Annotated in this window: 45 protein-coding genes, 1 tRNA gene and 1 pseudogene (1 of these 47 only partly in view); 11 read left to right on the top strand and 36 right to left on the bottom strand. The window is 43.9% G+C overall.

From position 1 onward, the window contains the following. The 5 genes from BHV83_RS01505 to BHV83_RS01485 all read left to right on the top strand — a co-directional run. Positions 1 to 183 carry the 3' portion of a fimbrial protein gene (locus BHV83_RS01505; RefSeq protein ID WP_286755624.1) on the top strand. Its footprint begins 1,221 nt before the window's first position, so 183 of the gene's 1,404 nt are visible here — the last part of the coding sequence; the start codon falls outside the window, past its left edge; its stop codon occupies positions 181 to 183. Positions 184 to 208: 25 nt separating this feature from the next. Continuing rightward, positions 209 to 6,334 carry a T9SS type A sorting domain-containing protein gene (locus BHV83_RS01500; RefSeq protein WP_286755623.1) on the top strand — a complete coding sequence of 2,042 codons (6,126 nt, stop codon included), beginning with the start codon at positions 209 to 211 and terminating at the stop codon, positions 6,332 to 6,334. Positions 6,335 to 6,691: 357 nt separating this feature from the next. Continuing rightward, a complete protein-coding gene (locus BHV83_RS01495) occupies positions 6,692 to 7,597 on the top strand; it encodes an electron transfer flavoprotein subunit beta/FixA family protein (protein ID WP_121962388.1) in 906 nt (301 codons plus the stop codon). Between the two features lie 4 nt (positions 7,598 to 7,601). Continuing rightward, a complete protein-coding gene (locus tag BHV83_RS01490; RefSeq protein WP_008771673.1) occupies positions 7,602 to 8,621 on the top strand; it encodes an electron transfer flavoprotein subunit alpha/FixB family protein in 1,020 nt (339 codons plus the stop codon). 2 nt (positions 8,622 to 8,623) lie between these two features. Beyond that, positions 8,624 to 10,333, top strand: coding sequence for an acyl-CoA dehydrogenase family protein (locus tag BHV83_RS01485; protein ID WP_286755620.1), 1,710 nt, complete (start codon positions 8,624 to 8,626; stop codon positions 10,331 to 10,333). A gap of 136 nt (positions 10,334 to 10,469) precedes the next feature. On the opposite strand, the gene BHV83_RS01480 is transcribed toward BHV83_RS01485, so the two are convergent. The 3 genes from BHV83_RS01480 to BHV83_RS01470 are packed head-to-tail and all read right to left on the bottom strand — an operon-like array spanning position 10,470 to position 13,155. Next, positions 10,470 to 11,777: an MATE family efflux transporter gene (locus BHV83_RS01480; protein WP_286755618.1), complete on the bottom strand. Its 1,308-nt coding sequence runs from the start codon at positions 11,775 to 11,777 to the stop codon at positions 10,470 to 10,472. Positions 11,778 to 11,791: 14 nt separating this feature from the next. After that, positions 11,792 to 12,634: a sensor histidine kinase gene (locus BHV83_RS01475; RefSeq protein WP_121962384.1), complete on the bottom strand. Its 843-nt coding sequence runs from the start codon at positions 12,632 to 12,634 to the stop codon at positions 11,792 to 11,794. Then, a complete protein-coding gene (locus tag BHV83_RS01470; RefSeq protein ID WP_057327320.1) occupies positions 12,631 to 13,155 on the bottom strand; it encodes a response regulator in 525 nt (174 codons plus the stop codon). Before BHV83_RS01470 ends, BHV83_RS01475 begins: the two co-directional genes overlap by 4 nt. Before the next feature lie 176 nt (positions 13,156 to 13,331). Here BHV83_RS01470 and BHV83_RS01465 point away from each other — a divergent pair, with 176 nt between their 5' ends. Next, complete coding sequence (locus tag BHV83_RS01465; protein ID WP_286755613.1) at positions 13,332 to 15,674, top strand: ABC transporter permease; 2,343 nt, start codon at positions 13,332 to 13,334, stop codon at positions 15,672 to 15,674. 49 nt (positions 15,675 to 15,723) lie between these two features. Beyond that, complete coding sequence (locus BHV83_RS01460) at positions 15,724 to 16,404, top strand: ABC transporter ATP-binding protein (RefSeq protein WP_005865277.1); 681 nt, start codon at positions 15,724 to 15,726, stop codon at positions 16,402 to 16,404. A gap of 97 nt (positions 16,405 to 16,501) precedes the next feature. Here the strand turns inward: BHV83_RS01460 and tpx are convergent, their stop codons facing one another. Next, positions 16,502 to 17,002: a thiol peroxidase gene (tpx, locus tag BHV83_RS01455; RefSeq protein WP_005865275.1), complete on the bottom strand. Its 501-nt coding sequence runs from the start codon at positions 17,000 to 17,002 to the stop codon at positions 16,502 to 16,504. Between the two features lie 164 nt (positions 17,003 to 17,166). On the opposite strand from tpx, the gene BHV83_RS01450 reads away from it, so the two are divergent. Next, positions 17,167 to 18,438 carry a DNA recombination protein RmuC gene (locus BHV83_RS01450; protein ID WP_057319752.1) on the top strand — a complete coding sequence of 424 codons (1,272 nt, stop codon included), beginning with the start codon at positions 17,167 to 17,169 and terminating at the stop codon, positions 18,436 to 18,438. Beyond that, positions 18,435 to 20,018, top strand: a complete 1,584-nt coding sequence (locus tag BHV83_RS01445; RefSeq protein ID WP_122144509.1) for a YfcC family protein — start codon at positions 18,435 to 18,437, stop codon at positions 20,016 to 20,018. Before BHV83_RS01450 ends, BHV83_RS01445 begins: the two co-directional genes overlap by 4 nt. Here BHV83_RS01445 and trxA read toward each other — a convergent pair. The 3 genes from trxA to tamL form a co-directional block, all read right to left on the bottom strand. Further along, positions 20,015 to 20,314 carry a thioredoxin gene (gene trxA, locus BHV83_RS01440; RefSeq protein WP_005855547.1) on the bottom strand — a complete coding sequence of 100 codons (300 nt, stop codon included), beginning with the start codon at positions 20,312 to 20,314 and terminating at the stop codon, positions 20,015 to 20,017. The genes BHV83_RS01445 and trxA overlap by 4 nt on opposite strands. A gap of 244 nt (positions 20,315 to 20,558) precedes the next feature. Further along, positions 20,559 to 20,632 (bottom strand) — tRNA-Arg (locus BHV83_RS01435). Between the two features lie 78 nt (positions 20,633 to 20,710). Then, positions 20,711 to 23,071 carry a translocation and assembly module lipoprotein TamL gene (gene tamL, locus BHV83_RS01430; protein WP_005865267.1) on the bottom strand — a complete coding sequence of 787 codons (2,361 nt, stop codon included), beginning with the start codon at positions 23,069 to 23,071 and terminating at the stop codon, positions 20,711 to 20,713. A gap of 76 nt (positions 23,072 to 23,147) precedes the next feature. Between tamL and BHV83_RS01425 the strand changes: the two genes are divergently transcribed. After that, positions 23,148 to 23,915 (top strand): TrmH family RNA methyltransferase, encoded by a 768-nt coding sequence (locus BHV83_RS01425; RefSeq protein WP_005855539.1) that lies wholly within the window; start codon positions 23,148 to 23,150, stop codon positions 23,913 to 23,915. A gap of 276 nt (positions 23,916 to 24,191) precedes the next feature. On the opposite strand, the gene BHV83_RS01420 is transcribed toward BHV83_RS01425, so the two are convergent. The 4 genes from BHV83_RS01420 to ileS form a co-directional block, all read right to left on the bottom strand. Then, positions 24,192 to 24,977, bottom strand: a complete 786-nt coding sequence (locus tag BHV83_RS01420) for a DUF4296 domain-containing protein (RefSeq protein WP_008771662.1) — start codon at positions 24,975 to 24,977, stop codon at positions 24,192 to 24,194. After that, positions 24,978 to 25,595, bottom strand: coding sequence for a lipoprotein signal peptidase (locus BHV83_RS01415; RefSeq protein WP_005865261.1), 618 nt, complete (start codon positions 25,593 to 25,595; stop codon positions 24,978 to 24,980). It abuts the gene before it with no gap. Next, the gene (locus tag BHV83_RS01410; RefSeq protein WP_005855535.1) at positions 25,596 to 25,976 is read right to left on the bottom strand and encodes a TraR/DksA family transcriptional regulator; all 381 of its coding nucleotides are present in this window, start codon (positions 25,974 to 25,976) and stop codon (positions 25,596 to 25,598) included. A gap of 167 nt (positions 25,977 to 26,143) precedes the next feature. Beyond that, complete coding sequence (gene ileS / locus BHV83_RS01405; protein WP_005865260.1) at positions 26,144 to 29,566, bottom strand: isoleucine--tRNA ligase; 3,423 nt, start codon at positions 29,564 to 29,566, stop codon at positions 26,144 to 26,146. Positions 29,567 to 29,791: 225 nt separating this feature from the next. Here ileS and BHV83_RS01400 point away from each other — a divergent pair, with 225 nt between their 5' ends. Next, positions 29,792 to 31,999, top strand: a complete 2,208-nt coding sequence (locus BHV83_RS01400; protein ID WP_048927734.1) for an alpha-galactosidase — start codon at positions 29,792 to 29,794, stop codon at positions 31,997 to 31,999. A gap of 8 nt (positions 32,000 to 32,007) precedes the next feature. On the opposite strand, the gene BHV83_RS01395 is transcribed toward BHV83_RS01400, so the two are convergent. From BHV83_RS01395 to BHV83_RS01275, 25 genes and pseudogenes are all read right to left on the bottom strand, one after another. Further along, positions 32,008 to 33,057, bottom strand: coding sequence for a DUF3810 domain-containing protein (locus BHV83_RS01395; protein WP_008778516.1), 1,050 nt, complete (start codon positions 33,055 to 33,057; stop codon positions 32,008 to 32,010). Between the two features lie 46 nt (positions 33,058 to 33,103). Beyond that, positions 33,104 to 33,574 (bottom strand): D-Ala-D-Ala carboxypeptidase family metallohydrolase, encoded by a 471-nt coding sequence (locus BHV83_RS01390; protein ID WP_005865254.1) that lies wholly within the window; start codon positions 33,572 to 33,574, stop codon positions 33,104 to 33,106. A gap of 12 nt (positions 33,575 to 33,586) precedes the next feature. Then, positions 33,587 to 33,784 carry a hypothetical protein gene (locus BHV83_RS01385; RefSeq protein ID WP_005865252.1) on the bottom strand — a complete coding sequence of 66 codons (198 nt, stop codon included), beginning with the start codon at positions 33,782 to 33,784 and terminating at the stop codon, positions 33,587 to 33,589. A 5-nt stretch (positions 33,785 to 33,789) separates the two neighbouring features. After that, positions 33,790 to 34,239 carry an HU family DNA-binding protein gene (locus BHV83_RS01380; RefSeq protein ID WP_005865250.1) on the bottom strand — a complete coding sequence of 150 codons (450 nt, stop codon included), beginning with the start codon at positions 34,237 to 34,239 and terminating at the stop codon, positions 33,790 to 33,792. 200 nt (positions 34,240 to 34,439) lie between these two features. Beyond that, the gene (locus BHV83_RS01375) at positions 34,440 to 34,943 is read right to left on the bottom strand and encodes a hypothetical protein (protein ID WP_008778517.1); all 504 of its coding nucleotides are present in this window, start codon (positions 34,941 to 34,943) and stop codon (positions 34,440 to 34,442) included. Positions 34,944 to 36,100: 1,157 nt separating this feature from the next. Beyond that, positions 36,101 to 37,363, bottom strand: a complete 1,263-nt coding sequence (locus BHV83_RS01370) for a nucleotide sugar dehydrogenase (protein WP_005865246.1) — start codon at positions 37,361 to 37,363, stop codon at positions 36,101 to 36,103. A gap of 14 nt (positions 37,364 to 37,377) precedes the next feature. After that, positions 37,378 to 38,517: pseudogene (locus BHV83_RS01365) on the bottom strand (dTDP-glucose 4,6-dehydratase). 5 nt (positions 38,518 to 38,522) lie between these two features. Further along, entirely contained in the window at positions 38,523 to 39,434 is a 912-nt protein-coding gene (rfbD, locus tag BHV83_RS01360) for a dTDP-4-dehydrorhamnose reductase (RefSeq protein ID WP_005865242.1), read from the bottom strand. 1 nt (position 39,435) lies between these two features. Then, on the bottom strand, positions 39,436 to 40,017 hold the full coding sequence (gene rfbC, locus BHV83_RS01355; RefSeq protein ID WP_005865240.1) for a dTDP-4-dehydrorhamnose 3,5-epimerase: 582 nt from the start codon (positions 40,015 to 40,017) through the stop codon (positions 39,436 to 39,438). Between the two features lies 1 nt (position 40,018). Further along, the gene (gene rfbA, locus BHV83_RS01350) at positions 40,019 to 40,924 is read right to left on the bottom strand and encodes a glucose-1-phosphate thymidylyltransferase RfbA (RefSeq protein ID WP_005865238.1); all 906 of its coding nucleotides are present in this window, start codon (positions 40,922 to 40,924) and stop codon (positions 40,019 to 40,021) included. Positions 40,925 to 41,032: 108 nt separating this feature from the next. Then, positions 41,033 to 41,986 carry an ATP-grasp fold amidoligase family protein gene (locus BHV83_RS01345; protein ID WP_008778518.1) on the bottom strand — a complete coding sequence of 318 codons (954 nt, stop codon included), beginning with the start codon at positions 41,984 to 41,986 and terminating at the stop codon, positions 41,033 to 41,035. Positions 41,987 to 42,004: 18 nt separating this feature from the next. Then, positions 42,005 to 43,495, bottom strand: coding sequence for a flippase (locus tag BHV83_RS01340; protein ID WP_227793695.1), 1,491 nt, complete (start codon positions 43,493 to 43,495; stop codon positions 42,005 to 42,007). Beyond that, positions 43,470 to 44,747 carry an O-antigen polymerase gene (locus BHV83_RS01335; RefSeq protein ID WP_286755579.1) on the bottom strand — a complete coding sequence of 426 codons (1,278 nt, stop codon included), beginning with the start codon at positions 44,745 to 44,747 and terminating at the stop codon, positions 43,470 to 43,472. Before BHV83_RS01335 ends, BHV83_RS01340 begins: the two co-directional genes overlap by 26 nt. A 14-nt stretch (positions 44,748 to 44,761) precedes the next feature. Continuing rightward, entirely contained in the window at positions 44,762 to 45,733 is a 972-nt protein-coding gene (locus BHV83_RS01330; RefSeq protein ID WP_005865230.1) for a WaaS/CpsH family glycosyltransferase, read from the bottom strand. Positions 45,734 to 45,742: 9 nt separating this feature from the next. After that, positions 45,743 to 46,639 carry a glycosyltransferase family 2 protein gene (locus BHV83_RS01325; protein ID WP_005865228.1) on the bottom strand — a complete coding sequence of 299 codons (897 nt, stop codon included), beginning with the start codon at positions 46,637 to 46,639 and terminating at the stop codon, positions 45,743 to 45,745. Between the two features lie 20 nt (positions 46,640 to 46,659). Then, positions 46,660 to 47,247 (bottom strand): sugar transferase, encoded by a 588-nt coding sequence (locus tag BHV83_RS01320; protein ID WP_005865226.1) that lies wholly within the window; start codon positions 47,245 to 47,247, stop codon positions 46,660 to 46,662. Beyond that, positions 47,248 to 48,129 carry an NAD-dependent epimerase/dehydratase family protein gene (locus BHV83_RS01315; RefSeq protein WP_005865224.1) on the bottom strand — a complete coding sequence of 294 codons (882 nt, stop codon included), beginning with the start codon at positions 48,127 to 48,129 and terminating at the stop codon, positions 47,248 to 47,250. Between the two features lie 14 nt (positions 48,130 to 48,143). Beyond that, entirely contained in the window at positions 48,144 to 49,250 is a 1,107-nt protein-coding gene (locus tag BHV83_RS01310) for an ATP-grasp domain-containing protein (protein WP_005865222.1), read from the bottom strand. An 18-nt stretch (positions 49,251 to 49,268) separates the two neighbouring features. Then, entirely contained in the window at positions 49,269 to 50,468 is a 1,200-nt protein-coding gene (locus BHV83_RS01305; RefSeq protein WP_005865220.1) for a DegT/DnrJ/EryC1/StrS family aminotransferase, read from the bottom strand. Between the two features lie 21 nt (positions 50,469 to 50,489). After that, positions 50,490 to 52,937: a GumC family protein gene (locus tag BHV83_RS01300; protein WP_122297437.1), complete on the bottom strand. Its 2,448-nt coding sequence runs from the start codon at positions 52,935 to 52,937 to the stop codon at positions 50,490 to 50,492. A 37-nt stretch (positions 52,938 to 52,974) separates the two neighbouring features. After that, positions 52,975 to 53,772: a polysaccharide biosynthesis/export family protein gene (locus tag BHV83_RS01295; protein WP_005855491.1), complete on the bottom strand. Its 798-nt coding sequence runs from the start codon at positions 53,770 to 53,772 to the stop codon at positions 52,975 to 52,977. A gap of 50 nt (positions 53,773 to 53,822) precedes the next feature. Continuing rightward, positions 53,823 to 54,251 (bottom strand): BT0820 family HAD-type phosphatase, encoded by a 429-nt coding sequence (locus tag BHV83_RS01290; RefSeq protein WP_048927731.1) that lies wholly within the window; start codon positions 54,249 to 54,251, stop codon positions 53,823 to 53,825. A 34-nt stretch (positions 54,252 to 54,285) separates the two neighbouring features. Next, a complete protein-coding gene (locus BHV83_RS01285; RefSeq protein WP_036613982.1) occupies positions 54,286 to 56,235 on the bottom strand; it encodes a polysaccharide biosynthesis protein in 1,950 nt (649 codons plus the stop codon). Between the two features lie 238 nt (positions 56,236 to 56,473). After that, positions 56,474 to 56,911 (bottom strand): hypothetical protein, encoded by a 438-nt coding sequence (locus BHV83_RS01280; RefSeq protein WP_048927730.1) that lies wholly within the window; start codon positions 56,909 to 56,911, stop codon positions 56,474 to 56,476. A 9-nt stretch (positions 56,912 to 56,920) separates the two neighbouring features. Further along, positions 56,921 to 57,583 (bottom strand): transcription termination/antitermination NusG family protein, encoded by a 663-nt coding sequence (locus BHV83_RS01275; protein ID WP_005865210.1) that lies wholly within the window; start codon positions 57,581 to 57,583, stop codon positions 56,921 to 56,923. Positions 57,584 to 57,671 lie beyond the last annotated feature (88 nt).

The following is a 57,671-nucleotide window of genomic DNA, read 5'->3' as shown; positions in this document are numbered from 1 at the left end:
GAGAACGAGACCTCTACCTATACCCTAAAGGCAAACCTCGGAGGAAACGAATATACGCAAGACCTCATTTTTAAGGTCGTTGGACTGGATGCCGTGGCCATCACCAAGTCCGTGCCTCGCTCCGCCGGAGCCAGCTTGGTATTGAAAGAGTTTTATCAATTATCTTGTCAAACCGACGAGTAATCAACCTAAATAACGAATCAAAGCGATGAAACATACAAGTCTATTTATTATACAAACCGTGAGGAGCCTCTCCTTGCTTTTTGCCCTCTTCCTTCTCTCCAGTGGAGAGGAACTTTGGGCTCAAAACGCTGTGTACGGTGATCAGATGAGGGTTGTCGATGGGTATCGGTGGTGGTTCCCGGAAGGAACAACGATTGAAGCCAATCCATCCCCAACATTTGGTAATCTTAATGATATCATTAAACAATCCACCTTTTGCTATTTTAACGGATCCCAAGAGGTAACGATAACCATCCACCGTACAGCGTCCGACAAAAAACCGTTGTCTATACTTGTAGTACAATTTACAGATAACAGCTACCGTAGCGATATTACTGTTAAATCGGAAGCTGGAGAGCAAAGATTCTCGTTACCGTTTAATAGTAGTGATTTTGTTTACTTGCCACTAAACAAGCCGATCACATCCAATACTATAGAACTGACATTTCATACTACAGAGCTTTCTCTTCTTAGCATTTTCTCTTTACCAAGCATCCAGCACAAAGCTGCCAAATGGCACGGTATGCGAGAGAACTTGACCAAAGAGCAAAAAGAACCGGATACTTTTCAGGATGGAGAAGAAATGTTTGACCTTATAGGGAACGGCCTTGAAAGCCGTCAAGTACAAGCAACCCATACGATGGTAGATACAATCTATATGAAGCCCGGAAGCAAAGTCACATTAACATTACCCAACAAATATGGTACTGGAGATGCGTCTCAAAACTCCATGAATAGCTATGTCCGTTGGTACAGTTATCGTACGGGGAAAACCTATATGACGGAACAGTTGACAGCGAATCCCGTGTATGATTTGTTAACTCCGAATGTACAAAACTCCAATATTCCTCCTGTGCGTTTCGATAACGGGTATGTTATCAATCCTTTGACCGGAACCAGCTTGTTTGAAGGTATGGATTTTTACTTCCCGACAGATGACGAATTTAAAGAATGGTTCCCTTCCTTTGCCAATGCGGGAGAAGATTCGAAAATCGATAATAAATGGTATGCCGTAGCTTGCGATGTATCTCAATACACAGATTATGGAACCGATCCGGATGTAAGCAACAAAGATAAGGATGGTAATAAGCTCAATGCGAATAAATTTAAAAATAGTGGTTATGGCGAACCTACGTTGACACACCGTATCATTTATTATATCAAGTCGGTGGAAGAAGAAAAGCCTCCCTACGAGGAATATACGATCAATATGCCGGCCACACGGGTACGAAGCTACACGAACGAGCTTGTCACACTCTCTAAAGCCGCACGAAGTTATCTGGCACAAAGCGGCGGAAGCGGCCAATTGACCGCGACTATAGAGGACGGGAAAACGGCTGAGATCTATTTGACTAATGAGCGCCGTTTCAGCGATGCGAATACCGCTAGTCCTGAGGTATCAGCCGTCACTCTTTCCGGTGACGAGCGAATCATCTCGTTCTGTTATAGAAATCAAAACACTGACAGTAAAACCCGAACCGTCATCCCGTCAGGACATAATGGAACGGATCCTCTTCGAGCGACAATCGTTGTAAAGAATGGCGAGACGCCTGTCGCCAGATTCCATCTCAATTTCGTCATAGGGGGGCGTCTGCTTACACAGAGCATGGTAAACTTATTGGATGGAGAAAACATAGAGGGGAACAGACTGGAAGACTATACGGGTGAATGGACAAAACTCAGCTACCGTACCCCAAAAAATATCCATGAGAACCCGGACAATGAGGTACTTACGGAGTTGACAATGGATTACGATGAGTCTGTGGAAAACTCGGCTGGTACAAATCATATAACCGGTTATTATCCATATCCGATGAGATGGAATTCTATCAGCTATGGTTTTTATGATGGGACGAAAAAGCAAGACGTAAATGACGGTGAAATCGTTAATGATTATGGTTTTGCTGGAAACAAAAGCTGTGCGGAATGGGGTAATTACGCGATTACCAAAAACTACGTGGAATGTAGTGGTGGTGGATGGGATGTTGATAGGCCTCTTCCCCCGACAGAGGGTGATGACTATGCTCCCCAATCGTACCATCTTTTTGTCGATGCGTCCGACCGTCCGGGAACTATCTTGCGTGCCCCTTTCCCTCAAAAGTTGTGCTCGAGTGCCCAGCTGACTGTTTCCGCATGGGTAAAGGCCGCTCGTCCGGGTACCAACACGGACAATGCCGGCATGTTGTTTACCATCATGGGAGAAACGGCGGATGGGAAATATGAACCGATCTATCGTTACTTGACGGGACAGATACCGGTCACCTATTATGCCTCCGCTAATTTGCCGGGATTTAAGGCAGACGCTTCCAATGAGTGGTTCCACGTTTATTTCTCATTCTCCAACCAAAATACGGATTATGAGAACTATTTCCTTCAAATCGATAACTACTCGGCTTCCACGGAAGGTGCCGATATGTACCTTGATGACGTACGGGTCTATATGGCGAAACCGAAAGCCCATGTCAAGCAAAAGAAAATCTCTTGTGGTGCATCCACCCTGATGACCTTGTCGCTGGACTGGACGACATTGCTCGAACGTATTGGTAAAACTGAATTAACAGGAGATGCCTCGGAAACATCCTCTATCGACTTCTGTTTCGTGGATAGCATTGATTATGTCAATGCCTATAATAAAAAGGAAAATGTCCAAGAGGCTATTGAAGCCTCTTGGATGCCCATCAAAAAGGATAACTCGCTACAAGTAGGAACGTTGAGTTTCGATTTGAACTTCGAGAAGAATAAGGCGTATGATGAAGGTAAGGATAAGGAAAATTTAGTCTTACAAGACAATAATAACCAATTCTACCAGACAGGCGAGGGTGACGCACGTAGCCTGATCGGAGACCTCTACTCTTCCTTGAAACAGAACCGCCGGTATATGATCTTGATTCGTGAAAAATCTACAGGACGAGCGGATGCCAGTGGTTTTGAGGACCCTCGAGAGGTATGTTCCATCTCAACCTCGTTCTCCGTGGAAAGCCAAAACCAAGTGCTTATCAATGGAGAAGTGCTGGACCCGCTGAAAACGCAAGAGTACTGTACCGGGCAAGCCATCGAGCTATCGATGCGGTTGAGGATTGAGGATCCTGAAAATCCGGGCACTTATATACCGTATGATGGAATTCCTGTTTACTACGATTGGTATTTCAATTCGAGTAAGGATTTCGAACTACCTCAAACGAGCGATGAAGGCAATACATTATTTCATGATGTCACTCTGAAAGAGGCATTGAGTGGGCTGAGGGCAAACTATCCTGAGGCTTCTGTGATCGAAGATCCGAACGCGGTAGAGGGTGAACGGTTTAAATTAGATCCAAAAGCGGTCGCCACAACCGATAGATCTTTCACGCAGGACCATATTGACTTGATCAATTACAAGCTGAATCAAAAAGGACGTGACGATGCCGTCAATAGGAAATTGATTTTGCGCCGAAAGACTTTGGATGTCCGCCTTTTGGATGATGAAGGACGTACATTGAAAATATGCCCTATCCAACAAGAAACCCAAGAAGGGCTGTTTTGTGCGGAACCTGTCGATTTGCACATGACCCCGGGAGGAAAAGCCCCCAGCGTACAGCCGGGCTTCGAGTATATGAAGTATCTGGAGGATACGCATAACCCGGCCATGCGTATCGGGTTGAAGCATATAATAAGTTCAACAGAAAATAATCCGATCACTGTCAATCTCCGTAATATCAGGTTTGCGCTTAAAGAGGGAGATGAGGGGTATGATGAGAATTATCAGCCGGACCATGTTGGTTTGATGAGGAGTCAAGAAGGTACAAACTATAACGACATTTACTTGATTGGCTCAACCGACCCGGCCTATAAGGAATTGTTTGATGACCCGAATTTCGATAAATACACCTATATAATCGGAAAGGTAATAAGTTTCTTTGCCCAACCGCGTTATGAAGGAAATAAGATCACAGGAACAAATATTATGAAAATCTTCTTCTCGGAGGGTAATCCTATGACCGAAGGTGACGCAGACCTCAAATTCAACCCCAAGGAGGGATACGAGTATACATTTATGGTTCGATATGAAGAGTATTACACCCCCACCACGAGGGCTGCGGATGACGAAGGTGGTAATGAAACAGATACTTTTACACCTTGCTACGGCAATTTTATCATGACCATGAAAGTCGTCCCGGAATACTTGGTTTGGCAAGGCACGAAAATAGGCATCAACTGGAACGACGACTCGCAATGGAAACGGGCGACATACTCGGATATAAAGGCCGAGGAGAATACCACTATTCCTGTTTATAAAGGAGATGAATATGCGGCCAACCCCGGCTATGTCCCGATGCGTTTCTCAAAGATCATCATTCCGAGAAACGGCAAGGTGGAATTATATGAAGCTGGATTTGAAGGAGATAAAGGACAATATCGTGATGTCTTATGGAAGACTGAAATCAATAATCTCCCACACATGGATCCACCGGCAACCGATGAATACCGTCTTCACCCGATCCAATACGATATGATGGTATATGGAAAAAAAGAAGCTAATGGAACGTACACCGAAATGAAAACCGATCCCTATACCGTGAACCGTTGCGAGGAGGTACATTTCGAACCGAACGCAGAGATGATGCACGCCGAACTACTTCATCCGGAATATAACAAGGCATGGGTGGATTACGAGTTGGCACCGAACCGTTGGTACACGCTGGCCTCTCCGTTGCAAGGCATCGTGGCGGGAGATTGGTATGTTCCCTCTGCCAACTATCGACAAGAGACGGAATATTATCAGCCGATCACATTCGAAACAAATCGGCACAACCGCTTCAACCCCGCCGTCTTCCAAAGAGGCTGGGATGAAGGGAACGCCGCTATCCATTACGATAATGCTTCCGGGACAACGCAAAACACGATTACCGCGAACTGGAGTATCGTCTACAATGATGTAACCGTCCCGTATACTCCCGGCCAAGGCTTCTCGCTGAAGGTGGTACCTAAAAACACTATGACAGTCAACACGTTGTTCCGCCTGCCGAAAGCGGATACGGAATATAGCTATTATAATACGGATGGTACAACCGGTCATACGGTAACTATAGCGGAAGACAGTAGGAGAAACGCCGGACGGCTTATAGACAAGCAGGAATCTTTCTCTGTATCCATAACCAACCAAGCAGCAAATAATCCTTACTTCTTGGTAGGAAACCCATTCATCGCTCATTTGGATATGAATAAGTTCTTCAAAGAGAACGAAAGCAAAGTAGAGAAGAAATATTGGATCGTGAAAGAGGACAACCAGCAGGTAGCCATAGCAAATAGCGATGGCCAATGGATCAGCACGGAAGAAGAAGGGACAACCGCGCGTTTGATCGCTCCCCTGCAATCCTTCTTTGTCAAGAGAGCGGAAGAACAAGCGGCTTCTACGCTGGAACTTTCCTTCACGAACGAGATGCAAGCCTTGGACGATGCCAATTCTTCCCTCCTCCGTTCCTCCGGTAAGCCGACCTTATCGCTGACCGCACGCCGGGGCGATACGTATAGCCGTGCCATCGTGGCGGCACGTGTGGCGGCTACCCCCGGATTCAAGGAGGACGAGGATGCCGAGTTGCTGCTTGATAACAGCTTGCGGGGTGTCCCGGTGATCTATACCGTAGCCGGCAGCCAGACCGCGACGATCAATGCCAGCAACAGCCTCGCCAATATCCCGTTCGGTGTCTACAGCCCGGACGATGGCGACGTGACGGTGACGATCCGCGGGCAGGAGGCCTTCGGCACGCTGGTAGAGGTGTACGACGCGGTTACCCGGACAAGCCGGTCGCTGAACGGCAACGAGACGGAGATCACCGTGAAGGGAAACACGCACGGGCGCTACTTCCTCCGCTCCGATTTCATCCCGACCGGAACGGAGAAGATCAAGATAGAAGAGGCTGGTATCTCCATTTATTCGGCGATACAGGGACAGGTCATCGTATCTGCCCTCCGGCCGGTGAAGGAAATCAAGGTGTTCGGCCTGAATGGATCACTCGTGCGCCGGTTCTCCGTGAACACGACACAATACAGCTTCAACCTCCCCACCGGCATCTACATCATCCACGCCTCCGACGGTGAGCGAGAGCATACGGAGAAGGTCATCGTGCGATAGGCCTCTCTTCTGGCTTCAAACAACGAGAAAACCCCGATGCCGACCGATCCGGCACCGGGGTTTTCTCGCTCCAAATCGTCATCGGCAAACGCCAGTATAGGCATCGCCCCGAAGCAGTAGTGGCGTAAGCTCACGCCGATAGTGCTTACGCCTCACGCCGATATCGGCATCTCCCGATGCCAATACCGATATTTTTGTCCTCGGCCTCACCGCGGCAGAGATCGCAACCCTAAATTAAGAATGGTCTTATGCTCAAAAGGGCGGAAAGTGTGCATTTCTCGCCCGAAATGCTTTGAGATAAAGAATGTTTGATTACTTTTGCACGCAAGATTAATCTAATATTCCTATATATATAATATGAGTTTAAGAATTATTGTTTTAGCGAAACAGGTCCCGGATACACGAAACGTGGGAAAGGACGCCATGAAAGCGGACGGAACGATCAATCGTGCCGCCTTGCCAGCGATCTTTAACCCGGAAGACCTGAACGCGTTGGAACAAGCGTTACGCTTGAAAGACGCTTACCCCGGAACGACAGTTACGCTGCTGACGATGGGCCCGGGACGTGCCGCCGAAATCATCCGCGAAGGTTTGTATCGTGGTGCTGACGGCGGTTTTTTGTTGACCGACCGTGCGTTTGCCGGAGCCGACACTTTAGCCACATCCTATGCGCTTGCCACGGCTATCAAGAAAATCAACGATTATGATATTATCATCGGTGGTCGCCAAGCGATCGACGGCGACACGGCACAGGTAGGTCCGCAAGTCGCCGAGAAACTGGGACTGACCCAGATCACGTATGCCGAGGAAATCCTGAACGTAGATAAAGAGGCCGGACGTATCACCGTAAAACGTCATATCGACGGGGGTGTCGAGACCGTGGAAGGTCCGCTTCCGATCGTAATCACCGTGAATGGTTCCGCCGCTCCCTGCCGTCCTCGTAACGCGAAGCTGGTACAGAAGTACAAATACGCCATGGGTAAACAGGAACGGAACGCACAACCCGCCTGTCACCAAGATGGAGAACCGACCGTTCGCTACCCGGAATTGTACAAGAGCCGCCCGTATCTGGATATTCAGGAATGGAGCGTGGCCGACGTGAATGGAGACTTGGTTCAATGCGGCCTTAGCGGTTCGCCGACAAAGGTAAAAGCGATCCAGAACATCGTCTTCCAAGCCAAAGAAAGCAAGACGATCTCCGGTTCCGACCAAGAAGTAGAGGATTTGATTGTCGAACTGTTAGCTAACCACACCATCGGATAAGATTATGAACAACGTATTTGTATATTGTGAGACAGAAGGCACGAGCGTTGCCGATGTAAGTCTTGAGCTTCTGACCAAAGGTCGTAAGCTGGCTAATCAATTAGGCTGCCAACTGGAAGCGATTGTTGCCGGCTCCGGCCTTGAGGGTGTAGAGAAACAAGTATTGCCTTTTGGCGTCGACAAGGTTCATGTGTTCGACGCTCCGGGTTTATTCCCTTATACATCACTTCCTCATTCTTCCATCTTGATTAATTTGTTCAAGGAGGAGAAACCGCAGATCTGCTTAATGGGCGCTACGGTGATCGGTCGCGACTTGGGTCCTCGTGTATCCTCGGCCTTGACAAGCGGCTTGACGGCCGATTGTACCTCTTTGGAGATCGGCTCGCACGAGGATAAAAAAGCGGGTATTACCTATGAGAACTTATTATATCAGATCCGTCCGGCGTTCGGTGGTAACATCGTAGCCACGATCATCAACCCGGAACACCGCCCGCAAATGGCGACCGTTCGTGAGGGCGTGATGAAAAAGGAAGTCCTTGACGAGAACTATAAAGGTGAAGTGATCCGCCACGACGTAGCGAAGTATGTCCCCGAGACAGACTATGTGGTGAAGGTGATCGACCGTCATGTAGAGAAAGCGAAGCACAACCTGAAAGGCGCTCCGATCGTAGTGGCCGGAGGTTATGGCGTAGGCTCCAAGGAGAACTTTAATTTATTGTTCGATTTGGCGAAAGAGCTTCACGCCGAGGTAGGCGCCAGCCGTGCGGCTGTCGATGCCGGTTTCTGCGACCACGACCGTCAGATCGGTCAGACCGGTGTCACGGTGCGTCCGAAATTGTATATCGCTTGCGGTATCTCCGGACAGATCCAGCATATCGCCGGCATGCAAGACGCCGGTATCATCATTTCGATCAATAATGATGAGAACGCCCCGATCAATACGATCGCCGATTACGTAATCAATGGTACGGTAGAAGAGGTGATTCCTAAGATGATTAAGTATTACAAAAAGAACAGTAAGTAAAGATGGCTAATTATTATACAGACATACCGGAACTCAAGTATCACTTGAACAATCCGATGATGGAACGTATTTGCGAGCTGAAGGAACGCGAGTACAGAGACAAGGAAGAGTTCGACTACGCGCCGCAAGATTATGCCGACGCGATAGACTCGTACGATAAGGTGCTGGAGATTACCGGAGAGATCACCGGAGAGATCATCGCCCCTAACGCGGAAGGCGTAGATGCCGAAGGTCCTCACTGCGCGAATGGCCGTGTGGAATATGCTTCCGGCACGAAGCAGAACCTCGACGCGATGGTAAAAGCCGGTTTGAACGGTATGACGATGCCTCGCCGTTTCGGTGGCTTGAACTTCCCGATCACGCCGTACACCATGTGCGCGGAGATCGTAGCGGCGGCTGACGCCGGCTTCGGTAATATCTGGTCATTACAGGATTGTATCGAAACCTTATATGAGTTCGGCAACGAGGATCAGCACAGCCGTTTCATCCCACGTATCTGCGCGGGAGAAACCATGTCTATGGACCTGACCGAGCCGGACGCTGGCTCCGACCTGCAATCCGTGATGCTAAAGGCTACCTTCGACGAGAAAGAGAATTGCTGGCGGTTGAACGGCGTAAAACGATTCATCACGAATGGCGACGCAGATCTTCACCTCGTATTGGCCCGCTCCGAGGAAGGTACCAAGGATGGACGTGGTTTGTCCATGTTTATCTACGACAAACAGGAAGGGGGCGTAAACGTACGCCGTATCGAGAATAAATTGGGAATCCACGGCTCTCCTACTTGCGAATTAATTTACAAGAACGCGAAAGCAGAGCTTTGTGGCGATCGCAAACTGGGCTTGATCAAATACGTGATGGCCTTGATGAACGGCGCACGCCTAGGTATCGCCGCACAATCGGTAGGCCTCAGCCAAGCCGCTTACAACGAAGGATTGGCCTACGCCAAAGACCGCAAGCAGTTCGGTAAGGCAATCATCGACTTCCCCGCTGTTTACGACATGCTCGCCATCATGAAAGCGAAGCTGGATGCCGGACGTGCGTTGTTATACCAAACCGCTCGTTACGTTGATATTTACAAGGCACTGGACGACATCGCCCGTGAGCGTAAACTGACTCCGGAAGAACGTAAGGAACAGAAGCAATACGCCAAATTGGCGGATTCTTTCACCCCGTTGGCAAAAGGTATGAATTCCGAATACGCCAACCAGAATGCCTATGATTGCATCCAAATACACGGAGGATCCGGTTTTATGATGGAGTATGCTTGCCAACGTATCTACCGCGATGCCCGTATCACCTCCATCTATGAAGGCACGACGCAATTGCAGACCGTAGCGGCCATACGTTACGTGACAAACGGGTCTTACCTAGCTACCATCCGTGAATTCGAGGCGATCCCTTGCTCTGCCGAGATGGAACCGCTGAAGGCTCGTTTAGTAGAGATGGCTAATAAGTTCGAGGCTAGCATGGCGAAAGTAAAAGAGTCTCAAGATCAGGAATTACTCGATTTCGTGGCTCGCCGCTTGATGGAGATGGCCGCTGATATCATCATGGCTCATCTATTGATCCAAGATGCGACGAAAGCGCCGGAGCTGTTCGCTAAGTCCGCGGTTGTTTACACCAATTACGTAGAGGCTGAGATAGAGAAACATCAGGGTTATATCGGACGATTCAACCCAGAAGAATTGATCTCATACAGACAACGATAAACAACTATCATTCCACATAACAAAGAAGGCGAGACTTGATTATCAACCAGATAGAAGTCTCGCTTTCTTTGTTTATTACAATGGGCATTATAAGCTCCTTATACTGGGCATTATAAGCCGCTTACGATGGGCATTGTCAGTTGCTTATAATGGGCATTGTAATTTTCCTATATCGCCAAAGTATCCATTGCATACCACCTCGCAAGGAGAGATATCCAAGGAAAGCCATCCATAACGCATGATTTCCCATCGATCGATAAAACAGGTAATAAATAATAAAGAAAGTAGCCGAGGCCACAAGCATCGAGCAAAGCATCTGGCGTGTAGCCGTGGCCCCGATAAAGATACCGTCCCAAAGGAAAGCGGAGAATCCACATAAAGGGATCGCCAATACCCAATAGAAATAATCCCCGGAAGCCTTAATGACCGAGGTATCGTTCGTCAACAGCCCCAGAAAATCCCTCCCCAAAAACGCATAAAGAATCGTGAATGATAAAGAGAGGCCGATTCCCCATAGAAACAATAAACGAATGCATCTACGTAACCCCACATCGTTTTTAGCCCCAATAAACCGGCCGGCTAATGCCTCTCCCGCATAAGCGAAACCATCCATTATATAAGAGAACAAGGTAAACAACTGCATCAACAAGGTATTTACGGCTAATATCACATCCCCTTGTCTCGCACCTGTAGAGGTAAAGAAAGTGGTAACAGCGACCAAGCACAAGGTCCGGAAAAATATATCACTATTGACAGAGAAGAAACGACGCATCGCCTCCCCATCCCAAAGACCGTCCCAATCGATATACGCTTTCAGACGCCCATAATATTTCAACCAAAGAGCAAACGCCATGAAGAGGCCCGCATATTGGGCGATCAGTGTTCCCAACGCTACGCCTTCCACCTTCATACCCAGCACAAACACGAAACATAGGCTGGCCGCAATATTCACGATATTCTGCGTGATAGCGATAAACATCGGGAAACGAGAATTCTGCATACCGATGAACCAACCGGCAAAGCCATATAAACCCAATACGGCCGGCGCTCCCCAAATACAGATATTAAAATAAAGAGAGGCCCATCGCTTCACCTCCTCCGTCGCGTCGATCAAAACGAACGCACCCCTCAAGATCGGGGATTGAAGGATCCAAAGCCCGAGGGAGATCAAAAGCCCTACCCCGACAGCCCGCAGCAAGGTCCGGACTACCTCCGTCAAGTCCCGTTTCCCATAGGCTTGGGCGGTCATCCCACTTGTCCCCATCCGGAGAAAGCCGAATATCCAATAGATCATGTTAAACAGCATCCCGCCCACGGCGATCGCCCCAATGTACGATGCCGATCCCAGATGCCCTACGATCGCCACATCCACCAGGCCCAACAAAGGTACGGTTATATTGGAGACGATAGAAGGTATGGCCAGCTGAAGTATTTTCCGATTCATATCCTATCCTAAATTTATCCTACGCAAGAAATTATAAACGTCACTTGATAACCCGGCACAGAGCGCTGCGCCAAACAAAGATCCCCGCCTTGCCGCACCATCATCTGCCGGGAAAGCGACAAGCCGATACCGGAACCCGTCCTTTTAGTCGTGAAGAAAGGAATAAAAATCTCCCGTTCGATAGCCACCGGAATAGGCGCACCATTGTTGCTGACCCACAACCCCTTCTTCCAACGCACATCCACCATCGTAGCCCCTGCCTCGCAAGCATTCCGGATCAGATTAATCAGCACTTGCCGCAACATATTCTGATCCGTACACATCGTAGCAGACAAAGGAATGGAAAGATGCCACTCTAAATCGGGATAAAGAGCCCGGATCCCTTCCATAAAATCATTCAAATAGACCTCTCCGATAACAGGTTCTTGCAGTTCCGCCAGTTTCCGGTAGCTGTCCACGAACAGGGCAAGTCCCCGGCTGGTATCGTGAATGGCACGGATCCCCTCCTCGTAAACCGTCCCAGCAATCGCGGGATGCTCCAGATAGGCCTGGCTGATACTGGCGATAGGCGTAGTGGCATTCATGATCTCATGCGTAAGCACACGGGTCAGCCGTTGCCACGATTCCACCTCATTGCGGGCAAGCAACCGCCCGATGTCCCTACCCGTCTCGTTAAGGGCCTCTTGCAACGCCCGCTCCCCGAAGAACAGGCCTTTCACAGGAAGACGAAACGTAAATTCTTGGTTACGAATCGCCTCACGCATCAGATGCGCCCGGTCTCTCAACAATACCTGATGGTGGTAGAACCATCCGATAAAGAGAACGACAACGACTCCCAAAGTGCCTATCAACATCATCGCTTTTTTATTTTAGCATACAACGTCTGCCGGGTAATTCCCAACAATTCGGCGGCCCGGCTGATATTGCCGTGGCAACGCTCCACCACCTTGCTCACATGCTCCGCCTCGACCTGTTCCAATGGAACCACTTTACGCCCGGCATCAATCGCATCTTTTAAGACACGGATCAGCTCTTGATTATCCCACGGCTTGGCAACAAAGTCTGCCGCCCCCATCTTCAAACCACGCACCGCCAACTTGATATCAGCGTATGCCGTCACCAGTACCACCGGGATAGCCGGATGCTTCTTGTGGATCGCCCGAAGCCAAAGCAAGCCGTCTTGTCCGGAGTTTCCCCCTTGCGTGAAGTTCATGTCGAGCAAAATCCCGTCCACCACCTCTTGTGCCAATACCGTAAGAAGCGTGTCGGGAGAAGCGAGTGTCAATACCCTGTCAAACTCACCGGCCAAGCAGATCTTGACCGCCGTAAGAATCGCCGGATTGTCATCTACCACCACTATTGTCCCGTAATTTGCCATATCCGATTCGTTTGTTTTTCCTTTATCTCTTTTATCGGGGATAAAGGTACGGAAAAAGGCTGTATGAATATCATACAAGCGGGTGTATGATTTTCATACAAACTACCGCAACCGGGCATCCAAGCCCTTGCCAGATGCCAACCGCTCTATACCTTTGTATCAAAAACAAGCAAAATATGAAATCGTACTTTACCTTTCTCGGCCGCAACAAACTCTACACAGCCATCCAGTTCTTCGGATTAGCTATCGCACTGGGAGTTGTCATCCTTCTGACCTCGTATGCCGACACCGAATTTAATATCGGTAACAATCAATCATACTCTCACCAATTGTATGCCGTCGGCTATGGAGATGGGATCGGTATGACAACCGGGACTGCCCCGGAATTGTTCCCTTCCATTCCGGAAATAAAAGAGTGGACACGCCTGATCCATATTGAAGCGGCCGACTTCATGATAGACAACCAATATTATCAAGTAAACGGCATCGCGGCAGATCCTAATTTTTTCCAGATGCTCAACTATACGCTCATTGGATGCGACCGCAACAAAGCACTGATCGGGACAGACGAGGTCATCCTCTCCGAGCCATTCGCCCACAAAGTATTCGGGAATGAAAATCCGATCGGCCGTACCGTGATGTACTTGAACCAGACACCGCTACGGGTCATTGGGGTTCTCCCGGCTTTCAGCTCGACAGAGCTGTTGAAACCGATAGACATCTTGATTCCTTTCAAACTGGCAGAAAAGGATTATGCATGGATGGACAGTTATGGTTCAACGCAAATACTCATTACGTTGGAAGAAGGGGTAACTCCCGATGTTGTTACCCGTAAACTACTCGATAAGTATAAAGGCTATTGGGAATACTGGAAAGAAGACAACAGCACGAACAGGCTTTTTTGGGGTTCTTCGGTGACACGCATGGACGAGATTTATTTCTCTCCCCTGAACCAATACGGCCCTTTCCGTAAAGGGACACGGAAACAGGTACAAATCTTGTTCTCGTTAGCATTCGTGTTGCTCCTCTCGGCTATCTTCAATTACATCAACCTAACTGTATCGCAAACCAGCAAACGAGCCCATGAAATGGCGACCCGCCGGTTGATGGGTGACTCGGCAGGGCAAATCGTATTACGCTACCTCGCAGAGTCCGCTATCTTCACAACCGGTTGTTTCATCGGCGGTTGCTTAGTTGTCGTCATCACAAAGCCCTATTTCGAGTACTTGCTCTCCTCCCGGATCGCTTTGGTCTCTTCACCGGCGATGGTAGCCTATTCGCTGTTGCTATGGGTAGGAATCGCCGGCATATCGGGATTGTTACCAGCCATCATCACCTACAAATACAGTCCGATAGATATCGTAAAAGGAAATTTCCGCATGCACAACAAGCAACTGTTCAGCCGCTTGTTCATCATCGTGCAGAATATCATCAGCACGGTACTCATCACCTTGGGACTCACCATGGCCTTCCAAATATACCACCTTGCCACCCTGCCGACCGGTTATAATACAGACCTGGTATTCGTCAAGACATGGGACTTGGGACACACCTACGACAAGCAAGTCATCCTCCAGAAACGTTTACAGGCATTGCCCCAAGTGACAGAAGTAGCATTGGCACGAAAACTGCCTTTCTTCACTGGTCACGATGGTGTACTGCAATCGGAAGAAGAAGGATACTCGTGGCTCCACCTTTCGGATATGGACAGCGCCGCATTCCGGCTGTTGGGCTTCGAAGTGGTAGAACGTTGGTCTGACCCACTGCCCGGCATGGTTTGGGTAACGGAAGAGACTTGCCGTCGTTACCAGCTTTCATCCGGCAGACCCCATTTTGGAAAAAACAGCGACAAGGGCGGCTATCGATACAACGTCTGTGGTGTCATCCGCAACTATCGTTCGCTGGGCGCGTTGAACACACCCCAACCCGATTCGCATGGAGCCGTTATGGTGTTGAACCCACAAGGCTACATCATCCGTCAAATCGTCAAGACACAAGGCGATCGGGCGGAAGCCTTAGCCGCCATCCGCCGCACTTGCAGGGAAGTGTCCAATGAAGTGATCGGGATACCGAAAGACTTGGAAGCCGATTATATCGACGATTATATGGACAAGGATTTAACCCATGAGAAGAACACGCTGATGCTTGTCCTTTGCTTCATGACCATCTCCATTCTCATCTCTGCCTTGGGACTGCTGGCCATGTCGATAAGCTACACCGAACAGCAAAGCAAACGGATCGCCTTGTGCAAGGTGATGGGAGCCGAAACAAGTGGCGCGGTATGGGAACTTTCCAAACGATTCATGGCACTCTCGTTGCTTGCCGCCTGTTTCGCCCTGCCCATCAGCGTGAAAGCGGTTCAAATCAGTTTAGAGTCGTTCTATAACCGCATCGCCTTCCCGTGGTATCTCATAACCGCGGCAGTTTTGGCAACCATAGCCATCGCTTTCGTGTCAATCATCGGGCAAACCTTGAAAGTCGCCCGCCGTAACCCCATCAAAAGTATCCGGACCGAATAAAAGCAACATTCTATAATAGGTATACATTCTCACAAAAACAAGACAAGTCATGATTCAAATAAAGAACCTCAGCAAAAACTTCCGGACGGAAGAAGTAGAAACCATCGCGCTCAATGGCATAAGCATGGAAGTGAAAAAGGGCGAGTTCATCGCCATCATGGGACCCAGCGGATGCGGCAAATCAACCCTGCTGCATATTCTCGGCCTGCTAGATAACCCGGACGAGGGCAGCTATCTATTAGAAGGCGAAGAGGTGGGACACCTAAAGGAGAAAGACCGTACACGCTATCGTAAGGGACGCATTGGTTTCGTGTTCCAAAGCTTCAATCTCATTGACGAGCTTACAGTCGAGGAAAACGTAGACCTCCAATTGAAATACCTCGGCATCCCCAAGGCTGAGCGCAAACAACAAGTACTCGACATCCTGCGCAAAGTACGCCTCAGCCAACGTGCCAAACATTATCCGCAGCAACTCTCCGGCGGCCAGCAGCAACGTGTCGCCATCGCTCGCGCCGTCGTAGGTAAACCGATGCTGATATTGGCGGACGAACCGACTGGAAACCTCGACTCTAAAAACAGTCTTGAAATTATGAAATTACTCAGTCAACTGAATGCCGAAGGGACTACGATCGTCATGGTGACACACTCGCAACATGACGCGACCTACGCCGACCGTATCATCAATCTCTTCGATGGGCAAATCGTCGACGAGCTGGAAGGAAAACTTTAGCCTCTTCACACAAAAACGAAGGCCGCGGGATTCACATCCGACGGCCTCCTACACTAACCCTTAACTTTAACCAATGAAAAACAATAATCTACTATATTTATTTCAACGCCGCCAAAGCCGCGTCGTAATTCGGCTCGGTAGTAATCTCGGGAACAAGTTCCTCATAAACCACCTTACCAGCTCCATCGACTACTATCACGCCACGGGCTAATAACCCTTTCAGCGGACCGTCTACCAGAAGCATCCCGTACTTATCCTCAAAACATGAACACCGGAACACTGACAATGTAATCACTTTATCAATACCTTCCGTAGTACAGAAACGTCCATGCGCAAAAGGTAAATCTTTAGAAACAGCTAATACTACCGTATCCGGATGCGAAGCGGCTTCTTTATTGAAGCGTCTTACCGAGGCCGCACATACACTTGTATCCAAGCTCGGGAAAACATTTATCACCACTTTCTTTCCTTTCAAGTCGCTTAACGACAATTCGGATAAATCACTTTTTACACCCTTGAAGTCCGGAGCCTCTGTCCCAACTTTCGGCAACTCGCCGTTCGTATGAATTTCGTTACCTTTTAATGTTACTTTTGCCATCTTTGTATGTAAATTTAATAGTCTTACTTAAGTTGGCTGCACAAATATAAGCAGCTTTCTGTCGATAAAACAAACGAAAATAAACAATGTTCTTTTATTTAACTCTATTTAACTGCTGTTGCAAAATACAGATTATCTATCTTTGACGTCAAAATCAAAAACAGATGGATTGGATTATTATCGGCGGACTTCTTATAATCATCGTGATGCAAATCCTTTTGCGTCCTAAACAGCTAAATAATAACAAAGAAGACCTAGAAAAGTTGCTAAACGAGATACAACGCTCGTTCGACCGTATCGAGAAAAACTTTAGGGAAGACTTCCGCCTGAACCGGGAAGAAAGCCGTTTGGTAGCGAAAGATAACCGAGAAGAACTGGCTCATTCCATGAACGAGTTCAGGGAAGCTTTCGAACGTGGTATCGATTCTTTTAACAGGTTGCAGAAAGAGAAATTCGCCGCCTTGGACGAACGCCAGCAGAGATTAGTGGATAACACGGAAAAAAGACTGGAAGAAATCCGAGTCACCGTAGACGAGAAACTTCAAAAGACATTGAACGACCGTATCGGGCAATCTTTCCGTTTAGTCACCGAACAATTAGAAAGTGTACAAAAAGGACTGGGCGAGATGCAAACCTTAGCGCAGGATGTAGGCGGGTTAAAACGGGTACTTAGTAATGTTAAGACCCGGGGAAATATCGGGGAGATCCAACTCAGTATGTTATTGGAGCAGTTATTGGCACCAGAGCAATACGAGGCGAATGTACATACCCGGAAAGGTTCGGATGCTGTCGTTGAATTCGCTGTCAAGCTCCCCGGGCGGGATGATGCCCGAGAATTCGTATACCTTCCCATAGACGCTAAATTCCCGAAAGATGTATACGAACAGCTCCTAGACGCTTACGATGCCGCAGATTCCCAAGCGATCGAGACAGCCGGAAAATTATTGGAGACAACGATCAAGAAGATGGCTAAAGATATTTCGGACAAATATCTGGCGCCTCCCGCCACGACCGATTTCGGCATTATGTTCCTGCCGTTCGAGGGCATTTACGCCGAGGTCGTACGCCGTTCCGCTTTATTGGAGGACTTGCAACGAAACTACAAGGTAGTCGTAACAGGTCCCACTACCCTAGCGGCCATACTAAACAGTTTACAAATGGGCTTCCGTACATTGGCGATCCAAAAGCACTCAGGGGAGGTATGGACGATCTTAGGGGCCGTGAAAAAAGAATTCGAGAAAGTAGGCGGTATGCTCGAGAAAGCCCAAAAGAACTTGCAAACCGCCAGCGGGCAAATAGAAGAGGTTTTAGGTACCCGTACCCGTGCCATCCAACGTAAACTCAAAGACGTAGATACGCTTAGTGACCGTGAGGCCCGGGCTATCCTTCCCGAGATCGGAATATTAACAGAAGAAGACGAAAAAACAGAATCATGAAAAAGAGACAAATACCCCACACATACGTAATTATCTTTTACATCATCTTATTTTGCGCCATATTGACATGGGTTATTCCCGGTGGGCAATATACGGAAAGTATCAGCCCGGACGGAGAGCGAACCGTTGTATATGAATCCGTGGAAAGCGTACCTCAGACTTGGGAAGTACTCTCCGCCTTTTATAAAGGATTTGTGGACAAGGCGGATATCATTGTCTTTATCCTTATCATCGGCGGGGCATTCTGGATCGTGAACGACAGTAAGGCATTTGATATCGGAACAGTCAGTTTCCTGCGGAAAGCACGCAAAATGGAGAACAACCCTATCCTTCGTAAAATAGGCATAGATAATTTCTTATTGACCGCCATCATGTTACTTTTCAGTATATTCGGGGCTGTATTCGGGATGAGTGAGGAGACCATCGCTTTTTGTCTGGTCTTGGTCCCGATGGCGATATCTATGGGGTACGATTCCATAACTGGCGTATGTATGGTTTTTATAGCGGCGGGATTAGGTTTCGCCGGAGCGATTTTAAACCCTTTCACGATCGGTATAGCGCAAGGCTTGGCGGGGATTCCTCTTTTCTCCGGTATCGAGTATCGCATCGTTTGCTGGTGTATTATCAATGCGGTAGGCTTCACATGGATATTGCGTTATGCCGCCAAGGTAAAAAAGAACCCTCAATTGTCACCAGTCTATGAGGATGATCAATATTGGAGAGATTTGCATAGTACCAATTCCTTGGAAATCGTATACAGAACCCCGAAAGCCGCATGGATCAGTTTCGTCCTATTGGCTATCGTACTCGTTATCTTTTCGTTCTATTACCCCCAGACATCCTTAAAAATAGGAAATAGCGTAATCAAGGGACTACCCTTAATTCCGATTCTTAGCGTAGCGTTCGTGATCAGCTCGATATTTACCCTACGGAAAACCGTGCACTTATATATATTGAACCTTTTATTCTTCACGATCTTTTTCTTGATAACAGGCGTAATGGGCTACGGTTGGTATATTATGGAAATAGCGACCTTGTTCTTCGCCTTGGGCATAGCGGCGGGAATTGCCAATGGACGCGATCCGAATGAGCTTGTGAAACTATTCTTAGAGGGCTGCAAGGATATTATGAGCGCCGCCTTAGTCGTTGGCTTGGCTGGAGGTATTATCGTAATCCTGCAAGACGGTAAAGTGATCGATACGATTCTCTTTAACCTAGCGAAAGGGATGGAAGGTTTGGGACAAGTAGCTACGGTCGGGATGATGTACGTTATTCAAACGCTTATCAATTTAGTTATTCCTTCCGGAAGCGCCAAAGCGGCCCTTACCATGCCTATCATGGCCCCATTCTCGGAGTTGATCGGTTTATCCAAGCAAGCCACCGTCATGGCCTTTCAGTTTGGCGATGGCTTCACGAATCTGATAACTCCCACATCTGGTGTTCTGATAGCGGTTCTAGGAGTAAGCCGTATCCCCTACGATAAATGGTTCAAATGGGCATGGAAGTTCATCCTTGTCCTAGTGATCCTTGGATTCCTATTATTGATCCCAACGGTATTGATCCCGATGAACGGCTTTTAATCGATATAGCTTTGCGCCTTCCGCAATAGGCTTCCGTGATCCATCACGCCGGAAGAGCGCCATACGATCTCACCTTTCTTAAAGATGATCAAAGTGGGTACGGATTGGATCCTCAACTGTGTGGCAAGTGCCTCGTTCTTATCTACATCAATTTTAAGGACACGCACTTGTCCCGCCAACTCCTTCCCCAATGCCTCGACCGTCGGACTCAACACCTTACACGGGCCGCACCATGTCGCAAAAAAATCCACCAATACAGGTTTATCCCCTTTAATGATATCGTCAAATGTTTCCATCTTATCTACTTTTTAAATATTTACAATCTGTTTAATCTCAAATACAGGAATCCTGCTTAATAGCCCTTATCCCATCAAAAACAAAATTATGAAATTCTATCTCGAAATCTTCTATATAATAACCGATAGATAACACTCAAAGTTTTCCATAAAAGATCAATAAACAACGATCAAAACAAGCAAAAGAAAAAAACTGGCATCTGATTATAACAAAAAAAGGGAGACTCTAAAAGAGTCTCCCTCGTGATCGGGCTGGGATTCGAACCCAGGACCCACAGCTTAGAAGGCTGTTGCTCTATCCAGCTGAGCTACCTGACCATCCTTATTTTCGTGGTGCAAAGGTAAGGATTTTTCTTTTCCTTGCAAACTTTTAGTACACTTTTTTACATATTGAATTTAGAATGGATAACCAACGGCAAAATGCAAGGCGAAATTATCCTTGAAATTAGGACGGGTTATCGCCCAACGCCTAGACTTTTTCTCCTGAGGATTATAAGCCTTGAAGCCTGTATCTAAACGTAGTAGAAAGAAATCAAAGTCCAAACGAAGTCCCAAACCATAGGAAACAGCGATCTCCTTGTAAAAACGAGAGAAATCAAAGTTTCCAGCCTTATAGCGTTCATCTGATACATTCCGGGTCCATATGTTTCCGGCATCTATGTAAGCCGCCAATTCAAACTTCCAAAAAAGTTTCGTTCGATATTCCAAGTTCAAATCCAAGCGGATATCCCCCGATTGAAGAGCGAAAGAAGTCGTGCTGTCAACTTCCATACTACCCGGACCTAACTCTCGTACAGACCATCCCCGGACACTATTCGCTCCCCCCGAGAAATAAGCACGCTCAAAAGGTAAATAGTTTGAGTTACCATAAGCCATCCCCACTCCCACTCCTATATGGAAAGCTAACTTGTTACGACTGTCAAGCACGATTCCTTTACTAAAATCGAAATCCAATTTCACATATTGCGCATATTCCGTACCAAACAACTCATAATAACCGTCATCATTTTTCTTCGCCCCCGTAAGATGCGAAAAGGCACTCAACAAATTCCCTGCGACCTCGACCGACGCACGTAGGGAATGCGTGTTTCTCAAACGATTCTGGGGAGAATAATTACTGAAGGAATAAGTATATCCCGAACTCATGATAAAATGGTTCGTATAGTTATACAACACCATATAATCCGGCAAGCTATTGATAAAGTCCATATTCTTATCCGGCAAATACACATAATTCAAGTCTACAAGCTTAAAGGTATGGCGTGCCTGTGTATTGCCCCGATCTTGCCAAATATAACTCCAACCACCAGATAGAATCGCCCTCGTATACTCCGGACGTTTTTGCAGGTTGTAACTTATTTTCGCTTCAGTTGACGCACGTAGCCGCCTACGAAAATCCGAACTCAAGAATGGGAACAAGAAACGAGGAAACAGCAAGGACCCTTCCGCACCTAACTCCCAGTAATTACCAAAGCCATTCGCCTTATTTCCGGATAACGCCTCGTAAGCCCCTCTCACCCTCGCCGAGAATAGCTCCGATCCTCGGAAGATATTCCTATGCTGATAATTCAAGCTGGAGGCAAACCCATAATCACCCGCCGAGTTAGTACCTTCCAAATCCACTCCCACCGTATTTATCTTCGCAGGAGAAGTGAGAATGTAACAATCCAACTTCATCGTATCCCGCTCCTCTACTTCCGTAAAACGTATATTTACATTCCTCAAAGCCCTTAGAGAAGCGAACGCTGAATAGGTCTGCTCTATATTCTTCTCACTAAATAATTGCCCCGGACGAATATAAGTACTCCTCCGGAGCACGCTCGGACGGATACTCTTCCCGTTCCGGCCATATACGATATTCACCCCTGCGCTGAGCATCGTATCTGTAGCCATGAAACTAGCGTCCTCTCCTACCCCCATCGGATTATAATCGGTTAAGACCGTTACATCCTTAATATAATACTGACGATGCGGCTGATCCTCTACCGACCCATTGGGCAACACCTTCCGATAAGGTTTCATGGACATATCAAGATCCACGACATTTTGGTTAAAAGAACTATCAGCGATATATCCTAAATAATCCCGATTAAAACCATAATACCCGTTCCAGCGAAGTAAGGTCGTAATACGCTCCCGCTCCTTGTCCAATATATCCCGGTCAAATAAAGTTCCTTCCTTAACTAATTGGTTATACTCTTCCTGTGAGGACCGGAACGCAGAAGCTAAGGGAGAGCGGCGAGGCGCTTTCAGATGTGCCAAACTATCAATTTTCGGATCGGGGAACTTCATCGTGTAATTGCGTATCCTATATGGATCGTTCGCCTTTATATGGTAAGTTACAACCGCTTTCTTATGGCGTGTCGTATCGATCGTCGTTGATACATCCGCATGGACATACCCTTTATTAATGTAAAAACGCTCTAGTTCCATGGCGGACTGTTCCACCAACATCGTATCCAGCACCACGGGAGGCTCACCAATCCTACGTAACTGTTTATTGATCCATTTCTTCTCATTCTTACCAGACCAATCATAGACAAACAACTGCCACTTCATCAGACCAAACACCTTGAAGTTTGGTTGCTGCCTAAGATAAGATTTTAAATCCGCAGACTTATAATCCTTGTTATCCGACACGATCTCCACCTTATCCAGCAAATATTCCCCATCCGGCACAAACTTGGTCGTACTACAAGAGGCTAGCAGTAGTACGATACAGATAAAATAGCATATACGTAGAGATCGATTCATCATTCCAAGCTTTTTACGATCGCGAATGTACTGGAATTTAAAGAATTTACCGTACTTTTGTTTTGTAAAAAGAACTAAGATGCTAAGCAAGACCAAAGTCAAATACATCCGTTCTCTGGAATTAAAGAAATTCCGGAATGAAAATAATGTTTTTGTAGCCGAAGGAAATAAATTGGTAGCCGATATGTTACCGGCCTTTGAATGTGAGTTATTAATAGCCAAGCCATCTTGGATGGCTACACAAGGCGATATTCCGGCCAAGGAGTTATTGGTAGCGGAAGAAGATGATATTCGTAAAGCCAGTTTCCTGAAAAATCCCCAAGATGTACTCGCAATCTTTAAACGCCCCAATTGGGATATAACGGAAATAACGCCGGAAAAGGAGCTTGTTCTCGCATTAGACGGAATCCAAGATCCGGGCAACTTAGGTACGATCATCCGGTTAGCGGACTGGTTCGGTATTTCCCATATCGTATGCAGCAAAGATACCGCCGATGTTTTCAGTCCAAAAACCGTACAAGCCACTATGGGTGCGCTCGCCCACGTAAAAATACATTACACCGATCTGGAAACGTTCTTACAGGCCCAATCTGCCCAAGCCATACCTTTATACGGCACCTTCCTTGGCGGAGAAAACTTATATGAGAAAACCTTATCCGGAAACGGTATCTTGATAATGGGTAATGAAGGAAATGGAATACGTCCCGCCATCGAGGCTTTTGTAAACGAAAAATTGTATATCCCGAACTATCCGGAAGGAAGAGACACCTCAGAGTCTCTCAATGTGGCCATCGCTACAGCCGTGGTCTGTGCCGAGTTTCGCAGACGCCAAGGGAATCCCGCTTAAACGATATATATGGACTGAACAACCCGGCGTAATCTTTTCAGTTAACACCGGCCAAGATCCCATCACCTGCTTAAAACCAATCGCCGGTTCCGAGGAAAGAACCGGCACCAGCACTCCATCATAAAAAGCGGTTCCAGCTATCTCCTCATTCAACGGGTAAACACCATGAAACACACCATTATCATCCAGTTCGATATAATGCATACGATAAACCTGCTTACACCAAACGTAATGAGCGGCAATTCTTCTCATAAGTACAATAAACAAATAGAGAGATTACTTAATAGAATCCTTAGGTAATTCGGCAAGCTCCTTACCATAGTTATATTTCATCAAGCTTAAGCTATCTATATACACCTTATAATAAGTCGTATCCATATTATCCATACGGATATATCCAAACACACGCTTTACTTTCTTAGTTGGTATAGTCTTCAAGATCGTCTCGTGATATCCATCTTTCGTGATCTTACTATTCACCGTCAAGGTCGTATCACCTTGGTCTGCGCTTAAACGTACCTCCGGCTTATAAGCCATTTTGTTATTCAATCCCCAGACACGCATGCCCAGCACGAAACTACTGCCCGAGGAATAATTCGTTTCCGGACGTATATCGAAAGTCACCCCATTAAATACAGAGGTAGGAGACAAGACCAGATAAGAACGGCGAGGCCAAATATCCACAGAATCCCGGTTCGATACCGGCGCAGCGTCCGCCTGCACATCCCCTAAGTTATTGATCCGTTTATTAAGATCGGCCAAGACCCGGTTGTAGACCTCCATATAAATATCCAAGTTACGGCCGTACCACACCAACGAGCTATCATACACCGCTTGTGTAATATCATGCTTACGGAATACAGACTCATACAAGGCAAGCTTCATGGTATCGGATTTATAAGTATTATAATCCACATTTACCATGGCCTCAGCCAGCAACATATCCGTCAAGACACCCTGCATCTTTTTCTCCGACAGAATACCATCCGGAACCTTACTACATGCCGCCAGCAACGTCGTGGCTAATAAAGCCATACCATATATCCGTAATTTTCTCCGCATTTATTTCTCTTCTTTCGAAAGGCTAGCCGACAAAGTATGCCGATAAAATATTAACAAAAGGAAAACTCCCACGCAAATCGCCGAGTCCGCCAAATTAAAGATCGGACGGAAGAAAACGAACTCCTGTCCACCCCAGATCGGAACCCAATCAGGGAATACGGTCTCTATCAATGGGAAATAGAACATATCCACCACCTTACCATGCAGCCAAGAGGCATAACCACCTCCCTCCGGCATAAAAGTAGCAAGTTGCCCGAAACTATGGTCGAAGATCACGCCATAGAATATCGAGTCGATTATATTTCCCACCGCCCCCGCGAAAACCAAAGATATACAGGCAATAAAACCGAATTTATAATTTTCTTTAACCAGCTTATACAAATAATATCCGATAAACAATACAGCCACGATACGGAATACGGAAAGGAATAATTTCCCAATCACCTCTATACCGAATGCCATACCCGGATTCTCGGTAAAATAGAGATAAAACCACGGAGTTATCTCTATACTCTCATGCAACTGCATGTGGGTCTTAATCCATATTTTCAGCGCTTGGTCAAGAAGAAGGAGCAGTATTATGATTAACACTGCTCCCCAACCTTTAGAATATCTCATTTACTTTGCACCTCCTTGTTTTGCTTCGATACTTAAAGTCGCATGAGGCACGGCACGTAGCCTTTCTTTCGGGATCAATTTACCAGTCTCCCGGCAAATACCGTAGGTCTTATTCTCGATACGGATCAAAGCGGCCTGCAAATTCTGGATGAATTTCATCTGGCGTTGCGCCAAACGGCCCGCCTCTTCCTTCGATAACGTAGAAGCGCCTTCCTCCAGCACCTTGAATGTAGGAGACGTATCAGCCACGTCGTTACCGTCGGAATTCGTAACCCCTGATCGCAAAAGCTCGTAATCCCTCTTCGCGATTTCCAGTTTCTCTAATATAATAGCGCGGAACTCCTCGAGCTCAGCGTCTGAATATCTTGTCTTCTCTGCCATGGTTCTAAAAAAATTTAGGTTCAACAATCGTTCAAATATCAATCAAAAAGAAGAATTAAGAATGAATATAAAATCATATTATTTCTTCTTTGCATGCAAAGATAATATAATTATCGATTTTCCTATATTTCATTCCTAATTCTTCCGCAAGAAATGCTATTCTATTTTTAAGCTTTCTCGATCTTTACGGACAATTTAAAGTCCTCGAAATCGAGTTCCGTAGCGTCGCTGATCGCATTATCCATGATTTCGATAGATTCCGCCAATACTTGGTTAGCGATATAATCCTTATAATCATGGATCGCCTCATCCATCTCCTCGCAAGAAAGAATGGATACATGGATCTTATCCGTTATATCGAAACCGCTGCTCTTACGCAAGTTTTGGATACGATTCACCAACTCACGGGCCAGCCCCTCCTTACGCAAATCCTCGGTTACGGTAATATCCAAAGCGACTGTCAAGCGACCTTCATTAGCGACCAACCAACCCGGGATATCCTCAGAGATGATCTCTACATCCGTACGCTCCAAAACGGCCTCCTGTCCATCTACCATCAAGGTAAACGTTCCGGCTTTCTCGAAAGCGTTGATATCTTCTTGGCTCATCGATTGAATCGTGGCGGCCAACGCCTTCATGATCTTTCCGTAGCGCGGGCCCAACTTCTTAAAGTCCGGTTTGATCTTCTTCACCAAGATACCTGCCGTATTATCCACGAACTTCAGCTCCTTCACGTTCACCTCGTTCAAGATAAGGTTCTTCACGGCCTCGATACTCTCTTGTTGATGAGCGTCTACAACCGGAATCATTACCGTATGCAACGGCTGGCGAACCTTGATATTCACCTTGCGGCGAAGAGCCAATACCATAGAAGAAACATCTTGAGCCATTTGCATACGTTCTTCCAAATTCTTGTCGATCTTAGACTCGTCGTAAACCGGGAAATCAGACAAGTGTACGGACTCAACGTTCTCACGTCCCGTAACAGCGACCAAGTCCAAGAATAACTGATCGGCATAGAACGGAGCGATCGGAGCCATCAACTTAGCCACTGTCTCCAAGCAAGTATATAAAGTCTGGTAAGCGGACAACTTATCCTCCGTCATACCACCACCCCAGAAACGGCGGCGGTTCAAACGCACATACCAGTTACTCAAGTTATCATTTACGAAATCAGAGATAGCACGTCCGGCACGAGTCGGCTCGTAAGCCTCCAAGTAGCCATCCACATCCTTCACCAAGCTGTTCAACAGAGAAAGGATCCAACGGTCAATCTCCGGACGCTTGCTCCATTCCACATCCGGATCGGAGTAGTCGAAGCCATCCACGTTCGCGTACAAAGCAAAGAATGAATACGTATTATATAATGTACCAAAGAACTTACGGCGAACTTCCTCGATACCATCGATATCAAACTTAATATTATCCCATGGTGAAGCGTTCGTGATCATGTACCAACGCAACGGGTCCGAACCATACTTCTCGATCGTAGAGAATGGATCAACAGCGTTGCCCAAGCGTTTAGACATCTTGTTTCCGTTCTTATCCAATACCAGACCGTTAGACACGACAGCCTTGTAAGCCACGCTATCAAAGATCATGGTGCCCAGAGCATGCAGGGTAAAGAACCAACCACGTGTCTGGTCAACACCCTCAGCGATAAAGTCAGCCGGATAGATCTGACGATTATCGAACTCCTTCAAGTTCTCGAACGGATAGTGGATCTGGGCATAAGGCATAGCGCCGGAATCGAACCATACGTCGATCAAGTCTGTCTCACGCTTCATCGGCTTGCCGGAAGCGGAAACCAAGATAATATCATCCACATACGGACGGTGCAAATCGATCTTCTCGTAGTTTTCCTTCGTATAATCTCCCGGAGCGAAGTCCTTATAAGGGTTAGACTCCATAAAGCCGGCCTTCACCGATTTCTCGATCTCGCCGAACAGCTCTACCACGGAACCGATACACTTCTCCTCGCTACCATCTTCCGTACGCCAGATCGGTAACGGAGTACCCCAATAACGGCTGCGGCTCAAGTTCCAGTCTTGCAAGTTCTCCAGCCATTTGCCGAAACGTCCCGTACCCGTGCTCTGCGGTTTCCAGTTGATCGTATTGTTCAACTCGATCATGCGCTCACGGCAAGCGGTCGTGCGGATAAACCAGCTATCCAACGGATAATACAATACCGGCTTATCAGTACGCCAACAATGCGGGTAATTGTGGACATGCTTCTCGATCTTGAACACCCGGTTCTGGGCCTTCAGCATCATGCAGATCTCTATATCTAACGTCTCATCTTTATCCGTCTTCGTATCATCGTAAGCGTTCTTCACGAATTTTCCTTGCCATGGATCATAATCAGAAGCGTTCATACAATTTTGTACAAACTCCGGAGCCAAGTCTTCCAGCTTATAGAACTTACCGGTCATATCCACCATAGGGCGCATATTTCCATCCTTATCCTGCATCATCAAAGGAGGAACCCCGAATGTTTTCGCCACACGGTTATCGTCCGCACCAAACGTCGGCGCGATATGTACGATACCCGTACCATCCTCTGTCGTAACGAAATCACCCGTGATCACACGGAATGCACCTTCACCCGGATTTACCCATGGGATCAATTGCTCATATTTCATACCGGCCAACTCGGAACCCTTCCACTCACCTACTACGCTGAAAGGAACCAGCTTGTCACCCGGTTTGTAATCAGACAAAGAAAGCTCCGCAGCTTTCGGATTGAAATAAGCAGACAATAAATCTTTCGCTATAACAGCAGTCATCGGGATACCCGTGTAAGGATTATAAGTCTGTACAGCCAGATAAGTAATATTCGGGCCTACGCAAAGCGCCGTATTGGAAGGCAACGTCCAAGGAGTCGTTGTCCATGCCAAGAAATAAGGATCGCCGAATTGTGCCATCTCCGGTTTCGGGTCCAATATATGGAACTGTGCCGTACAAGTCGTATCCTTCACGTCACGATAACAGCCTGGTTGGTTCAACTCGTGCGTGCTCAAGCCCGTACCCGCAGCGGGAGAATACGGTTGGATCGTATAGCCTTTATATAAAAGACCTTTCTTATAAAGCTCTTTCAATAGATACCACAAGGTCTCGATATAGCGGTTATCATACGTGATATACGGATTCTCCATATCCACCCAATAACCCATCTTCTGCGTCAGATCCTCCCACTCTTTCGTGAACTTCATCACGTCCTTACGGCAAGCGGCGTTATACTCAGCGACAGAAATCTTCTTACCGATATCTTCCTTCGTGATGCCCAAAGCCTTCTCCACGCCCAACTCGACAGGCAGACCGTGTGTATCCCAACCCGCCTTACGATTCACCAAGAATCCCTTCATGGTTTTATAGCGGCAGAAAATATCCTTAATCGAACGGGCGATAACATGGTGAATACCCGGCATACCGTTTGCGGATGGAGGACCCTCGTAGAATACGAATGTAGGATGTCCCTCTCTTGTTTCAAGACTCTTATGGAAGATGTCTCCATCCTTCCATTTCTTCAGCACCTCTTTATTTACGTTCGACAAGTCAAACTTAGAATATTCGGTAAATTTCTTACTCATATCGCGATGTATTTATCTTGCTTCTAAAAAATTGCCGCAAAGTTAGTGATTTCTTTCGAATTAGACAATATGGAATTTTCATTAATGAAAGCACAGGTTTCTTCTGCGTGAAACAAATTTTAGTTAAAGCAGAAAAGTAACAGTATCTGATAAAATCCTATTAGGAAACCTACCGGCTCTCTCCTACTTTTGCCCCTGAATTTAAATCTAACACCTACTAATAAAATGAACATTAAGAGTAAATTCGGTTATTTATGTTGCGCCTTCCTATTGACCACTAGTTTATGGGCACAAGACGTATTGATTTCCACGAGGAATACCTCATTATTGCTAGACGCACCTGTCGGCGGAGAGGTAAGATTCATCTACTATGGAGACAAGTTATCCACTTCCGATGCGGCTACCTTGCTCGAGACCGAGCAGAAAACATTTTCCGCTTATCCGGTCTACGGCTTGAATTGCCCCTCCGAAAGCGCATTGTCCGTTACCCATGGCGACGGGAATATGACCCTTCAACTGGAAGTCATAAAAGTAGATACACGAAAAGAGCAAACGGCAGATATCACAACGATCCGATTAAAAGATAAAGTGTATCCTTTTTATATGAATCTCTGTTACAGAACCTATCCGGACGCCGATATCATCGAGACTTGGACAGAGATCACGCATGAGGAGAAAAAAGCGATCACCCTCAATCGTTTCGCTTCCGCTTATCTGCCGATCCGGAAAGGAGACGTATGGGTTTCCCACTTATACGGCTCATGGGCAAACGAGGCTCAATTGGCACAAGAACCGTTACGACCGGGCATCAAGATGATAAAAAACAAGGATGGTATCCGCAACTCCCATACCGCCCACGCCGAAGTGATGATCTCCCTAGACGGAAAACCAAAGGAAAACACCGGTTCCGTTATTGGCGCCGCCCTATGCTATAGCGGTAACTACAAATTATTCTTCGATACGGATGATAGCGACTATCACCATTTCTTCGCGGGAATAAACGAGGAGAACTCGGCTTACACCCTCAAAGCCAAAGAAAGTTTCCGTACACCGGAATTGGCGCTGACTTACAGTAAGGACGGCTTAAGCGGAAGCAGCCGAAATTTCCACGCATGGGCACGCAAACATAAGATAGCGAATGGAGCGACCGCCCGGAAAATCTTACTAAACAGTTGGGAAGGTGTATATTTCGATATCAATCAAGAAGGTATGGACCAAATGATGAGTGATATCCAGTCTATGGGCGGCGAGTTGTTCGTCATGGACGACGGCTGGTTTGGCGATAAATATCCTCGTAATAAAGATAACTCGTCCTTAGGGGATTGGATGGTTGATGCCCGAAAACTACCAAGAGGCATCGAGGGCCTGATCGCCGACGCCAACAAGCATGGTATTAAATTCGGTATCTGGATCGAGCCGGAAATGGCCAACACGACAAGCGAATTGTACGAGAAGCATCCGGAATGGGTATTGAAAGCTCCAAACAGGGAAATCGTCCTGGGGCGTGGCGGTACACAGGTCGTTCTTGATCTCTCCAATCCCGAGGTGCAAGACTTCATATTCGGTATCGTCGACAACTTGATGACAACATACCCGGAGATCGATTATATCAAATGGGACGCCAATATGAGCATCCTGAACCATGGCTCCCAATATCTGCCTTCGGATCAGCAAAGCCATATGTATATCGAATATCACGAAGGATTCAAGAAAGTCTGTGAGCGTATCCGAGCCAAATACCCGGATTTAACCCTACAGGCTTGCGCCAGCGGTGGAGGCCGGGCAAATTACGGTGTCATGCCTTACTTCGATGAGTTTTGGGTAAGCGACAATACCGATGCCTTACAGCGTATCTATATGCAATGGGGTACTTCTTATTTTTTCCCGGCTATCGCCATGGCCTCACACATCAGCGCCGCCCCCAACCATCAAACATTCCGGGTCATTCCCCTAAAATATCGGATCGACGTAGCGATGAGCGGCCGTTTGGGCATGGAGATCCAACCCAAGAATATGACAGAAGAAGAGAAAACACTTTGCCGCAAGGCGATCGCCGATTATAAGACGATCCGTCCCGTCGTGCAATTCGGCGATATCTACCGTCTGGTTTCTCCGTACGATCGTTTGGGAGTAGCTTCCTTGATGTACACTTCACCGGAGAAAGACAAAGCCGTATTTTATTGGTGGAAGACCGAGCATTTTGTCAACCAACATTTACCCCGTGTAAAGATGAACGGATTATCCCCAGACAAGAAATACAGAGTCTGCGAACTGAACCGGATCGACAACGAGCCTCTGGCCTTCGAGGGTAAAGCTTTCACCGGAGAATATCTCATGGCGAACGGACTGGAAATCCCTTATAATCACATTGTCGATTATCACAAACAGAATGATTACTCGAGCCGGGTGCTTTATTTGGAGGAAGTTAAATGATGAATAAATCATTCTCCTTCCAAGGCGATCAATAAGGCGATCACCTCCGAATAATTAGCGGTTCCAGTAGGTATCTTATTGCCTTTCAGGAAAAGATTATAGACCACGTCTTGTGCCTCGCCGATCAACGGGCTGTATAAGGATTGCCAATAGGCGACTTTCTCGTTATACAAGTCCTTGATCTCGGGGCGTAATCTTTTCTTCCATGCCTCAAAAGCGTCCTTATCCAAAGCCACATATGCGTTACTCAGCGCATAAGGCAGCAAAGAGAAGTAACCAGAGAACCGGATTTCCGGCACGGAAGAACCCGTGCATATTAAATAACTGTATAGATTAGCCTCGGCCTCGTTGGATATACTAAGCACATGAGCCATCTCATGGGCGTAGGTGGCGGGATATTGCACGGGCAAGAGCTGGCCGTTCAAATTGAACTCCGTAAAAAACGGCCCCATATATCCCATCACCCCTACTCCACTCATCAACCGGGAGAACAGCATCGTTTTAGGATGAAGATAGGTTCCGGGAGTGGTAAGCCCGAAACGAGTAGGCAATTCCCGATATCCTTCCTGCACCGCCTCTTTCACGACCTCCCGATCGATCGTCTCTATCGGAACCCATGAGGCGTTCAGGGAATCCGTGTAGGCATCCAAGAAGGATTGGAAATGTTCCGAGGAAAAAGGCACATAAGTGGTTCGCGTACGAGTGAAAAAATCTTCCCGGAAATAATTCAATCCCCAAGCGATATAGAACCAGACATACACCCATGCCAGATATTCCACGACATGCCTTATTGTCCTCCCGATCCTCCGCCTCCTTATAATCGCATACGACAGATACCCTAATAACCCGGCGATGCTACCATAAATAAAACAATCCCCTACGGAAAAAGGGAACAAGCAGGAGAAACGAGATAGCATACCCGATACCCATGGATAAATCGAACGGGAATACCATTCGCCTAATCTGGGATTTCCCATCACGATCCATATTGCGACAAGAAAAATCGCCAATATAATCCAACGAACACGTATCTTTTTTAGATATTCAAGTTTAATCATAGGAGGCAAATATATCATATCCTTTTCAGTCCACACAGTTTTATTATTAAAAAAGAACTAACGCTCCACAACTACAGAACATACAGACAACACAAAGCATATAAACTAACACTTGCATCCTGTTATTTCCATTTATCTTTAAGGAAAGATGCAAAAAACGTCTTCGTCCATATAATATAGCTTGGTCAAATACTAAACCGGAACATTGCAATACATCCAACAATTTTTCCGGCCCATCGGCAACATAGCAATCTGCCGCTTCTCCTTTCAAGTGTTGGCTGGTAACGACCCCGCCAGCAAGACGATTTACCTTCTCATTCCGATATCCACTCAATATAGCAATCGGTGCCCCATACAATAGACGTAATGGTTCCAATAAACCAACTGCCAAATTTTGAAGCGCTAGACATGCACAAGGAGGAGGCTGATTATTTATCGCATTGTCCACGGCAATACCACTATAAGTAAACTCATCCAAACAAAAATGCTCTGTTAACCTTTTATCATGTCTTTCCATAATTTTCAATTTTCAATTATTAATTTTCAATTTATAAGAGTAGTCCACTCCAAAAAGGGCCCCGGCAAACGTACTGATCTCACCGAAAGCCACCAGTACACTGTTATCGATCAATCCTTGCGGATCAATCCAGAATCCGCTGAAGAGAAGTGTGATCCCGCTCATTGAGAGCAGGATCGCAACAATTAATTGAATCGTCAAACGCCTCATAGCTCTTAGATTTCATCCGGACTTTCACTATCACTCCCGTTTCCACCCGTATCTTCTTCATTTGGAAGCACAGTCTTCTCAAAACTTGTCCGGCTCTTGGCTACGCGTAGCGCCTTGCCCGGGTAGAACCGTACTTTCGGCTCCCGAATCAAGTTCGTTGAAAACGTCTTCTCATCCGGTACCCCCGACGATCCGAAACAAAAGCGGAAAAGTCCCAGCTCACCTACACTGACACGCCTGCCATGCTGTAAATGACGGACCAACACCACATTCATACGATCCAGAACCGCCTTCACGCTAGCGCTACCTACACCAGAGCTATCTGCCACCTCCTCCGCAAATTCATCAAAAGTAACCAGATCTCCATACACCATTTGAGCGTATACCTTTTCAGGAATAGATTCGTGATCCTCACCTAGATTCTTTCTCATTACTAATTTAAATTTCAATGCCATAACTATACGTTTTTAATGAATAAATGAATGTAACCATGCTTCGAACACACGACAAAGGTATAATAGCCACAAAGCCTGACTTCGATGACGCAAAACAGTTAACGACCTAGCAGCCAACACACACATTCCCAAATCAACGAAAAACACACCAAATTTCATCGACTTCAATCCACGTACATTTAACATTTATCAATAAAGAATCACATCTCATCCGTTATTTCCCTCTTCCCCGCCAGTTCCAAAATATCACTTGGTAATATATTCAATGCGCTCAAACGGCTAGCCAAGGATTTCGGCAAGACCTCCGAATTAGGATCCGATAAACTCCGGACGGAAAACGCCATACATAAACAAGCCGCCAAATGAGAATAAGGCAAACGCCCATCCCGATCCGTAAACTCCACCAGCTTCGCCATCCGCAAAAACAAGTCCGGTCGATGCAACTCATAACGGGCATTCTTCCACGGCGTATGCCTTGTCAAATACCACACCATCAAGTTCTCCCCTCGCTCCCCATCCAAATAACCATCCACCAATCTCCGATATCCCATCGGCAACTCTTCATAATGCCCAAAAGCCAGCTTACAAAACCCCAGCAAATGCCTTTCTCTATCTTCCGCCGACAATCCGGCCAGACGCACACTAAACAACTCAACGGTAGGCCAACCCCGAAATTCGCCTAATAGTCCCTTCAAATCTTTCATAAGATTTTTCATTTCCACGATCACAGGGGGAATATTTATCCCTGCGCCGCAGAAGGCCGAATCCCACATTTATATATGGATCATCAAGGCATACATAAAAACAGAACCGGCCTCCTTACCTCCCCGAAGGGAGAAAGAAGACCGGTACAAAATCTTTATTCTATATCGATTCTACAGTCTATTCTATCATCTACACATTCATCATCGCACCTTTGTGGTTCTCATTTCTTGCAAACACTTCCATGGAAGTTCCTCTTTCTTTTTTGGCGTTATACCGATAAGCATATCGGCGATATGTACTCCCATGATTGACACCATGGGAGTTGAAGACATAGAAGAGGAGATATCTTAAAAATCGACTCCACATAAACAAAAGTAAACCGCCAATAGTGCTTTCCTAATTAATTTATGGCAATCACGCAACACCTTTGTTGGTACTCTAATTAGAGCATGCACCAATGTATAGGCTCTTTTGTAGCACCTACCTAATTTTATGTTAAAAACATTGAATTTAACCATTAGTACATACCAACTCTATATTCTGGGGTATGAGATTAACAAAGTCCTTACAATCATTAAAAATATTTTTAAAATATTCACCAAGGAAATCCCAAGCTCACTTCCCCCGCTGCCTCACAGTACTGATTACACCATGATATGCAGCTGCCATTTCTACACCTTCGTCACGACCAAAGTGTAACATACTGTTACATTGCATAGTAAGTGATCATCAGACTCTTTCTTCAAGAATAAGATTCTCTTCATTATAATCACGTTCCTTTCTAAAGAAGAAATCCAAACTGTCCGTAAAGACCAAGGCTCTCTTTTCACCTCCTTGATCATACGCTTTAACATATTAGCCCGGACATGTGACAGGCACAGTTGATGTTCAGCCTCCTTAAATGTACGGATTTCAACCCATCTCCTATGAAAACATCTTAACCATTTTTCAAACAGGTTATACGGTACCTTATTTCTAAAACAGAAGGATCGGATGGAATCCTTGTTCGTGACCGCTTCGGATTTGTAGCGGAGGAAAAAAATTTCAGAATTGTTATTGCTCTACATATTAATTGGGTTTTAATTACAGCAACAAAGATCTATATTTCTGTTGAATGATGCTATACGTCATTTTTGGACGCTAACCTTAATTTAGATTAATCCCTTCTATATACATCTCGTGTATATACCTTATTTTTCACATCATCCAATTCCACATCATATCGATTGGCTATAATAGCCGCACTACGTTTTTTAAAGAGATCCAAATCATTAACAACTTCTGACCCAAAAAATGTAGTATTATCCGACAAGGCTGGTTCATAAACAATCACAGTAGCTCCTTTTGCTTTCACTCGTTTCATTATTCCTTGAATAGAAGATTGTCTAAAATTATCAGAATTAGACTTCATCGTCAATCGATAAACACCGATCGTAACAGGATGTTCCCGTACACTACTCCATTCATTCTCTTCCCCGTAAGCATAATAACCCGCCATACGAAGTACTTGATCTGCTATAAAGTCTTTCCTAGTCCGGTTACTCTCCACAATCGCTTCTATCAAATTTTCGGGTACATCCGCATAATTAGCGAGTAATTGTTTTGTATCTTTCGGCAGACAATACCCCCCATAGCCAAAAGAAGGATTATTATAGTGATTACCGATACGAGGATCCAAACACACACCATTTATGATCGATTGAGTATCCAACCCCTTCATTTCCGCATACGTATCCAACTCATTAAAATAAGAAACACGTAGTGCAAGATATGTATTTGCGAATAGTTTTACGGCCTCAGCTTCTGTCAACCCCATAAATAAGGTATCTATATTTTCTTTTATAGCACCTTCTTGCAACAGTTCAGCAAAAATATGAGCGGCATCTACCAATTCCGGATCAGACAAATCCGTACCCACGATGATCCGGCTAGGATACAAATTATCATACAAAGCCTTAGACTCTCTCAAGAACTCCGGACTAAAAAGAATACGCTTTGTATGAAACCGCTCACGTACGGAAATCGTATAACCAACAGGTATCGTACTTTTAATGACCATAAAAGCATTTGGATTAAAACGAAGCACCTGCTCTATCACAGCCTCAACAGCGGACGTATCAAAGAAATTTCGCTGGCTATCATAATTTGTCGGAGCCGCTATCACCACAAAATCAGCGTCCTTATAAGCCATCTCCGCATCTAGCGTAGCTTTCAAATTCAATTTATGACTAGCCAAATACTCTTCTATGTAATCATCTTGAATCGGTGATTTTTTATTATTGATCAAATCTACCTTCTCAGGAACTATGTCTATGGCTACCACCTCATGATGCTGTGATAACAAAGTGGCAATTGATAAACCAACGTAACCGGTACCGGCTACGGCTATTTTGTATTGTTTGTTGACTATATAGCTCATTTTATAATTATTTTTCAACGATTTCCATACATTTCTACATAGTAATCTTGGTATTCACCATTAATAATATTTTCACACCATTCATGCTTCTCCAAGTACCATCTCACAGTCCTCTCGATACCCTCCTCGAATTGCAAGCTAGGCTCCCAGCCGAGTTCCTTTTGCAACTTTGTTGAGTCGATGGCATAGCGTACGTCATGGCCTAAACGGTCAGTCACGTAGGTGATAAGATCCATATCCTCACCCTCTTTACGTCCTAACAGACTATCCACCGTATTGATCACCACCTTGATGATATCGATATTCTTCCACTCGTTGAAGCCACCGATATTGTAGGTCTCGGCGATCTTTCCGTTGTGGAAAATCAAGTCTATCGCACGGGCATGATCCTCCACGAACAGCCAGTCGCGCACGTTCTCGCCCTTGCCATAGACCGGTAGCGGCTTGCGGTGACGGATGTTGTTGATGAATAGGGGTATCAGTTTCTCCGGGAATTGATAGGGGCCATAGTTGTTTGAGCAATTTGTCACGATGGTCGGCATGCCGTAAGTATCGTGTTAGGCACGTACAAAATGGTCTGAACTTGCCTTACTCGCTGAATAGGGCGAATGAGGATTGTATTTCGTTGTCTCATAGAAGAAATCATCTCCGTATGCCAAGTGATGCTCACCGGAGGAAGCCGCTGTCATGAACGGGGGCTCGATTCCTTCCGGATGGTTCATCGTCAACGCTCCATACACCTCATCGGTAGAGATATGATAGAAGCGTTTACCCTCATACTTCTCCGGCAGGCTTTCCCAATACAACTTAGCGGCTTGGAGCAAAGCCAAAGTACCCATCACATTGGTCCGGGCGAATGTAAACGGATCCTTGATACTTCGGTCTACATGGCTCTCGGCCGCCAAATGGATGATACCATCGATCTGCTCATCCCGCATCAATTGATAGAACGCCTCAAAGTCGCAAATGTCCATCCTCACAAACTTATAGTTTGGTTTGTCCTCCACATCCTTTAGGTTTGCCAAGTTGCCGGCGTAGGTCAGCTTGTCCAAATTAATGATGTTATATCCCGGATATTTGTTTACAAACAGACGTACAACGTGAGAGCCGATGAAGCCCGCACCACCGGTGATTACTATATTTCGTTTTGCCATGATTCTTAACAGTTGTTTTTTAAATTAGTGATACATCGTTTTAAGGATTCCGTCCAATAAGGAACTCGAACGCCGAATGTTTCTTTGATTTTTGTTTTGTCCAATACCAAATAGGACGGACGTTTTACGGGGCTGGGGAACTCGTCGCTATGACAAGGCCGGATATCACAAGCGGTCGTGCCATTGTATTCGGCGATCATCTTCGTGAAGTCGAACCAAGAGCAGACCCCCTCGTTGGAGTAATGATAGATGCCGCTCTTGCCATAAATAGCGCAAGCTATGTCCGTCGCATAATCACGCAAGACTGCCGCTATGGCTTTCGCCAAATCGTAAGCGTATGTCGGTGTACCAGCCTGATCGAATACCACCTTCAGTTGGGGCCGAGTAGCCGTAAGGTGCATCATCGTTTTGCAAAAGTTTTTCCCGAACTCACTGTACAACCAAGCGGTACGAATTATCACATGCTTGCAACCTACAGTCATGATCTTCTGCTCACCCCGCAATTTTGTCATACCATACACACCGGTTGGCGTACCCTGTTGATCCTCTTGGCAGGGCACATTGTAAGGCTCTTTGCCAAACACATAATCCGTAGAGATCTGCACCAACAAACCATTGACCGCCTTCATCGCCTTGGCCAAATTTTCCGGGGCCTCGGCATTCAGCCTCTCGGCCAACGCCTCATTACTCTCCGCCGCATCTACGTTGGTATAGGCGGCGCAATTCACGATAACGTCGATGCGCCGCTCCGCAACCAGTACCCTCACCGCTTCCAAATCCGTAATATCCAAAAAGACAGTCTCTACTCCTTCCACTTGATTCACATCCGTGAATACATAGTGGTCATCACTTTCCCGGGTGATGATACGTATCTCGTTTCCCAACTGCCCGTTGGCTCCTGTCACCAATATATTCATCTTATTCAAATTCAAGGTATAAATTTACATGATAATCAAACGGTGAGTCAAAATCCTCCAAGCATGGATGCTTTATATCCTTCTCCGAGAGAAGGGCCTTATCCATTGGTATCCGCCAATCTATGCCCAGACTCTCATCCTTTATACAGATGCCCCCATCCGCTTGCGGAGCATAGAAATTATCGCATTTGTATTGGAAAACAGCTATCTCACTCAATACCGCGAATCCATGAGCGAACCCTCTGGGCACGAAAAACTGGCGATGGTTATCCTCACTCAATTCAACGGCTACATGCTTACCATAAGTTGGACTTCCTTTGCGAATATCCACGGCTACGTCAAGGACACATCCTTTCACGCAACGCACCAATTTGCTCTGCGTAAAAGGGGGCCTCTGAAAATGCAAGCCGCGCATCACTCCGTATGAGGACATACTCTCATTATCCTGTACGAAATTTATCTTACGAACCTTCTCCTCGAACTCTCGCTGCGAGAAACTCTCGAAGAAGTATCCCCGAGCGTCATCAAACACCTTCGGCTCAATGATCACCACGCCCTCTATATCTGTCTTTATTACCTCCATCTTAACCTAAATTCGGATCTCCTGTCTCCTTTAATTCCTCAATTACCTTTAGTAGATATTGCCCATATTGGTTCTTAAGCATGGGTTGCGCCAGCTCTCGCATACGCTCCTCGGTTATCCATCCCTGACGGTATGCAATACCCTCCAAGCAGGCCACTTTCACCCCCTGACGCTTCTCCAATACCTCGATATACGTAGATGCCTCGCTCAGGGAGTCGTGCGTACCGGTATCCAGCCAAGCGAAGCCTCGGCCTAAAGTCTGGACTTTCAGCGCTCCATCCTCCAAGAATCGTTGGTTGACCGTAGTGATCTCATACTCTCCACGTGCGGACGGTTGAATGCTACCCGCTACATCAACAACCTTGTTCGGGTAGAAATACAATCCGACCACGGCGTAGTTGCTCTTGGGACACTCCGGCTTCTCTTCGATACTCAGGCAACTGCCGGCCTGGTCGAACTCGGCCACGCCATAACGCTCCGGATCACTCACCCAATAGCCAAAAACAGTAGCCCTATTCTCTTCCTCCGCAGTACGAACCGCCTCCTTTAGCATCAAGGTAAATCCATTACCATGGAAGATATTATCACCTAGCACCAAGCAAATGCTGTCATCACCGATGAATTCTGCTCCAATGGTAAATGCCTGTGCCAATCCATCCGGAGAGGGCTGTTCTGCATACTCGAAACGCACCCCATAATCAGAGCCATCCCCAAGCAGACGCTTGAATCCCGGCAAATCATAGGGCGTTGATATAATCAAGATATCCCGGATGCCCGCCAGCATTAACACACTGATAGGATAATACACCATCGGCTTATCAAAAATAGGGAGCAACTGCTTGCTCACTCCCTTAGTGATTGGGTAGAATCGGGTACCCGAGCCACCGGCTAAAACAATTCCTTTCATAATTATGAATTTTCAATTATTAGTATTTAACTCAGAATACCTCACAAATAAAGATCCGGTAAAACAGGACAAATACATTTACAAAGAAAAATCATTCCAACACTTTCCCTAAAAGTCCAATTCCTTTATTTTCCATAAATCCCCCAACATCAAATCAGCTTCAATAGGGGAAATCTCCTCAAATCCACTACCATTAGTAAATGTCATTTCACCAAAATAAATTTTCCCATCAACATTATATAGATCTACTCGAACATGAGAAAAGCCTCGAGATAATTTTTTTACTATTTCAATCATTATATCGAAATTTTTCGGCTTATCTACTACACCTTTAAAATTACCATATGATCGTTGATTCCACGCTTGAATATTCCATTTCAAATCATAAACATTTCTAGTATGATTTGTAAATCTATCCATATCAACCCAACAATAGTAAGGCACTCCATCAAAACATAAAAACTTATAGTCAACCAAATCAGAGCCTCTAGAATCTATAAATTCTTCTGCGATAATTTTAGGCGAAATATCCTTATAATGCATTTCACAGTACCTACAACTATAATCCGTCTCTAAAGAGAATTTCAATTTCCTTTTCAACTCTATTTTTTTAGCAAGTGTTATCGCTTTTTTATTGCGAATAATCACCGCATCTCCAGAACCATGATTAGTTTTAAGAACAAATTGATTAGGTAATATATCGAGATTTACATCGTCATATTTATCCCATACCGCTAGTAATGGGACCAAATACTCACTTCCAACTTTATCTGCGACCCAATCTCTCACTTTATACTTATCTGAACACAATGTTTTTCGAGGATCTTTATCGAATAATTTCGCCCACTGCATTTTTTCAGTATAAGTTTTTAGGTTTTCCCAATCCAGTTCTTTACCTTGCCTATTTTTATAAAGACACGCATCATAAGCTTTAAGTTCCTCATCAGACATTCTCGAAACAGCCAAAGACATTTTTTTGTTTCTTAAAAAATCTTTATAATATTTAATATAAGCAATCGATTGGTATATCAAAGGCAATTTAGCTTGAATAAAATGTTTCATAATATATATAATAAGCGACTAATATCTTACTACAAATTTTCTCAACAAAACCATCAACCGTGTTCTACTTTTTAACATAAGTAAAAACACACCAACAGCATAAATAAACATACCTACCAGAAGTTGAAGTATTAATGTAACAATATTTATATTCATTACATTTCCTATTTGAAAAACAAAAACAAACATTACTATCCCAATTAGTATAGGCGGAATCGTATTTAACAAATATTTTTTAATGAAAATTTTTTTTCTAACAAAATACGATTGATATATACAAACAATAATTTCAGCAAAAATAGTTCCTATAACAGCTCCTCTTGCAGCCATATATGGTATCAAAATTATATTCACAATCAAATTAACAGCAGCACCTAAAAACAAGGAAACAACAAATATTTTATCCTCTTTATAAGGTATTAAATATTGAGTTCTTATCACATTGGCAAAAGCCATAAACGGGACTGTCACAGCCAATCCCATTATAAGAATTCCACATTCTTCAAATTCATAACCAAAAAAGATGGGGGCTAACACAAATGAAATACCTGCCAATCCAAAAGAGATAGCTATTGCTAATAACATAACAGCTTCCATCGACATGTCAATTAACTTAAAAACCTCTCCTTTATCCTTACTCGTCACCATATTTGCAATTCGAGGCATAAGAACTACACCAAATGCCATTATCAAACTCATTGGCACATTAATTATTTTTTCAGCATTTTCATAAAACCCGACTTGAACATTCGAAGAAATGGATCCTAGCATAATTTTATCCATATACTTATAAAGACTCAATGCCAATATCGGCAAAAACAATACAAATAGGGGTCGAATATGTTGTTTCATATTAGCCCAAGAAGGCCTCCTCCATGAGACATATTGCTTTAAAGCAAACCAAACTACTGACTGCCCGACAAAAACAGAAAGGGCTAATATTAGCGCATAAATCCAAAGATCAGTTTGTGTCTTAACAAAAACTAAAACTAAAAATACAGACAAAATTTTCACAAGAGTATTTCTTCCTACTGTCAGCTTAAACTTCTCTATTCCAAAGAAAAACCAATTAATATCAAAGACTGCAGCAAAAACATAAATGCTCTGAATAAGAAATATGACCAGATTATCCTCTACAAAAAAAAACAAAAGCACTAAATAAACAAATATTACAATTATTGAAAAAATAATGTGAATTGATAGAATTTCAGAAAAGTTCCTATTCAATTCTTCTTTATTATTTCGAACCATAGCAATCGTTCGACTTCCATAATTTTTAATTCCAAGATTTGCAAACAAAACAAAATAGTTAGCAACTGCATATGTATAAGAGAAAAGTCCTATATTCTCAGCACCTAAAACTCTTGATACATAGGGGATCGTAAATAGAGGAATGAAAACTATCAACAATTCATACAAGAACTGATATACTATATTTCTCCTTAAACTTGGCAAATTTTTACAATTTATATTTTTAAACACCTCACAATCTAATTCTTTTATAAACAAAAAAAGCCATTAAAAAGCTTATGCCTTGAACGGGCTGTGTAAAATAGAATCTAACAAATGAGAAAATCAACTTTTGCAACAATAATAAATAAATTAGCGTATATTTATCATCTGTACCATTTTTCGCTTTTTTATAAAAATGCATAACAAAAAAACCAAACAATACCCCCCCAACAAAAACACCAAACATCCCACCATCTAAGTAAAATTGAAAAAAAGTAGTTACAAATGCATTCATTCTAGCACTCCCAAGTAACACCACATTTTCTAAGTTCATAAATGAAAGATCACGTATAGTAGTTAACCATATTGGATATTTCCAACCCGCAAGCGTTAAAATAAACATAAAAGGATAAAAAACACCATAAAACGAAGCCATACCATACCCATAAACATTAAAAAAAGAAGCATTCAATTCATTTATTCTATATTCTAAATGAGCAATTGGAACAACGAAATATTGATACATTTGAAAGAAAAAATCAACATTTTCACCTTTCCTTGATATCGTTGTAAAAATCAATGATATAATACAAGACAAAACAACCAGTACAATTTTTCTCCTATTTTCTTTTTTCAATTTTATCTTTACACCCTTCCACTTATATAAATATATAACATAAATAGCCATCCATAGAATAACAGATCGACCTCCAGAAGTAAGAACCCAAGCAATAATCATCAGAATAGTTGAAACAATAAAAATCTTATTTCTATTACCTTTAAACCATTCTATTGGGAGTATCGCTATAGCTAAATAGACAGTAGGTGTCGCTATAAAATTTTGTATAGCAACCATATAATTTGATTGTCTCAACAAATTTAGATCTGAAGAAGTAAACAACTCTCGAATTGCAGATAGGGTTAGGCCTGATTGCAATAATCCAATAACAATAACCGCTTGATAAGCTAAATATACAAATGTTATAGAGTATAGAACAATTACAATTTTAAAATTCAATACATATGAATATTTTACATCGCTTTCAAATTTTCTAAAAAAAAATATTTTTCTCCCAAACCATTTCTTTAAATCAACAGATACAAACCCAACAAAAAAAGAGAATAATCCTATAAATAACAACAAATACGTATCACTATTTGGTACAGGAACGCCAAACAACCCTAATCTTGAAAAAGCCAGCAACAGCATCCAAATCAAAAAAAATACAGTACTAGGATTATATAATTTACCATAAACAAACTTACTAAAACAAGCAGCAAAAACACACAACAAAAACGGTGCTATCATAAAACAAATATAAATTAAATTTTATTCAAATAACGATCTAATTTATCCACAAATAACACAGGCGAATATCTCCCATCATACCCATAATCCACCTTATCTACACATTTTAAAAAATCACTTAATAAAACAGATCCACAACTTAGCAAATAAATATTTTGTTCTCTATAAAATGGAGAACAAAGTATTTTCTCATTATCTGTTACTAATTTCCTATTATAACAAATTGCCTCTAAAGTACGCAACGTAATTCCTGCATTATTTTTATCCATTATTTCCACAATAAACTCAGAACTTAAAATCTCTTTCAACACTGATTTATATGGCAGCCAAGTATTATAAACAATTCCCTTCCTTCTTTTTTGCTTTTTCCTAGGTACTCCTGATATATAAAAAATTGGATTACATCCACAAAGTTCCAATTTATCATAAATACGGATCAATTTTTCCAGCCGATCTTTTGCAACCCCCACAAAAAAACATTTACGCTTTATCATTTCAACATCACCCACATCTACCATTGAATAAACAGTAGGATAATAAGAAAATCCAAATAACTTTGCCTCCTTTTCATCATATGTGTATATCAAATCAAAATTCTTCAACATAGGCTCAATAATACGTCTCATTCTATAAAATGAATTTATTAAGACAAGAACCATAGTCACATTAGATTTCCTCTTCAACTTCTCAAGAAAATTATTTCTATAATTACACAATGAAGGATCTGTAAACAGAATCACATATTCATTCGATTGATCAAAATCATAATGATCTAAAGAATAATATTTCTCCCAAAATCGTTTTAATGGCAATTCTATTTTCATATTCAATTTAAAGCTAAAATGAATACGAAAAAGCAGATCAATCAACACATTATTAACAAACAATGGTTTATTAATAAAATCCACATTATCGAGTTTTTCTAAATCTCTCCACATCAATCTACCATAATCCCGATTTGGATATACCAACAAATATTTTCGCATTACTCTTATTTATCTAAAAAGATGATTTTTCTGATAATCCAATAACTTGCTTATAGTTGATTTCATTCTCAGTGAGCTCAAGACAAAAAACACCAAGGCTTCCTTTGATTTCTTTATATAAAAACTATTTCTATAATATTCCATAGCCACTTTTTGATTAAAAAGAACCACTTCGTTTCCTAATCTAAACAAATATTTAGCATAAGTAGTCGGATTTTTTTGTATATCCTTTTTATATTTATTATATAATGATTCCCATGCATTTTTATTGGCCAAACTACTTTTTGATATACTATCTTTTTGTACAAAAGAGTCCACTAAACTTTCCCTCAAGTAACCTATGGAATAAATTCGAGCAGCTTGTAACGCAAAATCCCAGTCTTGAAAACGCTTTAATGTAACATCAAAACGTATTTTTTCAAAACATTCTCGCTTACATATAATCGTTTGAGTACCAACTCTATTTAAATAAAGAAGTTGATCAAAATAATCTTTATTATCATCCATATCTACATTTGGATAATAATATTTCCTATTGGGATCCTCCAACATAATCCGAGTCATGCCACAAAAGGAGAAATCCAAATTTCTATCAATCATAAATTGGTATTGCTTCTCCAATTTATCAAGATGCCATTTATCATCACTATCTTGAAAGGAGATAAACTCTCCTCTTGCAGATAATGCTCCTATATTTCTCGCATTACAGGCCCCAGATCTTTGCTCTAATCGCAAATAACGAATTCTATCATCTGCGATCTGAGTAACAACATCTTGGGTTCCATCCGTAGAAGCATCATCAACAATAATCAACTCAATATCTCGATATGTCTGGTTTAATACACTATCCACTGCCATACGTATTGTCTGAGCACGATTATATGTAGGTATAACAACTGATATCATTCCACTTATGTTTAAAATATTCAATTTTTGTACACATTTTCCCTACGAAGAACAGATTTTAATGTCATAATAATAATTCTACAATCTAAAAGAAATGAAACATGTTCCGCATAGTAAACATCATTTCTATACCGTTCCTCTAGTGTAGCACTGTTCCGTTTTAAGGCTTGATTATATCCAGTAATACCCGGTCTAACACCAAATTTTTTTCTTATAAAATCCGTATAAGTATTTTCATTACCCATCGGGCTAGGTCTTGGACCAACAAAACTCATATCCCCCAAAAGTACGTTAAATATTTGAGGAAGTTCATCGATACTTGTTTTTCTCAAAAATCCACCGATCTTGGTTAATCGAACATCTTTTTCAGAATTAAAAGTAGTACCATCAGCATTCCTTACATCAGGAGCATTCATTTTCATACTCCTAAACTTAAACATTTTAAATTTTTTCATATTACATCCATAGCGTTCTGCATTATAAAAAACATCACCATGATCTTCTAATTTTATAAACAAAGCCACCGGGATTATTAATATCAAAATAAAAGGAATCAACATCAAAGATATTATAATATCTATAAGACGCTTAATTACATTTTTATACATCTAATCTATTCGATTTTTCAATTCATACAAAGCTTCTTTCATTGTTTTAGGCTTAAAGCCTAAAAAACTAACATAGCGATGAGTATCCATAAAAGAGGAGTCAATATTTTCATCTATATCCTCTTGATAATCTATTGAATTAGTATTTTCAAATACTGAATTTACCGTATTTGCAATTGACAAATTTGTATAAGCCTCTTGCATACCAACATTCAAAATGATTGATTCCTCTTTCTGCTTGATTGCACACAAAACAAAAGTCTCAGCCAAATCATCAACATAAATAAATTGACGTTTAGCTACACTCTTACCTTTCACTATCAATTGTTTTCCTTGATATGCAAATTCGATGAAATTATTCATCATGCCTTTACGCTTTTCCTCTAATCCCAAAACTTGAGCAATTCTCAAAATAGTATATCGGAATTTAAACTTACGGGTATAAAAAGCACAGAGATATTCACAAGATGCCTTTGATATCCCATAAAGAGTTTTAGGAGAAAGACTGATATCCTCTTGCCACGGTATTTTTGTTGTATCTGAATAAACTGCAATAGAAGAAGCAAAAACCAGATGCTTAATATTCAATTCATTCATTGCCAATAAAATATTTTCAGTAACAATCTCATTCACATGATAATCGGAAATCAAGCCTTGTGTACCTCTTGTAGCCGCTAAATGAATAATCACATCTACATTCTTCAATACTTTATTTAATGAATCTACTGAATAATCGGTCTTTACCCATCTTACTTTATTATAGAGTGTTCTATCATTTTGAACTCTTGACAACGCAAGAATATCTATCTCATCATAATCAGCAAGTTTTTCCAATACTTTTGAGCCTATAAATCCACCTGCTCCCGTAATAGCAATTCTCATTACCAAAAACTCCTTTATAGACTATGGATAAAATACCCCACCTTGTCAAAACGTCCATTTACCGGACGTATATTATCACCTGTCGCATAATAGAAAAAACTGTCCTCCGAATCTTTGGGTATCAAGAAAGCAGATTGATCCATTATTGTTTTTGGCTTTTGGCAAAAGAAAACCAACTCCATCGGTTTAATATCCGAATTCAAACATTTTAGTTCTGAAATATCATCATATAGCAGATGCTCAAATACTAACTTCATCAAATTAACCCCTGTAGATCTAGCCAATAAATTCCACATATGACATCCATCCAAACGTGGTGTCATTTCTATGATGTACGGATGACCGTTCATTACTTTCATCTGGAAATAAACCGGACCATTCAATATTCCAATCCGATTACAAGCATCTTCTACGATTCTTTTTATTTTAGAATTAGCTGTATTACAAACGGCTTTACTTGGAACAATATGTTTATGTATCAACCCGGTATATTCCGGCCAAGTATCCCGATCCGAAACAATTAAGAATCGCATTACTCCGTTGACCATATAACCGTTAACTGAAACCTCTGGCCCTTCGATGTACTTTTCAACAATAACTTTTCCCTCTCTAGAATATTTAACCACATCTTGAAAATGAGACTCAAATTCAGATTGTGAACGAATTAAAAAAATACCTCTTTGCCCTTGCGCATCTGATGGTTTTAAAATAGCAGGATATTGAATTGCTATTTTATCTATAGAATCTAACACTTGAAAAGGTATATTTCCTTCACATTCCAATGTTAGTCTCTCACGCATCAAGTTCTTATGATTACAAACATTCGCTGCATAAGAAGAAACAAAATGAGGTAATCCAAGTCTCTCACTCAATCGACATGCTACAGGCATCGCTAAGTCTGATCCTGTTGAATAGACCACATCAATTTTATTATCAACTATAAAAGTTGCTAATTTCTCCTCATCTAATATATTAATCAAATTAAAATGATCTGATAAATCCGCAGCAGGTCCATCTTTAGCCATTGCACATGTGAATGTCTCACATCCCATTTTTTTTAATTGGCTAACTGCATCCATTTGTACTGCCGCAACTCCCAATATTAGAACTTTCTTTCCCATCATTTTTATTAGTAGATCTCATTTTAAACATTCCTTCACACACTCAATCACATAATCCACATCTTCATCAGACAAGCAGGTATGAAGCGGCAATGTCACAACATTTTTAAATTGCTTATAAGCATTTGGATAGTCCTCTATCTTGAACCCCAATTTCTTATAGCCTGTGTGCATAGGAAGCGGTTTATAATGTACATTGGTCGCAACTCCTAATCCGGCCATTTTCTCTATAAATTTGTTCCGTTGTTCGGCATCTTTGTCATTCAGATTTATAATATATAAATGTCCAGAAGAGACAATATCTGAAGTATAATGCGTTACCACCGTAATAGGTAGCCCCTTCAATCCTTTATTATAACGGTCTATAATTTCTTTTCGACGGGACAAAATCTCATCATACCTTTTTATTTGTCCTAGACCTATGCCCGCACAGACATCTGTCATATTACATTTATACCATGGCCCAATAATATCATACTCCCACGCTCCCAACTTCGTTTTTGCCAAAGCGTCTTTACTCTGACCATGAAGACTCAATAACATATATTGGTGATATAACTCATCATTATCTATCCCTTCAATATCTCTCCAAACAACCGCACCGCCTTCCGCTGTTGTTAGGTTTTTCACCGCATGAAATGAGAAATTCGTAAAATCGGCGACAGAACCTATTGGGAATTTTTTATATGAGGCTCCAAAAGAATGAGCACCATCAGCCATAACAATCACTCGATTCAAGGCTTTTTGAATCGGGTTATCATTTGGATGGAATAAATTCTTTTTCCGTTCTACTATATCGAAAATCGTATCATAGCCACAAGGAATACCAAACAAATCCACCGGGATTATAGCTTTTGTTCTCTCGGTTATCGCCGCTTCTAATTTCTCATAATCCATCGTGAACTTTCCATGCTCACAATCTATCATGACCAATCTTGCCCCCACATGCTCTACCACACTTGCGGTAGCTGTATAAGTATAGGCTGGAACAATAACCTCATCACCGATTCCTATACCTAATATACGCAAAGTTATCTCAGCACATGCCGTATTTGAATTCAAACAAACAGCTTTTGAGGTATGACAACGTTCTGCTACCAGCTGTTCTAATTTTTTAGTTTTAGGTCCGGTAGTTATCCAACCGGACTTCAAAGCATCAACAACTTCACTGATCTCTGCCTCTGTTATATCAGGGGGACTAAATAATACGTGTCTCATGACTCTTTATAAATTTCCTTATTATTTCTTTTTCTTATTCTCCGCCTCAAAACCATACCCATAGCCGTATCCATAACCATAATGTTTACCATAGCCATAACCGTATTTCTTACCATAACCGTAACCATAGGTGTTCTTACGTTTGCTCAGGTCGATTCCATTGATCACTACCGCCAACTTGTCAAATTTATGCTCGTCCCTAAGAACATTAATGTAGCAGAAAGCGGCTTTCGGGGTCACGTCCGCACGGCAGACATAAACACACATGTCGGCCACACGGCTTATTATGGCCGTATCAGTTACCATACCGATCGGGGCTGTATCCAGCAACACGTAGTCATAACGGGATTTCAATTGCTCTATCGCCTTCTCCAAGGTATCACGGGCTACCAGTTCCGTCGGGTTCGGGGGAATCGTTCCTCCTAAAAGGATATCCAGGTTCGGACTGATGCCGGAAGGCTGCACAAGATCAAAAAGATCCTTATCCTCCGGATCCATCAGATAATTAGATATTCCTTCCTGCCTTTTCGATAAATCGAAGACCTTATTCAAGCCCGGCTTACGGATGTCCATACCAACCACTACCACCTTCTTTCCCAAATAAGCCAAGCTGACAGCGAGATTTCCAGTCACGAAAGACTTACCTTCTCCGGGCTGCGTAGAAGAGAAAAGTATGACCTTTTGATCTTTCCGGAGCATAAAGAGCAGATTGGTCCGCAAACCTCGGAAGGTCTCCTCCATCATGTCGTTCTTATTCTCGCGCACCACGATCGCTCCCTTATCGGAGGATTTATGACCACACAAGGGCAATTCGCCCAAAATCGGAACATTCGTCAATTGCTCCACATCGCCACGATTCTCGATCTTATATTTCAATAATTCCACGACAAAGATGATTCCCACCGGAATAAACAGGCCCACCACAAACGCAGCCAATAAAAACACGAGCTTCTTGGGAGCCACAGGATCCTTCCCGGGTAATGGTTCCTCTACAATACGACCATTATTAGCCGTGGCTGCCAATGTGATCGCATTTTCCTCCCGCTTCTGCAACAGCATGATATATAAAGTCGCCTTGATTTCTTGCTGGCGAGAAATAGTCATGAACTCTTTCTCTTGCTTTGGAGCATCACTAATCCGGCTCTCAAATTTACTAGCCTGACGCTCAATATCTTTCTGGGCGATTTGTAGTCCTCGCAAGACACTATTCACGGTTGTCTCGACATTACGTCTCATCGCCTCAACGCCGGTGTTCATGTTTATCACCGCCGGGTTATTTTCCGAAGAGGTACGTAATAAACGTTTACGCTCGATGATCATCGTGTTATATTGTTCAATCACCCTAGTGAGGTTTTGATCCTGTAACCCTACGTTTGCAGGAATTATCTCTTCCTTGTTGACCGGATCGTTGATATAGGTACGCAGAAATTGAACCAAGCTGATCTGTGTAGCGTTCTCCGTACGTTGCTGCTCATACTTGGAACTCTCTTGTAAGGCTAGACGGGCATCACTTGTCAAATCCGTCAGACCGGATCGTTGCTTGAAATCCGCCAACTCGCTCTCCGCCGTACCCAACTCATGGTTAATTATACCGATACGCTCCTCTATGAACTCAGCGGTTTTCTGAGCTACCTCATTCTTCTCATCGTTCGCGTCTTGATTATAGAACGCAACCAAACGATTCACGAAATCCACGCCTCGCTCCTTTACTGTATTGTTCACGCTGATCTTCGCTATCGTCGTGGTCTGGGAAGAGGCGGTCACGCTCAAGTCTTTCATATAATCCTCGGCGGTCTCCGTCGGCGTATTTATGGTAACACGTAAAGCGATTTCCTCTTCTTCCATATACAAGGTATCGCCTCGCGTAAAGCTTAAAACACCCACAGGTGTTGGTAACACCGCCGGCAATTGATCAAATGCCTGTTCTATCTCTTGCTCTTCCTTATCTTGCACATATTCAGCCTTAACAGACAATTTTCCTGTTTTTGTAAATGTAAGATCCAGCTTAATCGGCTCCTCCAATTTATCGGCCTCTTCCGGTGTCATATAAATCCGCACCGGACTATTCTTATAAAGAGGCATCGCATAACCGAACGCTCGCTTTTCCGCTACACGAACATATAAATTCAGGTCGTTCACGACTTTTTTTATCAATGTACGGGATTTCAATATCTCCACCTCGTTATCAAAATTATTTGTCATGGAAAACATTCCCAAATCTTGAATGGCCGCCAACGGATTGTTGCCCGAACCGCTTCGCTTATCCTCCTCCTTTATCAACACGGAACTGGAAATGTTATATACAGGCGTTTGATAACGAAGAAACAGGTAAGTAGCGATGCAACATATCAATATACTAGCAACAAACCAACGCCAATAAAAAAGGTATTTGAATAAAAGAGCGACCAAATCAATCTCTTGTTCCTCGTTCTCTATCCCAGTGTTATTAATTATCCGTTCGTCTATCATCTCTCTTAATTTTCAATTCTCAATTTTCAATTTTCAATTACTTAAGTATGTTTACCAACAGGCCGGCAATAGATACCAGAATCGAGAGTGAGCTTACCCAAAGGGTCGTGCTGTTACCGATATCGGAGTTCTTAGCCTTCGTCTTGTTCGGGGTCACGTAAATAATATCGTTTTGCTTCAGGTAATAATACGGGGAAGTCACGACTTCGGCATTATTCAAATTCAAGTTAATGATCTCACGCTTACCGTTCACGTCCTCACGGATCAGCTTGACGTTATCACGGACACCGTAAATCGTCATATCGCCTGCCATCGCCAAAGCCTCCAGAACGTTCACCTTCTCGTTGCCGATCGTGAAGCTACCCGGACGGGCCACCTCACCCAACACGGAGATCTTGTAATTAGCCATACGGACCGTAACGATCGGGGATTCCTTCAAATAAGGTTTCAAACGCTCACGAATCAAGTCCTCCGCCTCGTTCTTGGTGAGACCACCCACTTCCAAGCGACCGATAACAGGGAAATCGATCTCTCCTTTATTATTCACCAAGTATTGCTGCATGGTCGGTTGTGTGGTCGTACTGATATTTGTCAAAGCCGCATTGATTGGAGTCTGTACCGTCAAGTTGAATGGAGTCGCAGCCTTCGGGTCTGTCGTATTGACCGTGATGCTCAACAAGTCTTTTGGCATGATCTTGGCGTCATACAACGGAAGGGTCTCCTCAAAATCGTTCACTGCCTCTGGGTTTTGGAGGTATGGTACGTTCTTGTAAGAAGTACAACTCGCTACCAATAGAGGTAGAGCTAATAAAAGTAGTAATCTTTTGATTTTCATATTATTTTGTTATCTTTTTTTTATTTCTTAGAACACAGAATGATATGGATTTAGCGAAACAAACGAGAGAAAAGGCCTTTCGGTTTCTCCGGTTCGTATTCCGACTCGTATTTCCGCATTAAATCCTCATAGGAAAGTCTTTTACTCACCATCTCGTAAATCATACCCCAGTCCGGGAGACCACCAAGATTACGGTCATCAATAAAAATATCGGCCTTCAGCTTACGGGAGAAATGGTTATTCAGGCTTTTCTCTTCCTCCGGGTAATCTCGGTTCACGGCGTAAAACTCCAAGCCCCGCTCTCGGCAAAAGGTGACAGCCTCATCCAAAAGCTTACCCTCTCGCACACTCCATAAGATCAGCTTGTGGTGTTCTGTTTGTAACTTTCTCAATGTCTCGAAAGCGAAAGGGATCTCCTTCCCTATCGCCGGATATTTATGCTCAACGATTGTTCCGTCAAAATCTACTGCGATAATCATTTATAATTCAGATTTATAACTACCAACTAAATTGCTAATTCACTCCGTCCAATCTCGTGAATTGAGAGTTTTGGCTCTTGAACTCGGGGACGAAGGATTTCATCTCTCTCACCATAGGAAGAATGTGTACATGAAGGGATAATTCAGCTAATAGATCAATGTGCTCTACCACATCCTTGTAGGCGTACTCTCGGACTGCTGCCACACGAATCTTCTCATGAGGGGTTTCCTTCGTATTCTCCTTGTTGCTCAATAGTTCCTCATATAATTTCTCACCGGGACGAAGACCTGTGTATTTAATCTCTATGTCTTTATCCACCTGCAAACCAGAAAGCTCGATCATACGCTTCGCTAAGTCAGCGATCTTGACCGGCTCACCCATATCAAAGATGAAAATCTCGCCGCCCTTGCCCATCGTACCGGCTTCCAACACCAAACGGCAGGCTTCGGGGATTGTCATGAAGTAGCGGATGATATCGGGATGGGTTACCGTAACTGGGCCTCCTTTGGCGATCTGATCGCGAAAACGAGGTATCACGGAGCCATTACTTCCTAATACATTACCGAAACGGGTCGTGATAAACTTAGTGTTTCCCGCTAGAGCCCCCTTACTGATCGCCACACTCAAGCTCTGCACATATATCTCAGCGAGGCGCTTGCTACATCCCATGATATTCGTTGGATTAACGGCCTTATCCGTACTGATCATCACGAATTTCTCTACACCATAGCTTACGGCGGCATCCGCTATCACTCGGGTACCAAACACGTTGGTACGAACAGCCTCGCAAGGGTTCTCTTCCATCAAGGGGACGTGCTTATAAGCTGCCGCATGGAATACTACCTGGGGATGCCAATTGCGGAATACGTAATCTACACGGTCCGGATTCCGGACATCGCCTATGATAGGTACAAAATCCAGTTCCTTATACTTCTCCTCCAATTCCAGGCGTAAGTCATGCATCGGAGTCTCGGCGGCATCAAGGCAGATCAGTTTCTTGATCGGGAAATGCGCCAGCTGGCGGCAGATCTCGCTACCAATGCTACCGGCCGCTCCCGTAACAAGGATCGTCTTATCTTTCAATAAGAGACCGATCTCGCCCAGATTTATACTGATCTCCTCACGACCCAGCAAGTCCTCAATACGGATCTCACGGACTGAACGCTTCATTCCGCCCTCATGGACCTCCTCCATATCAGGAACCACGAGAGGCTTCAAGGAGGCCTGCTCGCAATAATGAATCAAACGATCACGTTCTCGTCGGACGGTCTTTATATTCGGGAAAAGGATACCATCCAAGTTATTTCTGGGGATCAGACGCAACAAGTCATCAATGTCCTCGATCTGGTAAACGGGAAGTTCCGCTATGCGAAGGTTCTTTTTAGCGCTACCAAACGTCAAGAAGCCGATGATGCTATAATTTTGCATGAATACTTGCCGGTTGGGTGATGTGGCTATCATCACGCTATCCTCATCCATACCGAACACCAGTACACGCTTGCGCTTTTTTCCAAGTTGGGACAACACGCTATTATATACATTAATCACGAATACACGTAAGGTGATCAGCAGAACAATCGTCAACATACAATCGGTTATCCCTCCCACCCAATATATAGAGGAATTGAAATCCGCCCTCAAAAGATGAAGCAGTATGAACATGAGGATGGATTTTGTGATGGCGACACCACCAATCCTCCATAGTCCACGTAGCGTGGAATGACGGATCACCCCGTGATAAACCTTGAACGTAAGAAAAGAAAGGATACTGGCCACAAAGGAAGCTATTCCTACCTTTAATACACTAATCCCGCTTATGTATACATGCATGATGGACAATAATCCCAGCACTCCTATCAAAGATACACATAGGGAAATGAAAAGATCCGCACAAAAAATGATCCAGCGGTTGATATACCGCAAATTTACCAGACGCCCCAGCGCTAAACGCCAGCGATTATAACGATATTTCACCTTTTCCATATTTGTTTTATTCATATCTATCTAACTATAATAATAAGCGACCGAACCTCTCAAGTGGTTGGAGTGGTATAAGCTAAAGCAAGAGTCTAGTCTATCGGTTAAAGAAAAAGGGACTCTCCTCGCTACTAGAGATAGCTGACCTCTTGATCGATATCGGCCGCCTAATTCTCATTTTCTAATTGCGACCTAGCGATAATATATTCTTGATTGGAGGCTCTCTTGAACCTCAGAAGTATCTTTAATCAATCTCCATGTCACGATCCATGGACGTGGTTTTTACTTCCGGCATCGGAAAATACCTCACCTCTTCCTTATGCCACTCCTTGTAACCGTCAAGCGTACGAGTAGGGACGGATAACCGACCGTAGTCATTGCCTTCGCGATGGAAAAGATGGTTACGTGTATAGGAACGTAACTCGCCATCTGTCCAAGAGACCATCACGATTGGAAACGGGTACGTGGTGAGGCTTAACGGGGTCACTAAGGTACGGGAAGATATTTGGCGTAACAGGTAAGCTGATTTCTCGAACGCCACCCAATACGGACCCGTACAGTAAAGATGGATGAAGGCACGATTATCCGCCTCTCGCTTAAGAATCTCTTTCAAATGGTTTCCTAACAACGAGATAAGGCGTACTCCGGATCTATCCTCTTTTTTACCGTAGTGCGTATCCATCTATGTGTATCATAATAGCTCTAGCAGGTCACGGGTGATATTTACTTTGGCACATCCCAGTAGATCTACACGGATCACAAAGTTAAGATTGCCATCCTCCACTTCCAGCACGTTACCTTCTAGACCATGCAACTTACCGCCGTTAATGCGTACCCTCGCTCCAAGAGGCAGCGGACGGGGATCGATAATGACAGGCTCTTCGGAATCGTCCAGCATCCTACGGAGTTTCACCATCTGCTCATCCGGAATGAAGGCTACGGGGCGTATGCCTCCAGACCGTTCGCCAGCTATGTTTACCATGAAACGTTTGATATAAGGAAGATGAACGATCTCCTTCCTACGCAAGACATCGGTGCAACGGATGAATACAATGGAACGGAAGACGATCCGGTCTACTTGCTTACGCTTGCCGCTTGGCAGAAGACACATCTCTTTTTGGGAGGCTATATAAACCTCATAGTCCTTCTCGCCTTCCGGCTGACTGGCTATGCGCTTTTCCAGCTTGTCACGGCATAGTTTCTCGGACTTGTTGTTGACGATAGCGATGTACCAATGTTTCTGATCAGATTTTCGCCGTAACGGGTTTTCAGGAATGGTTCTTTCAACGCCTACGGCGTCGATACCCTCATGAGGTACCGAATTTACAACCGTTTTTACAACATTCGCTCGCATCTCGTTGATTGCTTAAAAGAGATAGTTTGATATATGCACCATAACCCTTTTTCGCCATGTGAGAAATTAGGCTACTTAGTGAGTAGCG

It is taken from the genome of Parabacteroides sp. merdae-related_45_40 (genome assembly GCF_001915675.1).
Note: the sequence above shows the minus strand (reverse complement) of the source record. Positions and strands in the feature narration are given on the sequence as shown.

Coding starts and splice junctions, on each gene's coding strand:
- BHV83_RS01500 (WP_286755623.1), top strand. CDS start 209: ATGAAACATACAAGTCTATTTATTATACAAACCGTGAGGAGCCTCTCC.
- BHV83_RS01495 (WP_121962388.1), top strand. CDS start 6,692: ATGAGTTTAAGAATTATTGTTTTAGCGAAACAGGTCCCGGATACACGA.
- BHV83_RS01490 (WP_008771673.1), top strand. CDS start 7,602: ATGAACAACGTATTTGTATATTGTGAGACAGAAGGCACGAGCGTTGCC.
- BHV83_RS01485 (WP_286755620.1), top strand. CDS start 8,624: ATGGCTAATTATTATACAGACATACCGGAACTCAAGTATCACTTGAAC.
- BHV83_RS01480 (WP_286755618.1), bottom strand. CDS start 11,777: ATGAATCGGAAAATACTTCAGCTGGCCATACCTTCTATCGTCTCCAAT.
- BHV83_RS01475 (WP_121962384.1), bottom strand. CDS start 12,634: ATGATGTTGATAGGCACTTTGGGAGTCGTTGTCGTTCTCTTTATCGGA.
- BHV83_RS01470 (WP_057327320.1), bottom strand. CDS start 13,155: ATGGCAAATTACGGGACAATAGTGGTGGTAGATGACAATCCGGCGATT.
- BHV83_RS01465 (WP_286755613.1), top strand. CDS start 13,332: ATGAAATCGTACTTTACCTTTCTCGGCCGCAACAAACTCTACACAGCC.
- BHV83_RS01460 (WP_005865277.1), top strand. CDS start 15,724: ATGATTCAAATAAAGAACCTCAGCAAAAACTTCCGGACGGAAGAAGTA.
- tpx (WP_005865275.1), bottom strand. CDS start 17,002: ATGGCAAAAGTAACATTAAAAGGTAACGAAATTCATACGAACGGCGAG.
- BHV83_RS01450 (WP_057319752.1), top strand. CDS start 17,167: ATGGATTGGATTATTATCGGCGGACTTCTTATAATCATCGTGATGCAA.
- BHV83_RS01445 (WP_122144509.1), top strand. CDS start 18,435: ATGAAAAAGAGACAAATACCCCACACATACGTAATTATCTTTTACATC.
- trxA (WP_005855547.1), bottom strand. CDS start 20,314: ATGGAAACATTTGACGATATCATTAAAGGGGATAAACCTGTATTGGTG.
- tamL (WP_005865267.1), bottom strand. CDS start 23,071: ATGATGAATCGATCTCTACGTATATGCTATTTTATCTGTATCGTACTA.
- BHV83_RS01425 (WP_005855539.1), top strand. CDS start 23,148: ATGCTAAGCAAGACCAAAGTCAAATACATCCGTTCTCTGGAATTAAAG.
- BHV83_RS01420 (WP_008771662.1), bottom strand. CDS start 24,977: ATGCGGAGAAAATTACGGATATATGGTATGGCTTTATTAGCCACGACG.
- BHV83_RS01415 (WP_005865261.1), bottom strand. CDS start 25,595: ATGAGATATTCTAAAGGTTGGGGAGCAGTGTTAATCATAATACTGCTC.
- BHV83_RS01410 (WP_005855535.1), bottom strand. CDS start 25,976: ATGGCAGAGAAGACAAGATATTCAGACGCTGAGCTCGAGGAGTTCCGC.
- ileS (WP_005865260.1), bottom strand. CDS start 29,566: ATGAGTAAGAAATTTACCGAATATTCTAAGTTTGACTTGTCGAACGTA.
- BHV83_RS01400 (WP_048927734.1), top strand. CDS start 29,792: ATGAACATTAAGAGTAAATTCGGTTATTTATGTTGCGCCTTCCTATTG.
- BHV83_RS01395 (WP_008778516.1), bottom strand. CDS start 33,057: ATGATTAAACTTGAATATCTAAAAAAGATACGTGTTCGTTGGATTATA.
- BHV83_RS01390 (WP_005865254.1), bottom strand. CDS start 33,574: ATGGAAAGACATGATAAAAGGTTAACAGAGCATTTTTGTTTGGATGAG.
- BHV83_RS01385 (WP_005865252.1), bottom strand. CDS start 33,784: ATGAGGCGTTTGACGATTCAATTAATTGTTGCGATCCTGCTCTCAATG.
- BHV83_RS01380 (WP_005865250.1), bottom strand. CDS start 34,239: ATGGCATTGAAATTTAAATTAGTAATGAGAAAGAATCTAGGTGAGGAT.
- BHV83_RS01375 (WP_008778517.1), bottom strand. CDS start 34,943: ATGAAAGATTTGAAGGGACTATTAGGCGAATTTCGGGGTTGGCCTACC.
- BHV83_RS01370 (WP_005865246.1), bottom strand. CDS start 37,363: ATGAGCTATATAGTCAACAAACAATACAAAATAGCCGTAGCCGGTACC.
- rfbD (WP_005865242.1), bottom strand. CDS start 39,434: ATGAATATATTGGTGACAGGAGCCAACGGGCAGTTGGGAAACGAGATA.
- rfbC (WP_005865240.1), bottom strand. CDS start 40,017: ATGGAGGTAATAAAGACAGATATAGAGGGCGTGGTGATCATTGAGCCG.
- rfbA (WP_005865238.1), bottom strand. CDS start 40,924: ATGAAAGGAATTGTTTTAGCCGGTGGCTCGGGTACCCGATTCTACCCA.
- BHV83_RS01345 (WP_008778518.1), bottom strand. CDS start 41,986: ATGAAACATTTTATTCAAGCTAAATTGCCTTTGATATACCAATCGATT.
- BHV83_RS01335 (WP_286755579.1), bottom strand. CDS start 44,747: ATGATAGCACCGTTTTTGTTGTGTGTTTTTGCTGCTTGTTTTAGTAAG.
- BHV83_RS01330 (WP_005865230.1), bottom strand. CDS start 45,733: ATGCGAAAATATTTGTTGGTATATCCAAATCGGGATTATGGTAGATTG.
- BHV83_RS01325 (WP_005865228.1), bottom strand. CDS start 46,639: ATGATATCAGTTGTTATACCTACATATAATCGTGCTCAGACAATACGT.
- BHV83_RS01320 (WP_005865226.1), bottom strand. CDS start 47,247: ATGTATAAAAATGTAATTAAGCGTCTTATAGATATTATAATATCTTTG.
- BHV83_RS01315 (WP_005865224.1), bottom strand. CDS start 48,129: ATGAGAATTGCTATTACGGGAGCAGGTGGATTTATAGGCTCAAAAGTA.
- BHV83_RS01310 (WP_005865222.1), bottom strand. CDS start 49,250: ATGGGAAAGAAAGTTCTAATATTGGGAGTTGCGGCAGTACAAATGGAT.
- BHV83_RS01305 (WP_005865220.1), bottom strand. CDS start 50,468: ATGAGACACGTATTATTTAGTCCCCCTGATATAACAGAGGCAGAGATC.
- BHV83_RS01300 (WP_122297437.1), bottom strand. CDS start 52,937: ATGATAGACGAACGGATAATTAATAACACTGGGATAGAGAACGAGGAA.
- BHV83_RS01295 (WP_005855491.1), bottom strand. CDS start 53,772: ATGAAAATCAAAAGATTACTACTTTTATTAGCTCTACCTCTATTGGTA.
- BHV83_RS01290 (WP_048927731.1), bottom strand. CDS start 54,251: ATGATTATCGCAGTAGATTTTGACGGAACAATCGTTGAGCATAAATAT.
- BHV83_RS01285 (WP_036613982.1), bottom strand. CDS start 56,235: ATGGAAAAGGTGAAATATCGTTATAATCGCTGGCGTTTAGCGCTGGGG.
- BHV83_RS01280 (WP_048927730.1), bottom strand. CDS start 56,911: ATGGATACGCACTACGGTAAAAAAGAGGATAGATCCGGAGTACGCCTT.
- BHV83_RS01275 (WP_005865210.1), bottom strand. CDS start 57,583: ATGCGAGCGAATGTTGTAAAAACGGTTGTAAATTCGGTACCTCATGAG.